The 57,671-nt window shown below is 42.4% G+C and carries 52 protein-coding genes and 1 tRNA gene (1 of these 53 cut by a window edge); 7 read left to right on the top strand and 46 right to left on the bottom strand.

Annotated elements, in window-relative coordinates:
• Nucleotides 1-729, bottom strand: the 5' portion of a protein-coding gene (locus G630_RS0119165) for an acetyl-CoA C-acetyltransferase (protein ID WP_022762765.1). The gene continues 450 nt to the left of window position 1, outside the view; 729 of the gene's 1,179 nt are visible here — the first part of the coding sequence; it begins with the start codon at nucleotides 727-729; its stop codon lies beyond the left edge, outside the window.
• A gap of 503 nt (nucleotides 730-1,232) precedes the next feature.
• Between G630_RS0119165 and hpf the strand changes: the two genes are divergently transcribed.
• A complete protein-coding gene (hpf, locus tag G630_RS0119160) occupies nucleotides 1,233-1,763 on the top strand; it encodes a ribosome hibernation-promoting factor, HPF/YfiA family (RefSeq protein ID WP_022762764.1) in 531 nt (176 codons plus the stop codon).
• A 43-nt stretch (nucleotides 1,764-1,806) separates the two neighbouring features.
• Here the strand turns inward: hpf and G630_RS0119155 are convergent, their stop codons facing one another.
• The 3 genes from G630_RS0119155 to trxB all read right to left on the bottom strand — a co-directional run bounded on the left by G630_RS0119155 (nucleotide 1,807) and on the right by trxB (nucleotide 6,669).
• Nucleotides 1,807-3,852 carry an alpha-glucuronidase gene (locus G630_RS0119155; RefSeq protein WP_044959916.1) on the bottom strand — a complete coding sequence of 682 codons (2,046 nt, stop codon included), beginning with the start codon at nucleotides 3,850-3,852 and terminating at the stop codon, nucleotides 1,807-1,809.
• A 249-nt stretch (nucleotides 3,853-4,101) separates the two neighbouring features.
• A complete protein-coding gene (locus tag G630_RS0119150; RefSeq protein ID WP_026499495.1) occupies nucleotides 4,102-5,421 on the bottom strand; it encodes a C40 family peptidase in 1,320 nt (439 codons plus the stop codon).
• A gap of 312 nt (nucleotides 5,422-5,733) precedes the next feature.
• Entirely contained in the window at nucleotides 5,734-6,669 is a 936-nt protein-coding gene (trxB, locus tag G630_RS0119145) for a thioredoxin-disulfide reductase (protein WP_022762761.1), read from the bottom strand.
• 135 nt (nucleotides 6,670-6,804) lie between these two features.
• Between trxB and ymfI the strand changes: the two genes are divergently transcribed.
• Nucleotides 6,805-7,551: an elongation factor P 5-aminopentanone reductase gene (gene ymfI / locus G630_RS0119140; protein WP_022762760.1), complete on the top strand. Its 747-nt coding sequence runs from the start codon at nucleotides 6,805-6,807 to the stop codon at nucleotides 7,549-7,551.
• Between the two features lies 1 nt (nucleotide 7,552).
• Here the strand turns inward: ymfI and lgt are convergent, their stop codons facing one another.
• The 23 genes from lgt to G630_RS25925 form a co-directional block, all read right to left on the bottom strand.
• Nucleotides 7,553-8,305, bottom strand: a complete 753-nt coding sequence (gene lgt / locus G630_RS0119135; RefSeq protein WP_026499494.1) for a prolipoprotein diacylglyceryl transferase — start codon at nucleotides 8,303-8,305, stop codon at nucleotides 7,553-7,555.
• A gap of 32 nt (nucleotides 8,306-8,337) precedes the next feature.
• Nucleotides 8,338-8,700 (bottom strand): response regulator, encoded by a 363-nt coding sequence (locus G630_RS0119130; RefSeq protein WP_022762758.1) that lies wholly within the window; start codon nucleotides 8,698-8,700, stop codon nucleotides 8,338-8,340.
• Nucleotides 8,701-8,722: 22 nt separating this feature from the next.
• On the bottom strand, nucleotides 8,723-9,610 hold the full coding sequence (locus G630_RS0119125) for a chemotaxis protein CheX (RefSeq protein ID WP_026499493.1): 888 nt from the start codon (nucleotides 9,608-9,610) through the stop codon (nucleotides 8,723-8,725).
• A gap of 82 nt (nucleotides 9,611-9,692) precedes the next feature.
• Nucleotides 9,693-10,985 carry an SseB family protein gene (locus tag G630_RS0119120; RefSeq protein WP_022762756.1) on the bottom strand — a complete coding sequence of 431 codons (1,293 nt, stop codon included), beginning with the start codon at nucleotides 10,983-10,985 and terminating at the stop codon, nucleotides 9,693-9,695.
• Nucleotides 10,985-12,271: a M18 family aminopeptidase gene (locus G630_RS0119115; protein ID WP_026499492.1), complete on the bottom strand. Its 1,287-nt coding sequence runs from the start codon at nucleotides 12,269-12,271 to the stop codon at nucleotides 10,985-10,987. Before G630_RS0119115 ends, G630_RS0119120 begins: the two co-directional genes overlap by 1 nt.
• Nucleotides 12,272-12,285: 14 nt before the next feature.
• A complete protein-coding gene (locus G630_RS22975; protein WP_049946317.1) occupies nucleotides 12,286-13,113 on the bottom strand; it encodes a putative ABC transporter permease in 828 nt (275 codons plus the stop codon).
• Between the two features lie 11 nt (nucleotides 13,114-13,124).
• Nucleotides 13,125-13,760 (bottom strand): endonuclease III domain-containing protein, encoded by a 636-nt coding sequence (locus G630_RS0119105; protein WP_026499491.1) that lies wholly within the window; start codon nucleotides 13,758-13,760, stop codon nucleotides 13,125-13,127.
• A 66-nt stretch (nucleotides 13,761-13,826) separates the two neighbouring features.
• Nucleotides 13,827-14,288 carry a hypothetical protein gene (locus G630_RS0119100; RefSeq protein ID WP_022762752.1) on the bottom strand — a complete coding sequence of 154 codons (462 nt, stop codon included), beginning with the start codon at nucleotides 14,286-14,288 and terminating at the stop codon, nucleotides 13,827-13,829.
• Nucleotides 14,285-16,084, bottom strand: a complete 1,800-nt coding sequence (locus G630_RS0119095; protein WP_026499490.1) for a hypothetical protein — start codon at nucleotides 16,082-16,084, stop codon at nucleotides 14,285-14,287. The genes G630_RS0119100 and G630_RS0119095 overlap by 4 nt, the downstream gene beginning before the upstream one ends.
• A gap of 91 nt (nucleotides 16,085-16,175) precedes the next feature.
• Complete coding sequence (locus G630_RS0119090) at nucleotides 16,176-17,207, bottom strand: hypothetical protein (RefSeq protein ID WP_026499489.1); 1,032 nt, start codon at nucleotides 17,205-17,207, stop codon at nucleotides 16,176-16,178.
• 24 nt (nucleotides 17,208-17,231) lie between these two features.
• On the bottom strand, nucleotides 17,232-18,665 hold the full coding sequence (locus tag G630_RS0119085) for an MBOAT family O-acyltransferase (protein WP_026499488.1): 1,434 nt from the start codon (nucleotides 18,663-18,665) through the stop codon (nucleotides 17,232-17,234).
• 9 nt (nucleotides 18,666-18,674) lie between these two features.
• Nucleotides 18,675-19,301, bottom strand: coding sequence for a flavin reductase family protein (locus G630_RS0119080; RefSeq protein WP_022762748.1), 627 nt, complete (start codon nucleotides 19,299-19,301; stop codon nucleotides 18,675-18,677).
• A 12-nt stretch (nucleotides 19,302-19,313) separates the two neighbouring features.
• Nucleotides 19,314-20,177, bottom strand: coding sequence for a YitT family protein (locus G630_RS0119075; RefSeq protein WP_049946316.1), 864 nt, complete (start codon nucleotides 20,175-20,177; stop codon nucleotides 19,314-19,316).
• Between the two features lie 48 nt (nucleotides 20,178-20,225).
• Nucleotides 20,226-21,029, bottom strand: a complete 804-nt coding sequence (locus G630_RS24015; RefSeq protein WP_026499486.1) for a YARHG domain-containing protein — start codon at nucleotides 21,027-21,029, stop codon at nucleotides 20,226-20,228.
• A gap of 33 nt (nucleotides 21,030-21,062) precedes the next feature.
• Nucleotides 21,063-22,517, bottom strand: coding sequence for a zinc ribbon domain-containing protein (locus tag G630_RS0119065; protein ID WP_026499485.1), 1,455 nt, complete (start codon nucleotides 22,515-22,517; stop codon nucleotides 21,063-21,065).
• Between the two features lie 2 nt (nucleotides 22,518-22,519).
• Complete coding sequence (locus G630_RS0119060; RefSeq protein ID WP_026499484.1) at nucleotides 22,520-23,047, bottom strand: zinc ribbon domain-containing protein; 528 nt, start codon at nucleotides 23,045-23,047, stop codon at nucleotides 22,520-22,522.
• Nucleotides 23,048-23,067: 20 nt separating this feature from the next.
• Entirely contained in the window at nucleotides 23,068-23,754 is a 687-nt protein-coding gene (locus G630_RS24010) for a zinc ribbon domain-containing protein (RefSeq protein WP_049946315.1), read from the bottom strand.
• Between the two features lie 57 nt (nucleotides 23,755-23,811).
• Nucleotides 23,812-25,698 carry an RNA polymerase sigma factor gene (locus G630_RS0119050; protein ID WP_026499483.1) on the bottom strand — a complete coding sequence of 629 codons (1,887 nt, stop codon included), beginning with the start codon at nucleotides 25,696-25,698 and terminating at the stop codon, nucleotides 23,812-23,814.
• 120 nt (nucleotides 25,699-25,818) lie between these two features.
• On the bottom strand, nucleotides 25,819-25,974 hold the full coding sequence (locus G630_RS24935) for a hypothetical protein (RefSeq protein WP_155832037.1): 156 nt from the start codon (nucleotides 25,972-25,974) through the stop codon (nucleotides 25,819-25,821).
• Nucleotides 25,975-26,175: 201 nt separating this feature from the next.
• Nucleotides 26,176-27,234, bottom strand: a complete 1,059-nt coding sequence (locus G630_RS0119040; protein ID WP_155832036.1) for a hypothetical protein — start codon at nucleotides 27,232-27,234, stop codon at nucleotides 26,176-26,178.
• Between the two features lie 338 nt (nucleotides 27,235-27,572).
• The gene (locus G630_RS22960; RefSeq protein WP_049946314.1) at nucleotides 27,573-28,127 is read right to left on the bottom strand and encodes a hypothetical protein; all 555 of its coding nucleotides are present in this window, start codon (nucleotides 28,125-28,127) and stop codon (nucleotides 27,573-27,575) included.
• 122 nt (nucleotides 28,128-28,249) lie between these two features.
• Nucleotides 28,250-29,347 (bottom strand): GNAT family N-acetyltransferase, encoded by a 1,098-nt coding sequence (locus G630_RS25560; RefSeq protein ID WP_242829968.1) that lies wholly within the window; start codon nucleotides 29,345-29,347, stop codon nucleotides 28,250-28,252.
• 647 nt (nucleotides 29,348-29,994) lie between these two features.
• Nucleotides 29,995-30,162 carry a DUF6718 family protein gene (locus G630_RS25925; protein WP_334291012.1) on the bottom strand — a complete coding sequence of 56 codons (168 nt, stop codon included), beginning with the start codon at nucleotides 30,160-30,162 and terminating at the stop codon, nucleotides 29,995-29,997.
• A gap of 108 nt (nucleotides 30,163-30,270) precedes the next feature.
• On the opposite strand from G630_RS25925, the gene G630_RS0119020 reads away from it, so the two are divergent.
• Nucleotides 30,271-30,585: a helix-turn-helix domain-containing protein gene (locus G630_RS0119020; protein WP_022760919.1), complete on the top strand. Its 315-nt coding sequence runs from the start codon at nucleotides 30,271-30,273 to the stop codon at nucleotides 30,583-30,585.
• The gene (locus tag G630_RS0119015) at nucleotides 30,578-31,837 is read left to right on the top strand and encodes a type II toxin-antitoxin system HipA family toxin (protein ID WP_026499481.1); all 1,260 of its coding nucleotides are present in this window, start codon (nucleotides 30,578-30,580) and stop codon (nucleotides 31,835-31,837) included. Before G630_RS0119020 ends, G630_RS0119015 begins: the two co-directional genes overlap by 8 nt.
• Nucleotides 31,838-32,002: 165 nt before the next feature.
• Here the strand turns inward: G630_RS0119015 and G630_RS0119010 are convergent, their stop codons facing one another.
• The 6 genes from G630_RS0119010 to G630_RS0118990 all read right to left on the bottom strand — a co-directional run bounded on the left by G630_RS0119010 (nucleotide 32,003) and on the right by G630_RS0118990 (nucleotide 36,830).
• Complete coding sequence (locus G630_RS0119010) at nucleotides 32,003-32,299, bottom strand: hypothetical protein (protein WP_022760917.1); 297 nt, start codon at nucleotides 32,297-32,299, stop codon at nucleotides 32,003-32,005.
• A 4-nt stretch (nucleotides 32,300-32,303) separates the two neighbouring features.
• Entirely contained in the window at nucleotides 32,304-32,441 is a 138-nt protein-coding gene (locus G630_RS25235; RefSeq protein ID WP_196805830.1) for a hypothetical protein, read from the bottom strand.
• Nucleotides 32,442-32,557: 116 nt separating this feature from the next.
• The gene (locus G630_RS0119005) at nucleotides 32,558-33,652 is read right to left on the bottom strand and encodes a hypothetical protein (RefSeq protein ID WP_026499480.1); all 1,095 of its coding nucleotides are present in this window, start codon (nucleotides 33,650-33,652) and stop codon (nucleotides 32,558-32,560) included.
• A gap of 436 nt (nucleotides 33,653-34,088) precedes the next feature.
• The gene (locus tag G630_RS0119000) at nucleotides 34,089-34,361 is read right to left on the bottom strand and encodes a hypothetical protein (protein ID WP_026499479.1); all 273 of its coding nucleotides are present in this window, start codon (nucleotides 34,359-34,361) and stop codon (nucleotides 34,089-34,091) included.
• Nucleotides 34,362-34,849: 488 nt separating this feature from the next.
• The gene (locus tag G630_RS0118995; protein WP_026499478.1) at nucleotides 34,850-35,815 is read right to left on the bottom strand and encodes an Ig-like domain-containing protein; all 966 of its coding nucleotides are present in this window, start codon (nucleotides 35,813-35,815) and stop codon (nucleotides 34,850-34,852) included.
• Nucleotides 35,816-35,846: 31 nt separating this feature from the next.
• Nucleotides 35,847-36,830, bottom strand: coding sequence for an Ig-like domain-containing protein (locus G630_RS0118990; protein ID WP_026499477.1), 984 nt, complete (start codon nucleotides 36,828-36,830; stop codon nucleotides 35,847-35,849).
• Nucleotides 36,831-36,994: 164 nt separating this feature from the next.
• Between G630_RS0118990 and G630_RS0118985 the strand changes: the two genes are divergently transcribed.
• Nucleotides 36,995-37,336 carry a helix-turn-helix domain-containing protein gene (locus G630_RS0118985; protein WP_022760911.1) on the top strand — a complete coding sequence of 114 codons (342 nt, stop codon included), beginning with the start codon at nucleotides 36,995-36,997 and terminating at the stop codon, nucleotides 37,334-37,336.
• Between the two features lie 299 nt (nucleotides 37,337-37,635).
• On the opposite strand, the gene G630_RS0118975 is transcribed toward G630_RS0118985, so the two are convergent.
• The 4 genes from G630_RS0118975 to G630_RS22945 form a co-directional block, all read right to left on the bottom strand.
• A tRNA-Thr gene (locus G630_RS0118975) sits at nucleotides 37,636-37,708 on the bottom strand.
• A gap of 82 nt (nucleotides 37,709-37,790) precedes the next feature.
• The gene (locus G630_RS0118970; RefSeq protein WP_026499475.1) at nucleotides 37,791-38,306 is read right to left on the bottom strand and encodes a DUF4364 family protein; all 516 of its coding nucleotides are present in this window, start codon (nucleotides 38,304-38,306) and stop codon (nucleotides 37,791-37,793) included.
• Between the two features lie 119 nt (nucleotides 38,307-38,425).
• A complete protein-coding gene (locus tag G630_RS22950) occupies nucleotides 38,426-40,237 on the bottom strand; it encodes a DUF5722 domain-containing protein (RefSeq protein ID WP_049946313.1) in 1,812 nt (603 codons plus the stop codon).
• 28 nt (nucleotides 40,238-40,265) lie between these two features.
• Nucleotides 40,266-41,654, bottom strand: coding sequence for a replication-associated recombination protein A (locus tag G630_RS22945; protein WP_044959912.1), 1,389 nt, complete (start codon nucleotides 41,652-41,654; stop codon nucleotides 40,266-40,268).
• Nucleotides 41,655-41,749: 95 nt separating this feature from the next.
• On the opposite strand from G630_RS22945, the gene G630_RS0118955 reads away from it, so the two are divergent.
• Complete coding sequence (locus G630_RS0118955; RefSeq protein ID WP_022760908.1) at nucleotides 41,750-42,613, top strand: ROK family protein; 864 nt, start codon at nucleotides 41,750-41,752, stop codon at nucleotides 42,611-42,613.
• Between the two features lie 119 nt (nucleotides 42,614-42,732).
• On the opposite strand, the gene G630_RS0118950 is transcribed toward G630_RS0118955, so the two are convergent.
• Together G630_RS0118950 and G630_RS0118945 are read right to left on the bottom strand one after the other, a co-directional pair.
• Complete coding sequence (locus G630_RS0118950; RefSeq protein WP_026499474.1) at nucleotides 42,733-45,984, bottom strand: hypothetical protein; 3,252 nt, start codon at nucleotides 45,982-45,984, stop codon at nucleotides 42,733-42,735.
• A 98-nt stretch (nucleotides 45,985-46,082) separates the two neighbouring features.
• Nucleotides 46,083-48,215 (bottom strand): efflux RND transporter permease subunit, encoded by a 2,133-nt coding sequence (locus tag G630_RS0118945; protein WP_026499473.1) that lies wholly within the window; start codon nucleotides 48,213-48,215, stop codon nucleotides 46,083-46,085.
• A 130-nt stretch (nucleotides 48,216-48,345) separates the two neighbouring features.
• Here G630_RS0118945 and G630_RS0118940 point away from each other — a divergent pair, with 130 nt between their 5' ends.
• Nucleotides 48,346-48,948, top strand: coding sequence for a TetR/AcrR family transcriptional regulator (locus tag G630_RS0118940; RefSeq protein WP_026499472.1), 603 nt, complete (start codon nucleotides 48,346-48,348; stop codon nucleotides 48,946-48,948).
• Between the two features lie 296 nt (nucleotides 48,949-49,244).
• Here G630_RS0118940 and G630_RS0118935 read toward each other — a convergent pair whose 3' ends face one another.
• The 7 genes from G630_RS0118935 to G630_RS0118905 all read right to left on the bottom strand — a co-directional run bounded on the left by G630_RS0118935 (nucleotide 49,245) and on the right by G630_RS0118905 (nucleotide 57,577).
• Complete coding sequence (locus tag G630_RS0118935; RefSeq protein WP_026499471.1) at nucleotides 49,245-49,499, bottom strand: hypothetical protein; 255 nt, start codon at nucleotides 49,497-49,499, stop codon at nucleotides 49,245-49,247.
• Between the two features lie 99 nt (nucleotides 49,500-49,598).
• A complete protein-coding gene (locus G630_RS25230) occupies nucleotides 49,599-50,213 on the bottom strand; it encodes a hypothetical protein (protein WP_022760904.1) in 615 nt (204 codons plus the stop codon).
• Between the two features lie 60 nt (nucleotides 50,214-50,273).
• Nucleotides 50,274-51,455: an acetyl-CoA C-acetyltransferase gene (locus G630_RS0118925; protein WP_026499470.1), complete on the bottom strand. Its 1,182-nt coding sequence runs from the start codon at nucleotides 51,453-51,455 to the stop codon at nucleotides 50,274-50,276.
• A 161-nt stretch (nucleotides 51,456-51,616) separates the two neighbouring features.
• Complete coding sequence (locus tag G630_RS0118920) at nucleotides 51,617-52,750, bottom strand: hypothetical protein (protein WP_026499469.1); 1,134 nt, start codon at nucleotides 52,748-52,750, stop codon at nucleotides 51,617-51,619.
• Nucleotides 52,751-52,861: 111 nt separating this feature from the next.
• Nucleotides 52,862-54,010 (bottom strand): hypothetical protein, encoded by a 1,149-nt coding sequence (locus tag G630_RS0118915; RefSeq protein ID WP_026499468.1) that lies wholly within the window; start codon nucleotides 54,008-54,010, stop codon nucleotides 52,862-52,864.
• Between the two features lie 159 nt (nucleotides 54,011-54,169).
• On the bottom strand, nucleotides 54,170-56,293 hold the full coding sequence (locus G630_RS24000; RefSeq protein ID WP_196805829.1) for an RNA polymerase sigma factor: 2,124 nt from the start codon (nucleotides 56,291-56,293) through the stop codon (nucleotides 54,170-54,172).
• A gap of 159 nt (nucleotides 56,294-56,452) precedes the next feature.
• On the bottom strand, nucleotides 56,453-57,577 hold the full coding sequence (locus tag G630_RS0118905; RefSeq protein WP_026499466.1) for a hypothetical protein: 1,125 nt from the start codon (nucleotides 57,575-57,577) through the stop codon (nucleotides 56,453-56,455).
• Nucleotides 57,578-57,671: the final 94 nt, after the last annotated feature.

Raw genomic sequence — 57,671 nt, 5'->3', positions numbered from 1 at the left:
TGCTGTTGTAACGCCATCCTTGTTGATAGGACGAAGCTTTGCAAGACCTTCCATTGTAGATCCCGGACGAGGGCCTTCATCTGTATCAAATACAACTGTGTCCTTCTTAACCTTAACTTCTACAGGAACGATCTCATCCTTGAACTTGCCTGCCTTCTGAGCTGCCTCAGTCTTCTGCTGGCTGTTAAGTGCGAACTCATCGAGCTCTTCTCTTGTAAGCTTCCACTGCTCTGCTACGTTATCAGCAGTCTGGATCATGTGGTAATCATTGAATGCATCCCAAAGAGCATCATTTACCATGCAATCCTTTAATACGCCGTTATTCATACGATAACCGAAACGAGCCTTGTCAAGTGCGAAAGGAGCCATTGACATGTTCTCCATACCACCTGCAACAACGATATCAGCATCACCTGATAAAATCTTCTCAGCTGCCATGTTTACGCAGTTAAGACCTGAACCGCAAACAACATTGATAGTAACAGCCGGTACCTCAACAGGAAGACCTGCCTTGATTGAAGCCTGGCGAGCTACGTTCTGGCCAAGACCAGCCTGGATAACACATCCCATAAGTACCTCGTCAACCTGCTCCGGTTTAACTCCTGCTCTGTTAAGAGCTTCCTTAATAACAATTGAACCAAGATCTGCAGCCGGTGTGTTTGAAAGGGCGCCGCCCATTTTACCGATTGCAGTTCTGCAAGCACCTGCTAATACTACCTTCTGTGCCATAGATGATACCTCCGTTTCGGGACTATTTTGTCCGCATTTAATTGTATTTTTTGTTGCTTGTTATTTTTTTGTCACAACGAATATATTATAGCATGCATGCGATTTTCTATGCAAGGAAAAGGACAGACAATACACTCTTTTTTTGTAAATTTTTTGTTAAGATGTTCTATTTGCCCATAAATCTAAAAGTCAATATAAAATATTGGATTAAATTTAAGAAAGTCTTAAAAAGTTATCCACAATTTTTGAAATAGAAATGCCTATTTTTCGACTTATACACGGAGTTATCCACACCATCCACATTTATCCACATTAAAAATCAGGTTTACACAATTTTGAAGCGAACATATTTTTTGTGCGACATCCACAAAAATTAAAGATTTGTAAACTATCTTTTATTAAATTGCACATTCGATTGTAAGAATGCTATAATTTGTTTATAAAATTTAGGATTTTGTCTGACAGAATTCTAACCCATAATACACTGCAAAGGGGATGATCGCATGAAATTCACTATTATTGGAAAAAACATCGATGTAACACCCGGACTGAGATCCGCCGTGGAGGAAAAAATCGGAAAGCTTGAAAAGTACTTCACCCCGGAAACCAACATCAATGTAACATTAACCGCTGACAAGGATCGCCATAAGATCGAAGTTACCATTCCCGTTAAGGGTAAGATCATCAGATCCGAGCAAGTCAGTAACGACATGTACGTTTCAATAGATCTTGTGGAGGAGATCATAGAACGTCAGCTAAAAAAATACAGAAGCAAACTCGTTAACAAGCATCAGACTGAGATCAGTAATTTCAAGAAGGAATACATTGAAAATGATGATTTCGATGATGAGGAAATCAGAATCGAGCGTGTAAAGAAGTTTGATCTTAAGCCCATGTACGTTGAGGACGCAGCTATTCAGATGGAGCTTCTCGGACACAGCTTCTTCGTATTCATAAACGCTGAGACAGACCAGCCGAATGTAGTCTATAAGAGAAAAGGAAATACATATGGCTTAATCGAGCCAGAAGTTTGAGAAAACTTATAAATCCCCCGGCAAAGCCGGGGGATTTTTGATTTTAGTATATTTTTCTTCCCTTCTCATCAGGGATTCCGCATCTGCGGAAGAAGTAACTGTTCACGATGTCGCACCATTCACGTGCATTTCTGACCTGTCTCTCAAATCTCTCGGATACATTATCAAAAACGCGTGCAGGCACTTTACCTTCAAGACTCTGCCACTTTTTCTGCATTGCAAGAGCTTCTTCGTAGCCCTCAAAGTGTGTATCGTAGATATGCTGAATAACCGTTTTTCCTGACTTTAAGACGTGTTTATAGGGTGTCTTATGGAAAAACAGCAAGAGTTCTTCGGGGGTAGTCTCCGGCTTAGAGAAATTCTCCTTGTTGGGAGATCTGTACTGAAGTGCATAGCCGGTACCCTCAGGTCCACGCTCTACGCCTATTCCCTGCCAGTCTGCACGGTGATAGGTTCCCCATCTGTCATATTCATAACCTTCGACACTGGGACCGTAATGGTCATGAGGTGTTACCATCCAGCCGATGCCAAGAGGCGATGTATAATTCTCATAAGTTCTCCAGGAGCCAAGTTCAAGCTCGCAGATAACCTTCTTGTCTTCATCCTTAAGCATAGGATAAGTAAGGGCTGTCCACTCTGCCACAATCTCCTCAGCTGAAAGCTCCGTATTCCATGCAAGGCGTCCGAAGCCGTACAAGTTTGCTGCTGCAAGATCATTTCCTGTCCAGTTCTCATCATTACCCGTATTTGTTACGGCTACCATTCCGCCGCGAAGCGCCTTATCCGCTCTTCCGCTTATTATGCCCGCAACAGTGGAGTCTTTCACATCAGGAAGGTATGTATCAAAAGAGAGTATCTCCTTGAACCAGGGCATAAGATAACACAGATCTATCTGATGGCCGGTGTACTCCTGTGCAATCTGAACCTCCAGCATCTGGCGTGTCTTTGATAACCCGCCGAAAAGTGGAGATACAGGTTCTCTTACCTGGAAATCCATCGGTCCGTTTTTTATCTGCAAAATGACGTTATCAGCGAAACCGCCATCCAATTGACTAAAGTAGTCATACCCTGCCTTGGCACGATCTACAGTCAGATCTCTCCAGTCCTGCTGGCAGTTGTAAACAAAGCATCTCCAGATGACCGTAGCACCAAAGGGAGCCAAAGCCTTCGCGAGCATGTTAGCACCGTCGGCCTGAGTTCTTCCATAGGTCATGGGACCGGGTCTGCCCTCAGAATCAGCTTTAACAAGGAATCCACCAAGCGTAGGAGCCTTCTCATACACTTCCTTAGCCTTCTTGTTCCACCACTCCTGAACCTCGGGCTTTAAGGGATCAGCTGAGCCTATAGGAGTATCTATAGGGCTTGCAAAATTGATACACACATACATCTTTACGCCGTAAGAATTAAAGAGATCCGAAAGCTCCTTAACCTTCGCAATATATCTGTCTCCGATGAGCTCAGTAGCAGCATCCTTAACATTAACGTTATTGATCGCAACGGCATTTATACCCATTGATGCAAGAAGACGGGCATAGTCTCTTGTCCTGTCATCTATTATGATCTCATTTTTTTCATAGAAAAATGAATTGCCTGAGTATCCTCTCTCAATGGAGCCATCCATATTATCCCAGTGATCAAGCATTCGGATGGGGTTGGACGGGACCTCTGTAACGCGCCTTCCTTCATCTATCTTCCCAAGTCTAATAAGCTCCAGCAGACGAAAAGCACCAAAGATAAGTCCTTCTCTCGCTGTAGCCTCTATGACGAGTTTATCCTCACTTCTTGATATTCTATAAGAATCTCTTAAAATATCAGAATCTTCCGCACTCTTTTTCTGAAGTTCTGTGCCCTCGTTTTCCACATAACCAAGGAATTCATCTGCGGAAATAATCTTAAGAACAATACCCGCAGACTCTTCTTCTGAAGTTTTTACTGCTTTTCCAAACCAGATATCCGCAGCTCTTTTTATCTCTTCAAAAGCAGCTGCCGCATCAGTCTCAGATGGCAGATACACTCCTTCGAAATATTTATCAAAACCGGCCACCCGGTCTTTATCTTCTTTATAATCAAGCCAGCATTGTGCCCACATAGAAACCACATTCCTTTCCAAACTCAAAAGATATTGCGATACAAAAGGTACTATCCTTTCATCGCTCACTATAGTATATAACAATAGCTCGTATATCCTTCAACTCATTTATTGCTTTGTCGGTATCTATTTTTGCGGAGCCGTTACTGCCAAAGCTTTTTCCTTTGTGTCGTGTGCCCCAAAGGAAAGGGAAGGCAAAAAAATACCGGTGGATGATTCCACCGGTATTTGAAATTCTGTTTTTATGTTTTAGAAGATTCTTCTTACTGAAAGAACCTGTCTGTAGCTTGCGTTTGAAATCTTGATACCTGTCTTAGCTGATGAAGCATGTACGATCTGTCCGCCACCAATGTAGATACCTACGTGACCTGAGTAACATACAATATCACCGGGCTGTGCATTTCCAAGACCATCAACTGCTGCGCCGACACTTCTGTCCGCACCACTTGAGTGAGGAAGGCTAACGCCGAAGTTAGCATATACACTCATAACGAAACCTGAGCAGTCTGCACCGTTTGTAAGACTGGTTCCACCATATACATACGGATTACCAACGAACTGCTGTGCATAAGATGCAACTGCAGATCCGATTGAACTTGACTGTGTTGTGTAGCTTGCAGCTGAATTGTAGCTCTTAGAGCTTCCGCCATCATTGGATGAAGAACTCTTAGTATTCTTCTTAGCCTGAGCAAGAGCAGCCTTACGAGCCTCCTCTTCCTTCTTAAGACGAGCTTCCTCTTCTTCCTTGGACTCAGCCTCAACGAACTCTGTAGAAAGCTCTACATAATCCATTGATACATAACCTTCACCTTCCTCGATGCTGACCTTAACCCAGCCATCAAGCTCTTCGGTTACAACAAGTTCGTCCTCGATAGGAACAAGACCAAGCACTTCATCATCAGTGCTGGGGCCACTTCTAACTTTAAGAGTAGTAGTTGTAACTGTAGCGATTCGCTTACCAACTTCCTTAGCAAGTTCAACAGCGTCTTCACCTGTTACACAGTACTCAGCTTTAACATATCCTTCAACACGACCGGACTTAATCTTGTACCAGCCGTCTACTTCTTCAATAAAAGTACCAACGGAATCATCGTAAAGTTTACCAATGATCTCGCCATCTTCTTCGCTCGGGTTATCACGAACATTAACATAATCATTAACGTTAGCAATTACGAGGGACTTAAAACGCTCCTCTTCCTTCTCCTCAGCTGTCATCTCTTCCTCAGAGTTGTCCTCTGTACCTGTTCCGGGCTCCTCTGCGGGAATTGTGGCACCTGTAGCCTTCTGAATATCATTAAGGATATTCTCCTGCAAAGTTGATGCAAGAGGAGTAGTTTCTGTTATAGTAACAGCAGATTCCTGAATATCGGGCTCTGCTGCTTCATCCGAATTCTCATCAGCGAGATTAGAGAGAGATACTGAATCTCCTGTAAGCGCATAGCTTATTCCTGCGGAAGGCAGTACATTTGTCACCTTAGATGACGAAGCGCTAGCATTCATACCAGTTCCTCCAACTGTTACGGCTGCAGCGACCCCCATCGCTATAAGCTGCATTCTAGTCTTTCGCAAAACAAACCTCCAAAATTTGTTACAAATTTGTTACATCTTTTAACAATATACTCTGTCTCGTTCGATTTGTCAACCTTTCTTAAACATTTTCGCGTAAAATTGCAAGGCTTAAATAAGCCATTTTTCAAATTGACGAATCTATTAACTCAATTTAAAACGCCCGCAAGCCCAGTATCCATGCGGCTTGCGGGAATTTCAATATATTGTGGATAATTTTTTTCCAGATACAAGAAATTGTAAATTGACCGAATCAGTTTCCTTTTTAGGTAATAAACTAGCGGCTTGGAAAACTTTTCCCAAATAATATTTTCCTCACTTTTTACCCACAAAGAAATCCTGAACCGATGTAACGGCATTTGCACCGTCTGCAACAGCGGTAACAATCTGGCGAAGGCGCTTCTTCCTGGAGTCGCCTGCCACAAAAATACCGGGTGTTGAAGTAGCACCGCTCTCATCGGCAATTATATATCCGCTCTCATCCATATCGCAGAGGCCGCTGAAGCTCTCTGTAAGCGGATGGATACCGATTGCAACAAATAATGCATCAGTGGCAACATCCTGTGTTTCACCTGTCTTAACATTCTTAACGGAAACCGCAGTAACTTTGTTGTCTCCCTTAACTTCTTCGATAACGCTGTCCCAAATAACTTCAACATTGGGAAGTGCCAGAAGCTCATCCTGAAGGATCTTGGCAGCCCTAAGCTCATCTCTTCTGTGCACCAGATAAACCTTGCTGCAGCCTCTTGCCAGGAAAATAGCATCCTCAACCGCAACATCTCCGCCGCCATTAACAACAGCTACCTTATTTCTGAAAAATGCGCCATCGCAGGTTGCGCAATAAGATACGCCTCTTCCGGTGAACTCCTCTTCTCCCTTGATACCAAGCTTATTATGAGAAGCTCCTGTTGCAAGAATTACAGACTTTGTTTCATATTCACCGAGATCCGTAACAACTTTGAAAACAGGTGCCTGGGTATCGGTGCCTTCTTTTTCCATTAATATAGAAGAAACACATCCTTCAGCGAACTCAACTCCGAGCTTATCGGCATGCTCGCGGAACTTCATTCCCATATCAAAACCGTTGATTCCGGGAAGTCCCAGGTAATTATCTACTTCATATGTAATTAAAATCTGTCCGCCCGATACGGGATCTTTTTCAATAACAAGAGTATCAAGTCCTGCTCTCTTTGCATAAACTGCTGCTGAAAGGCCTGCCGGGCCCGAACCTATGATAATAAGATCTTTCATGTTAAAAGCCTCCTATAAATATTTTGCAATTACATTGTGTACAATCTTTTGTTTATCCAAATAATAATACCATCTCCTAAATTTGTAAATACCTTTTTGTGTTATTATATAAAAAAATGATTTTAGGAGACTGCCATGCATTCAAATAAAGGTACTGTGCTTATCACAGGTGCTTCAAGAGGAATAGGAAAAGCCATAGCCGAAGCTTTCGCAAAAGAGGGCTATAATCTCTTCCTTTGCTGTAAAAACAATATAGATTCACTTACCGCTTTCGCCGATTCTCTTGCTTCGACATGCGGGATCATCGCGGAAACATTTTGCTGTGATGTCTCGGATGAAAAAAGCGTAAGCTTAATGTTTGAAAAAATGAATACCATGAAGATCGGCTTCCCTCAGATTGTTGTTAACAATGCAGGGATTGCCTGGTATGGTCTTCTGACCGATATGACCTCGGATGAGTGGCACGATATCATAGGTACCAATCTTGATTCTGTATTTTATATATGTAAAAACGCCGTTCCGCACATGCTGCAGAGCGGCGAAGGTCGCATAATAAATATTTCTTCCGTATGGGGAAATGTCGGTGCTTCCTGCGAAGTTGCGTATTCAGCCTCTAAGGGAGGCGTCAATTCCTTCACAAAAGCACTTGCCAAGGAGCTTGCTCCCAGCAATATTCCGGTAAATGCAATCTCCTGCGGAGTAATTGATACCGAGATGAATTCCTCCCATCTGTCAGAGGAGGAGCTTATGGATCTTGCCTCGGAGATACCTGCGGACAGGCTCGGGAAACCGGAAGAAGTCGCTGAACTTGCGGTTAACCTTGCTACTGCGCCAAAGTATATGACGGGACAAGTTATTACTATTGATGGGGGATGGATTTAATTTAAAACCGCATCTCCAGTTTGGGAGCGAGGGCGTACATGCCTGCTCCAATCGCAACGATTACGAAGGAGATAATCTGGGAGGTTGAAAATACTCCAAGACTTCCTCTGTAATCTGCGCGGAAAAATTCGATGATAAATCTTCCGACACCGTAAAGGATAAGGTACATCGATGCCGTTCTTCCCTTTACATCAGTCTTGCCGGAATACCATATAAGGAAAAGACCTATAAGGAAATCGCCGGCGGAGGACATAAGCTGTGTAGGAATCAGCTGTACTCCGTTGGGTGCAAAGTCCGAGTGTGTAAACACTACATGAAACGGACTTGTGGTCTCTGCGCCATAGCAGCAGCCAGCGCAGAAGCATCCGATTCTTCCAAAGCCCTGTGCAATCGCAACAGCCGGCATTACCACATCAAAGTATCTTAAGAATTCCTCGTGCCTTGTTTTCACATAGATAAGGCTGGTTAGGATTCCTCCGATTATTCCTCCGTATACGACATAGCCGTTTGCAAAATCCCATAGTATAGAAGGATTTTTGAGTATATTCGGGAATTCCACAATATAAAACAGAAGCCTGCATCCAAGCAGGCCTCCGATAATTGCGCAGTAGAAAATACCATAAATTGTATCTTCAGACAGGCCCTTCTTTTTTCCCCTTTTCAGTACTATCATGAGCGCTGCAAGAAATCCTACAGCTATCATAAGGCCGTACATGTGTAATGTAACAGGACCTATCTTAATATCATTAAACATAATTCCTCATTTCCGGTATTGATCTAAAGCAATTATTTTTTCATCACTTTATCAATCGCTGCTATCACCTTATCCTCATCAAGAGGTTTGGTGATAAACTCAATCGCGCCATTCTCCAGCGACTCTTTGACCTTTTCATTCTGCCCTGCGGCAGTAATCATAACAACCTTTGCATCCGGGTATGACTTGTGGATCAGCTTCAAGCCCTCAATACCATCCATAACCGGCATGGTAATATCCATCGTAACAATGTCGGGATTGTATTTGCCGTAGTCGTTAAACCCTTCCTGCCCATTCGTAGCTTCAGCAACAACAACATGCCCGTTTCTCTCAAGCATATCCTTTAAAACACGTCTGGATGTTCTGGAATCATCAACTATAAGAATGTTTGCCATAGCCCCTCTCCTCTATAAAACATTACTTAACAGTAACATTACCGCCTAACGCAACAACAAGAAGTCCCTGTGCACCGCAGCAGTAAACCGGCATAACTCTGAACTGGTCTCCCGCAATCTCACCAAACTTTGTTATAAAGTAAGGCGGATCAAGATCAATCTTCTTGCCCTTTTTACTTCTGTCGGTAGCATACAAACCATTTATACAATTGATCAGCTCACACATTGCATCAAGCGCATCTTCCTCGGTCTCAATGAATTCCTCCTTGGTATAGCCCTTCGCCATTTTCTGAAGTTCCTCATTTTTCCCGATAAGCGCCACCGTAGCACTGATATCGCCGGAGAATACCTGGTAAGCAATGCACTCACCCTTAACATTCCCGGCAGTATATGCATTATCTATTGCAAGATGAGCATCCACAAGCCTGTAGATATTCTTTATTCCATATCTGAAAATATCATTATATTCGGCATCATCCGTACCTGTGAAAATCGGTACAATGAAATCGACATCACAATTCTTAAGCGCTGTCATCTGTTCATCCGACATCTGCTTTTCCTGCTGATACTCTTTCAAAATAGCATCAACATCCTCAAGCGTCATATGTCCTTTCTCCACAAGCGCCGACGTGAAGGTAAGAAACTCGTTGCCCTGAAGAGAAAGAAGATATCCAAGCTGCATCTCGGTCAGATAACCTCTCTCCACCGCAAGATCGCCGAAACGTTTATCCATTGTCGCCTGAAGAGCGTTAATCTCCTCAGCCTGAGCAACAGTCATAAGCTTCTCACTTACTGCTATAACCCCGAGCTTTGCTCGCTTTGACTCATGAATCTGGTAAACTGCAGACAACTGCTCTTTGGTAAGTCTGCCCTTCTCAAGCAGATATTTTCCCATGATTCGATCAAACATAACACCCCTCCATGTTCTGTAAAGAATCAAGCAAAATTAAGTTATATACATGATACCACAATTCGTACCTTCAAGGTACATATTAGTCTTGCTCTTCGTCAGTGTTTTTCGAAGCTATTCCCTTTCCGCTCATAGCAGACTGGATAGCTGCCTCTGTCTCGGAAAGCTTTTTCTTTGCGGGCTTACTGCCGCCCTTCTTAGCTTCTGCAGCCTGGCCCACAAGGTGAAGCGCAAGCATTCTCTCTCTCGGGATCATTATCTTCTCGCCGGCGGGATTGATAATAACTCCGGCCTTATCTCCTACAAACTTGAGAATATCTGCAAACCCAAATACAGCTCCTCTGTATTCGGTGTTTCTGAACATCTTTGAAAACTCGATTCCGTCAGTGAAAACCGGAAGGAAGTGCTTTTCATCAGTACTCTTGATCTCAGGGAAACGAATCTTAGTATCTGCTGTAAACTTGAATCTTCCGTCATCAAGCACCTCGACAGGTCCCTCATGCTGCATGGGAACAATGTACTTAGCAGCCTGCGCTGCTGTAGCCATGCGCATCTCCTTGGCCTTAAGTACTTCTTCTCTCTTTTCATACTTAACGGGCCATCTCGCCTCTCCGAGGAAATCAAGGATCGCAAATACAAGCGCAGGGTTCTTGGGTGATTTGTCACCGTTTCCGCCCCAGTCATCGGGTGCTGCAACAATCTCGTTTCTCTTAAAGTGTGCTCTGTAATAGCCGTTATCCACGATAAAATTCTCGATTCCGAGATAGTACAGATAATCGAAGAAGGTTCTTCTCTCGCTGGCTGACTCGGCTTCATTGTCTGCCTTGCAGGGACGAACGGCTAGCTGTCTGAACTGCTTTGCGAATACTTTTACAGCTTCCTCAGCGTACTCTTCACTTGAATAGATGTTTATGTAACCGTGATCAATGAAGGGATAGCCTGTAGTCTTATCAAAAAGAACATACAGAGTTCTCGCATCGCGGACTCTTCCGAGTATCTCGTTGTAAACTTTCCTGTGATTTGCCTCGTAGCCCGGAAGAGGAGCAACCTTATTGAATTTCTCCTGCACAGTCAGAAGGAATAAAAGCTCCTGAAGAGAGAAGAACTTTATGGTCTCGGGGTTTAAATTCTCTTCATATACAAGCTCTCCGATCTCATCCTTTCGCTCATCGGTAAGAGGATCCTCGAAGGAAACCTCTTCCATTCCCTCTGTCTTTACGGGATTGAGCTTTCCGGGAGTAGGCCATCCGAGCTCCTTATGCTTTTCCTTAAGCTCTGAAATCGCCTGCTCTTTTCTCTCAGCTTCCTGCTGCTCTAAGAGTGCCTCTTCCTCTTCTTTATTCTTCTTACCACCTAAAAAATTAAAAATGCCCATTAAAAATCTCCGTTCTCAAAAAATGTCCTTGAAAATCCAATGAGGTAATCCACATCAAGTACGCCTGCCGTCTCATAGGGAGAATGCATAGCTAGCTGCGCCATACCTATGTCCACTGTTCTGACCGCAACCTGTGTACCCGAAATATTGCCGAGAGTTGAACCTCCTGCCACATCGGATCTGTTGGTAAAGGTCTGATAAGGAACCTTTGCCTTTTCGCAAACCATCTTGCAGATAGCTCCGGATACCGCATCCGTTGTATACTTCTGATTTGCATTGTACTTAATTACGATGCCCTTGTTCATCTGAGGTCTGTTGACCGGATCCGCTTTCTCCGCATAATTGGGATGAACCGCATGCGCGTTGTCCGCAGATACCATGAAGCTGTTTGCTATAGAAACAAGATAATCCTCTCTTGTCTTTGAAAAGCTGTCATTTATCCTTTCAAGAGTATCCTTAAGGAATGTGGAAGCTGCACCTTGTCTTGTGGTGCTTCCAACCTCCTCGTTATCAAATACAACATGCATTATAACATTCTTTTTGTTCTCAGCGCTCATAAATCCTTCAAAAGAACCATAACAGCACTCAAGATCATCAAGTCTTCCGGCTGATACATACTCTTCGGAAGCTCCCCAGACACTGGGTTCTACCCTGTTATAGAGGAAAAGGTCGTGCGATACGATATCCTTCTCCTTAACGCCTGCTGCCTTTGCAATAACAGACATGAACTTATCCTTACTCTTTTCATCTCCGAAAATCGGGAGCATATCCTTTTGAGCGTTGAATTTGTGACCATCGTTCGCTTCTCTGTCCATGTGAATTGCAAGTGAAGGAAGCATCACAAGATCCTTATCAACATTCACAAGCTTTGATTCCACGCCTATGGAACCTGCTGATTTTCTTACCATAACTCGTCCCGCAACGGAGAGCGGTCTGTCAAACCAGGGTGCACAGAGCATTCCGCCATACTTTTCAACATTGAGAGTGACATAAGCTCCGACTGCATCGATCTCGGGATTCTCCTTGATTTTGAAGGAGGGTGAATCGCTGTGACTTGCGATCATGTAAAAGCCCTTGTAATCGCTCTTTGGAAGTTTGAATGAAATAATGGAAGATTCGCTTCTTGTCACAAAATATTTTCCGCCTTTTTTAAGCTTCCACTTTTCATTCTCGGACAGCTCAGTAAAACCGTCTGAGAGAAGTCTCTCCTTAAGCTCTGCTACCGCATGAAAAGCGGTGGGACTTTTCTTAATAAAATCCGTCAATCCTTTTACTGTTTTTTTCATAACTTACTACCTTCTTATTTTCCTGTTCTTATTCTATCCTGAAGTCCTTTATAGAACTCTGACATTTTTTCTGTATTGAGGCTCTTTCCGCCGCGAAGTACCGGTCTCTTGAACCTGAAATTCTTAATATTGTTAAGCAGATACTTTTGTCTGAAGTCCAACGATTCTGCCGCTGTGGAAATAGCTTCCATCGCTCTTTGCGGAACCGTAGATATTGCTTCCTTGGCCTTGGCAGGAGTTGATGCCGCAGTCATATAGACACCCTCCATCTTATCATCAAACTGAGCCATAGCGCCTTCTACGATATCCAAAAGATGTATCAAACTCGAAACTGTAAGCACAAGGTCCGCCGCGAGATAAGCCATAAGTAAAAGCGCCACAATCTCTGCAACAAATGGATGAATCATAGCCTTTATGTTTTCCGAAAACGGAAGAACAAATCTTGTAACAAGTATTCCTGCTACTCCAAAGCCCAAGGTCGCCGGAACGCATACACGTCCGTTGATGTTGAGCGGAATATCATTGTATTCCCACCAGACTGCGTGGAATCTCTTCTCGAGAAAATATGAGGTGCTGTATTCAAGCACGACACTTCCAAGTGCACAGATCACGAATATTTTCCAGAGAGGAATCATGTTGTAGGGTATTCCTCTGAAAAAGGGAAGATACCCGAATACCACTTCACACGCCACAGCACCTGTACCATAAATCGGACACAAGGGTCCAAAGAGAAACCCTCTGTTTCTCCAGTGTCCTTCCTTGACTGTGCAGTAGATACACTCATATATCCATCCAACGAAGCTGTATATCATAAACTCAATAAATAGCTTACTTATCAGCATAAATCATGCTCCTAAATCTTTTTTCCGTATTTACAGATATCCTTAAGACAACAGGATGTACACTGCGGTCTTCTGGCAATGCAGACTGCCCTTCCGTGCCAAACAAATCTGTGGCAAAGGCTGTTGCCCTCTTCGGGAGGTACGATTTTCCACAGTTCTTTCTCAACCTTGGCAGGATCCTTTATGTCATTCACGAGGCCTATCATATTGGAAAGCCTTATGCAATGAGTATCCGTGACAATCGCCGGTTTTCCAAAAACATCCCCGAGCACAAGGTTAGCACTCTTTCTGCCTACTCCGGGAAGTGCAAGAAGCTCCTCCATATTGTCCGGCACGTTGTCGTTATACTTCTCGTGCAGAACCTTCATACACGCACTGATATCCCTTGCCTTGGACTTGCCGAGTCCGCAGGGACGAACTATCTCTTCTATCTCCTCCGGCTGTGCAGCTGCAAGAGCCTCCACTGTCGGGAATTTTGCATATAAAAGAGGTGTAGTCTGATCGACTCTGGCATCTGTACACTGCGCAGCAAGCCTTACGCTCACAAGAAGCTGCCAGGCTTCGCTGTAATCAAGGGTGCAGTCCGCATCGGGATATTCTTTTTTCAGTCTCTCTATGACCTCAAGTGCCAACTGTTTTTTATTCATATCAAACCTGCTAAAAGGGTATGCATAAGAAAGTCCGAAAAGCAACAGCCTCCCGGACTTTTTTCATTACTCTTCTGATAAATTGCCCTGCTCAAGTGCGCTGTTCATAAGTTTAAGCAGCTCGAGCGTACTTCTGAAATGTACAGTCTTTTTCTTCTCAGACCAAAGTACCTGCCCCTGCCAGGAACTGTTCTGTCTGAATTTCACCTGTACAAGGAATGTTGCCTTCTCACCTCTGTAGGTCTTAAGGCTTCTTATCGGCTCTCTCTTCCTTATAGAATTGGGATTGTGATAATCCCTCGTCTTATCCTTCTGTCCGAAGGTTCTGTAGGAGGTCGTGCGCTGAGGGAAATCCCAGTTATCATAGAGCCTGTCCATCAGCATGATCATCTCATAGCCGCTGTTAAAGGTGAGCGGTTCCTCCTCGTAGGGTGTCCATAGAACTCCGTTTATATCTCTCTCGGATGCCTCATTGACACATACACAGATTAAATTTTTTCCATAAATACGTGATTCTGAATCAGTCATTTTTTAAGTCTCTTGTCCCTTTTTATTTTTAGAGCTGCCATCAGTACAACCGCAGCTGCAAATACTATTATATGACTTTCCATACCGGTGCTGTCGTCCGTGGCACCTCTTCTTGCTCCAAGAACGTTCTTCTTATTCCCGGTATTTGTGGGATTGGCGATATCGACAGTTACCGAGCCTCTCTTAGCTCCGAGAACATTCGGGTCGTTCACACCCGCATTAGCGGTATCCGCGGGAGCAGCTTCAGCAGGATTTATATTTGCCCCGGCCTGCTCGCCTGATGCACTCTGTCCACTTGCAGAAGCGCTCTGTGCATTACTTGCAGTATTCTGCGCCTCCCCCGAACTACTTGTATCTTCGGAAGAAGTACTGTCGTTATCATCGTCATCGTAATAATTAGGTTCCTCGTTTATAGCCACATCATCGGGCTTTTTAACCTTCAGAACTCCGGGAACCTTTTCTATGTCATAATTCTCGGCAAGTGTGCCGTCATTAAGCTTATAAGTAAAGTAGTTGTAACTCTCGCCTATTTCCTTCTGCTTACCGGTAAACTCATAGGTTGCGCCTTCGCCCTCTGCAAAACCGTCACCCGATACAGTAACCTTGTGCTTCTTTAACGTCTTATTATTGTACTTTTTCTTTGCACTTGCAGAAGTAAGTACCACATACCTTTTCTCTATGGTGAGCTTTCCGGGCTTAAACTCGAATCGGAACTGGCTTGTTACATCACTGCCTTCCGCATCCCTTACAACAGGTGAACCGGTGATATCCACTGAATACTCTCCGGCGTTCTTGCCTGCAGCGGATGCTGCAATTCCTGTTACATTAAAAGTCGAATCACCTATAGTAACAGTAAGAACCTGGGACGGATCTCCTGTCCCGTTTACCTGAAAATCGGAACTGCTTCTGCCTTCAAGGACATACCCTGATACGCTCTGCTGACTGCCGTTGTACTTCACAGTGCTGCTGCCGGCCTCAACGGTAATTATGTACTTCTGATCTTCAGTCCTCTCTACAACTGAAATATCTCCGAATACTCTGGTGATATTGTAGTTATCAAAATCAGTTCCGTCTTTTGGAGTTATGGTGAACTCATTTATTCCGGTTCCTATTGCAGTCCTGCTGCCTGTAAAGGAGTAATAAGCACCTTCTCCGTCAGCCCATCCGGTCTCCTCAGCAAGAGGTGTTTCGCCGTTTTCCAAAGGCTTTCCGTCATAGGTTTTCAAAAGATTCATGGACCTTAGCGTGACGTCCTTCTTAGTAATGACAGCGGCATTAACCGTAAGTGATGAAGGAGTGACCACTGTGGCCCCGTTCGTAGTAACGGTAATTCCTGTGAGGTCAGTAATTGCAAAGCTATTGTCCTTCACATTTTTAGCTGTAACCGTAACGGTTGCTGCTCCGCCCGCGCCTTCTATGGTGTAGGTATTGCCCTGATCGTCACTCGCCGATCCGGCAAGGCTCACAGTAACGGTATGCTCCGCTCCGTCATAAACAAACGTAGCATCAGGTGTACCCTGCACCGTAAGAGAAGACACATTCTCACCTGTCTCGGAAAGCGGTGTGGGCTCGGGAACTATAAATAATTCCGCAGCCTCTTCACCGGTGTCTTCGGATGCTCCGTCAGGCTTCTCGGACAGTGTCGCAAAATTATCGGATATCTCAAAGGAATCCCCTGATGACACCTCCTGTGCACATACGGATAAAGAATCCGCCATGTTCACATTTATGGCAGCCGCCATAACGCTGACAGCAACTACCGTGTTACAAATCTTTTTGAAAAAAATCCCCTTCAAAACGTAACCCTCTGCATAAAGAAAAAAACAAATACTAAAACACTTTAATTTTAAAGGTTTTTAGCCCTAAAAGCAACCTCAAGGGCTTCTTTCATTCTTTTTTCTCGCGATTTTTCTCAATAGCCTCCAGGCGCATTTCCTCGGTCATCTTAACACTCTCATCCCAGGACTCATAGCGCTTGTCACCTCTGTGATCAGCTATCTTGTCGCCATATCTGCCAAGCAGTTCTCTGGCAAAATATTCCGTAAACTTACAACTGCCCTCATAGTTAAGATGCGAATAGTCGTTGAAATCCTTATCAAAATCAAGTCCTATCTCGTCATAGGAATAATTCATGTCAAGAAACTCGATTCCGTTTTGCTCTGCGATCTCACCGATTTCCTCATAGGTCTGCAAATCCTTTTCATCGATGATATACGGAGCAACTATGAAAAGCATGGTAATATCGTTTTTCTTTGCAAGGCTTATTATTTTCTCCAGATATTTTTTCTGCTTATCCGTAAGTCCCGGCGCCTCTACCTCTTCAAGAACAGGTCGAACCTGCGGCTTTACCGCGCAGTAGGGAGTGTAGCCCTTAAAGCTTGCAAGGTTTTCTTTTCCGAGCAGGTAGTCAAAATCCTGCTTTGTCAGATCCTCGTACCGTCCATGATAGGTGAAAAAGTCCGGATAATAATCGTCCATTCTCCCCACCGCGCAGCTACTCACAAAGAGAGCGAGCTTATTTATCGAAGGCTTTAATCCCTGGAGATTTTCATATAAAAAATCGTACTGATAGTCATCCTTATAGCGGCTGACTGAGTAAAAATCCATCACAGCTACCTTGGGCTTCTGAGTTTTCAAAGCTTCCTTAAAGTAGTAATAGGTCTGCCACATAGTCTGCTCTGCTGCGCTGTAATCGTAAGCGGCCATCCCATATTTTTCCCACAAAAGCGCTGTGTTGACGTCGCAGTGAATATGGCTTGAGCCAAGCATCAGCACATCTATGGAATCCTTTGGCTGAGCATAAAAACTCCTCGCCTGATCTATTCCGTGTATGGATTTTTCGGAAAGCAGCCTGTCCAGTCCTATCATGGTTATGATAAAAAGGATGCAGAATGCTGCATAGGTTATTATTTTTTTCATAAAAACTCCTTAAGGAAGTTCTGCTTAGAAATCCATGTACATAAAGCCGATTACCTGTTCCTTCGGGCCGTAAACTCCGTAGACAAGAAGAAGCACCAGAAGAACATAGAACACTAAAAGTCTTACAGGAAGTGCCTTCTCGGTTATCAGCTCCGGAAGGTCTTTTTCCTTAACACTTGAATATACATCCATCACAATCAGGACAACTATTGCAATGAGCATTATCCAAAGCTGGTAACTGCTCATCTCAAGGAGTTCCATCTCCTTTGCCCACGAATAATCTATCTCTGTTCCGAGGAACATGTACTTTATGTAGCGAAGCGCACTGCTAAGGCTTCCCGAGCCAAACAGCACCCACGCAAGTGATACACTGCAGAAGGTCAGCACTCTTCTAACGATCTGCATAAGCTTTGCATCCCACACATGGAGTCTTGCAAGTATATCATCAACAACTGAAAGGAAGCCGTGCGCAAGTCCCCAGGCCACAAAGTTCAGACCGTTCCCGTGCCAGAGGCCGCATACCAGAAATACTATGACTGTATTTAAGTGCTTTCTGAAAACGCCCTTCCTATTTCCGCCAAGCGGAATATAGATGTAATCCTTAAGCCAGTTACTGAGCGAGATATGCCATCTTCGCCAAAAATCCGACATGCTCTTTGCCGTGTAAGGCGCCTTGAAATTCTGTGTCAGCTTAATTCCAAAGAGTTTCGCAAAGCCGATTGCGATTGAGGAATACCCTGCAAAATCTGTATATATCTGCAAAGTGTACATGAGGCTTCCCGCAATCAGCGCGCCTCTGGAATGAAAATCGGGATTTCCGATAAGTATATCTGTATATTTTGCAAATCTGTTTGCAAGAAGCAGCTTTAAACAAAAGCCGTAAAGAATGTATGAAAAAGCCCCGGTAATGTTCATCTCATTTAAAAATTTACCGGTCACAGCCTTCTCTTTTTGCGCAAAGAAGTCCTCAGCCCTCTCTATGGGACCGCTGATAAACTTCATGTAAAGCGACTGATAAACTATAAAATCTATGGGATTCGGAAAATGTTCCACCTTTCCCTTATTTACATCAACTATGAAACTGATAGATTGGAAAATATAATAAGAAAATCCAAGAGGCAGCAGCATCCACGAAAGACTTCCGGGGAGCTTTTCTCTTGAACTAAGCAGATCGCCAAGCTTAAAAGCAGACAGAGAAAGCACGCAAACAAGCGCTCCCACTACTGTGAGCGCCTTTGCAAGCCTTCTGTTTTCTTCTCTTTTTTTATGGATTATAGCGCCTAAAACATAGACAAATGCTGAAGTTACAAGCAGCACCATCGCAGCAAATCTGCTGAGGTGTGCCACATAAAAAAGACTTACCAGTGCAAGCACCGGCGGCCTTAGTTTCGGAGGCGCCAGATAAAAGAGCACCAGCGTGCCCACCAAAAACACAAGTGTTGTAAACTCGAATGTCATTCAGTCCCCCTACTGTTTTTTCTTCTTCGATTTCTTTTGGGAAGGCTTCTTGCCGGAAGTTTTCTTATTATAAGGCTTTTTAGCTACGCTGTAGCCAAACTTTCCAAGCTTTTTCCCAAGATCAAAATACTCGCCATGAGAATAGGTTATCAGGTCAGCTTTACCAAGGTCAAAGCGTCCCTTGTCGTCCATGTACTTATCGTCCACGTCGACACACATAACCTCTGCAACAAACATGTCATGGCTTCCGAGCTCAAGAATCTGCTTAACCTTACACTCGATGTTTACAGGGCTCTCGGCAATACCGGGCGCACTTATCTTATTGGATTTTTGCGGAGTAAGTTTCATCTCCTTAAATTTATCGTAGTCTCTTCCCGATCTGACACCACACCAGTCGGTGGCTTTAAGGAGTTCCTTGTTTGTCAGATTAACCACAAATTCACCGGTCTCCTTGATTATATCGTAAGAGTATCTCTCTTTTCTAACAGAAATTGAAAGCATGGCCGGAGAGCTGCATACATTCCCAACCCACGCGGCAGTTATGATATTCGGGACTTCTCCTTCTCTCCCGCAGCTCACCATCACTGCAGGAATGGGATAGAGCATATTTCCCGGCTGCCATACTACTTTTGCCATACAAACTCCATTCTATCTAAGCGTCAATTTGACGTTTTTACCTATGATCTCATCTATATTACTGATCGTTGCAAAGCAGTTAAAATCCGAGAGAATATCGCGGATCTGCCTAAGCTCATACTGACTGACAACAACATACAGGGCCTTGTTCTCACCGCCGATATAGCCTTCGGTATTCCACTCGGTACAGGTTCTTCCAAGCTCCTGATATATACGATTTTTTATCGCATCGACATCATCATGTGTGAAAATAAGGCATGCTCTCTGTGCATCGAAGCCTTCCTCAACCCTCGTCATAACGACTGATACAAGCACGTAAGTGAGGATCGAGTAAAGCCCTCTGTTCCATCCGTAAATGAAACCTACGATCAGGTACAAAACTATATTAAAGCATAGAACCTGTTTTCCGATAGACATATGAATCTTGGGACTTAGTATCGAAGCCACAATCTCCGTGCCGTCCAGGCAGCCGCCATGCCGAAGTATGATACCGACTCCCACACCGAGGATAAGTCCACCGAACGTCACCGCAAGAAGATAGTCCTCTGTAACCGCAGGTGTCGTCTCAAAGAAGGCCACAGCTATCGCAAATACCGTCATCGCATAGATGGACCTTATTACAAAATGGTACCCCTTTTTCTTCCAGCCGAATATCAAAAACGGAACGTTTAACACCCAGGTCAGAATACTCAGCTTAAAGCCCGTGAAATTTGCTGTGATCATGGATACGCCGACTATTCCGCCATCGAAGATCCTGTTTGGTGCAAGGAAATCCTCGATGGAAAAAGCCGCAATGGTCGCACCTATCGCGATCAGAATATAGCTTATTATTTTCTCTGAAAGCGTTGCATTGTATAACCTGTTAGCTCGTGTCATACGCACCTCAAATCAAAGTCCACTCGTTTTTACAATGAAGCAATATCCTTAAGATTTAAAATCTTCAACCTTCTTTATTATATCAGTATTTTTCTTCTCTATGTCAGAGAGCATATCATTTCCGAACTTATCGAACTCATCGGGATCGAAACGTCCCACATACCAGGCTTTGCTATCAAAATAACTCTGGAGCTCGGGATCCTGGAAGCGTCTTCCATATCTTGCATAAATTTCGTTTCTGGCAATTCGAAGTTCCTCGGCTGTAAAGCCCATAAGCTCGCTCTCGGTATAAAGCCTTGTGCTGCTTTCCGGAAGAATATAATCATTATTCGGCATCTGGTCAGCGCCGTCCATTCCGGAGTCCGCAGCTGCGTTTATATCTGTCTGCAAACCGGTATCTGCAGGCTGAGCCGTCGCATCACCTGAACCGGAACCTTTAAGGAAATCGTCGACATTTCCTGATCCTGCAGCCTCGCCTTCAGCCTGAGCTGTCTGTTCCTGGCCGTCTGCCTGAACCGCCTCGTCACCGGCTTCTCCGGAATCATTTCCTCCCAAAGGAAGCGCTGACAAAAGACCGTCATCCGCTTCCTCTCCGTTTACTTCTGCCGCTATCTCCTCAGTCTGCGCAGCATCCTTACTCTTTGTAAAATGAAGAACCGCCAGCACACCTGCTCCTATTCCAAGAACCAGGCAAAGCGTCACAACTGCAGCAAACAAGGGCAGGTTTGACTTTTTCTTCAGCAGACCATCTCCCATATAAAAGTCATTAGATGCCTCTGCCAGTTTTTTCCCACACTTGGGACAAAATGCTGCCGAATCATCAATCTGTGCTCCGCAATATTTACAAAACATACTTTTTCCCTCTACATATAAAATAAAATCAAATTATTCAGCTACAGTGCTCTCATATGAATAGTTTTCAACATACTGTGTTACGAGCTTGTTGAACATGGTATCTGTATTATCATAACCTCGGAATGAGTAGCTGTAGGTTCCCCACCATCCGTCGTTTATGCCTGTATCGAATGAAAAGCTGTCGGAAGGTGTATCATAATTATTCAGATCAAAAGAGAGTGTTCCGTCATCAAGCTTCATCACATTCTTAAATCTGGTGAAATAGTAAAAGCTGATTTCATTATAGTATCCCTCTTCGGGTATTGAAACACTGGCATTAACCTTATACACAAGGTTGACATAGTTCTTGTCATACATCTCTGTACCGGGCTTTTCCGCAAGGAAATATGCTCCGATATAATCCGCACTAAGAAGCTTAACTACCTCGTTGTTCCAGCTCTGGGCAGCGTAGGCCTTGAGTGCATCCTGTGCCTGCGCATTCATCTTGGCAAGTGTATCCTGATCAAGCTCACTCATCGCTGTTATATAGGAACTCAGACCTTCTACAGTGTAGGTCTTCTCTGTAGGGCTCGGAATTTTCCCATAGTTCTCCACAAAGTAGTCCATGTTATCACTGCCATAGGATGAGCTTACGGAAAGAGTTACCTCGTCGCCGTTACTAAGCCCGTCTCTCTTGTCAAAATTATATGAGAGTGCGCTATACTCACCACCTGAAGAATTGAGAGTATATTCAGCGCGGCCATCGGGTGCTATACCTGTGAAGGACACGGTAATGCCTTCAAATGGATCAAAGGTTGTGGCATCCTCAAGTCCCTTAACCTTTCCATCAATATCGCTGTACTTAAGCTTGATATTCAGGTATTTTTCCATCTGCTCTTTGTCGCTATCAGAGATGTTCCATGTAAAGGTGACCTTGTCTCCGTTGGAGAGGCCTCTGTTATTATCAACAGATCCGTAAAGGCTTTCAGAAACCATCTGCGCCGGAGTATATCCGAACTGCTCGAGAAGCTTATCCAGATTTCCGGCATACTTTTTTGCCTGATCAAGCTCGCTATCGGAAAGTACTCCTTCAAGGTCCTTCATAAGAGACTTTTTGCCGCTCTTCGTAAACTTGATCTTGCTGCCGAAATCCTTGTTGAACTTATCCTTATCTATAGTATAGGAAGCGGTTCCACAAGTGTTGTATCCTGAGTAGGTGATCTCTACATACTTATTCAGATTTATAGTATGTTTTCTTACCGAAAAGAAGAAAACCACTGCGATAACAGCCAGTACCGCTACTACTCCGATACCTATTATGGTGTTTCTCTGCTTCGCTGACTCTTTTTCTATTTTGTCCATAAAGTCAGGCTGCGCGGGCTGAGCCTGGTTCCATGGCTGCCCGGAAGCCGCATTCGCATAGTCGCTGCCTGAAATTTTCGCACCGCACTTGGGGCAAAAAGCAGCACCGTCCTCAATTTGATTTCCACACTTTGCGCAAAACATAATTACTCTTCTCCCTCTATACGTGTTCCGCATGAAGTACAGAAAACCGCATCATCGCTAAGTTGTTTGCCGCAGTTCGGACATACCTTTCCTGCAGGTACAGACGCCTGCGCGGGTTCAGGCATAGGAAGTTTTTCGCCGCAGGCAGTACAAAAGGCAGCTTCCCGAGGAAGAAGCTTACCGCACTTAGGGCAGAGTCTCTCCCCCTTGAGGTCTCTGATTTTTTCATTGTTATCGAGCTTTGTCTGCTCATTCTTTTTTATCTCAGTTGCCATTTGGCAAAGGTTTGACCACAGCTCTGCAGGAAGCTGCACGGGACTTTCCGTATTAGCAGTGTCTTCGAAACTCATCTTTTCAAAAATTGCATCATAAAGGCTGATGCCCATCTGATTCTTAATTGTCACATTTTTCTTATCGAGGCTGTTGTTCTCGTTTGTGAGGTTAACAACACTCGCCATATCCTTTGTCTTCTGAACCGCGTCCTGACTCCCCTTGGAAATCTTTGATCCTAACTCTTCAAAAAATGCCATTTTTAAATATCCTCCCAAAATTATTCCGTAACTTCCGTTCCACACTTTGAACAGAATCTTGAATCGCCATCCATCTCAGCCCCGCAAGTCGGGCATGTCTTTTTAAGCTTGGTTCCGCACTTCAAACAGAACATGTCACCGCCCTTAACATCCGCACCACAGGTCGGACATTTTGATTTTGATCCAAAGCCGTTATACTGCATCTGCGCAGGATTTCCGCCTGTTGCTGCAAGCTCAATCTGCTGCTGAAGTGAAGCGTTTGACTGGAACAGACACATGAATGTGATCACACAGTGTATCACCATGAACAGCATCAGAAGAATCATCCATCCTGTCATCTCTGACTCGCAGTAATTTTCCTTTGCCTCTTTATCTACTCCATTGAAATAGCTTACCCATGCAATAAAATTGATAAAATTTAAAACCTTGATTACTATGATTGTCTTCTTATTTGCTCTTGTCTGAGCAAGGCACAGCAGTACCAGACATGCAATGGGAAGAATCAGCATAAGGATTCCCGCTATATGTCCATCGATTTTTTGCCCCAAAACCTCAAAACCGAAGGTGATCTTGCTTGCACTGATTTTAACTGTTTCACCGCTGCAGGATACCAACATGGTTGGCATGAAAAACAGCAAAATAAAACATGCATTCAGAAATCTTAAAATGTTGCTCTTTGTGAGTTTTAACTCGATTTTTTCGTCCATTATTTTGTCCCCTTTTCTTATGTAATAATTTTTATTGTATCACTTAGAGTTTCCAGTTCATATAGTTAATACACGGCTATTTCGGGAAGGAAGGCCGCCCCCTTGCGCAGTAGCCCCTGCACCTTTGTGATCCGAGAAAGTGATCGCATAACAGTCAGCATCATCGGCATCAAGTTTTATCTTATCGCCGTCTTCTACAACTATTGTCGGCCAGTGCCCAAGGGTTTCGCATGACTCCCAATTGCTGAAATCGTCATGGAAGCTGTATTTTTCGCTGCCATCAGCACCGGTAACAGTTATTGATCCGGCGCCGAATGTACCATAGATAGAATAGCTTCCGGCGAGCAGATCTGTGCCTACGGTTAACTCTTTAACACCTGAAGGGCTACCCTCAAGCCAGTCCGGCGCATGGTGCTCATACCAATAACTTCCGTCGCTCTTTTCACAGGTTGTATCTGCAACCGAAAAACTGATATAGCGTGGTTCTACATTAGGATCAATGTACGCAGACTCAGCAATTTTGTCAGCGTATGACTCCCTGAATGAAAGTGCAGCACTTGTAGGTTCGGGATCTTCATATTCGGAAATAAATCCCAGTTCATATATCCTGCCACCGGCGTCAGAAACGAGCCTGTAATCCGCCACTGCCGCATCACCGCCGGCAGCCGCTTCTCTTGTTGCATAGGTTGTGGCAAATAAATACTCATTATTCATTCCCATACCGGTGACATAAACCAACACTCCGGCATCTGCCCAGTACTCGGGATTTTCAAGGGATACACTAAGCTCGGAGGGAAGGTAGAAATGAACGCCGAGATTGCTGTCAAAGTACTCTGTTATCTCAGTATCTCCCCATATTTCATGAGGATCGGGAATCTGATTTTCTTCCGGCTTTTCATTCTCTTCTGTCTTTTTATTTTCAGCCTCTGCCCCATCTGCGCTGTCAGAAGGATTCTCGGTATCATCAACTTGCACCGGATCCTCTTCCAGCTGAATAATCTTTTTCGCATCATCCATTGGATTCTTCGAAAAATCGGATTGTTCAGACTGTTCTGCCTTGCGCTTATTATCGACATATTTATAGGTAGCAAATGCTCCTACGCTTCCGCCAACTAAAGCGGCGATAAGTCCGCAGGTAGCTATTTTTATTCCAAGACCTACGGACATAGCACCTGCTGCTCCTGCGCCATTTGCTGCGCATTTCCACAACATCGGTCTAAGCTTATTCCATAAAACGCTGCCTGTGCCTGCGAGCAGTTCGCAAGCACTTGCATGCTCGCCAAAGAGCATAGCCATAAACGGAACAACTGCAAAAGGAACGAGCTTGAGTCCGTTTGCATCCGCATAGGATTTCATGGAATCGTTCATGCTTTTCCTGGCCCTGTTAAGGTAGGTCTTGACTGTATTCTCAGGAGCACCCATGGACTCCGCAATCTCTTTTATGGATCTGTCCTCGAAGTAAAAAGCGATAAGCGCCATTCTCTGCTTCTCAGGAAGCATATTTATATTTTTCAGAAGGAGCTTCTTGAGGTTAGCGTCCTCTGCTGCTTTCTCAGGCATCTCCATCTTATCGTCCCGGATGGTATCGAAAACATCCACATCCTCATCCGCGCTCTGCGTATTTGCAAGGAGTGTAACCCTGTCATCATAGCTGTGCGCCAGCTCGTGATAGCAGATATTCTTCATCCATGACATGAACTTAGTGGGATCACTAAGCTGATCAATTTTCCTGTAACAAATGAGATAGCCGTTTTGCAGAACATCCTCTGTCTTTTCCTTGTCCTTGGACATCATCTGGATGTACGCAAAAAGCTTCTTGTACGTCAGTTTATAAAGCTTCTCAAATGAAACTTCATCCCTGCCGGCCGCAAAACCTTTCACCGCCCGGACCAGCGCTTCCTGACTTTCTGTCATCATTTCTGCCATTTCATTCCCTCTCTTCATTTTTATTCCCTCAAACAAACTATGTGGCATATTTTAAGCCACCCTTACATGCAAATTCAGCCAAGATTTAACCAAATCGCACTTCTCAATTTTACCATCCATATCAGTAGTTGCATATTACTAATTAACGATTATTTTTCTTGTTTTTACGTTTTCACTGTCAGGTTTTGTTTTTTTCTTATCTTCATTCAAGATTTGTGCAAGCAGTCTGTTCCCCCGATGTATTCTTCCCATCTTTATAAGCTTCATCCAGCTTTCATCAATTTCTCCAAGCATAACCGCCTCCGTTTTTCCTGCCCTTTAATACCTAGAGGGAGGCAGTATCAAAAAGGTTTCACTTTTTTGGGAAAAATATTAAAAAAGTTTTGGCGGTTGATTTTGGAGCACAAAAAAGGAATGCGACAAGTTTTTTAATACTTGTGCATTCCTTTTGTAATTCAATAACCTATTTTTCTTAGTTCATAAGCAAATGGCGGATTATCTTTTTACCTTTACAGCGTATTTTCCGGCATTACCGTTCACTTCTATTCTATATGTGCCTTTTTTCAGTTTTAACTTAAGCACCTTTGAATCTGCTTTTCCTGCGTAGATACTGTCAATTTTCTTATTTCCCTTGTATACAGACAAAAATAAACTGCTGGAGTCTGTGTTCTTAATAATGAATTTATAGTTGCCCTTCTTGTTGGCTTTTACCTTAAACCAGTCATGATCGTCGTCAGTATCAAGAATACCATTTACATTCTTCTTAAGCTTTATGCTCTTAGCCTTTTTAGCCTTGCTGGGTTCATCTACTCTTCCGGAAATAGAGATTTTATATCTCACATCATCGTAGTAGCCTGTCACCTTTATATAATATGTTGTTCCGGCGTTTACTAAAACAGTTCTCTCATTTGACTGCGCCTTACCTGCATAATAAGAGTCGCTCACACTTGTCTCATCTGCCTTAAACACCTGAGCAGTCACACCGCTTCCATCAATATTCTTAACTGTTACCGTAACAGCGGTATTAGCATCTGAGTTAAAGCTAAGCCAGTCCACATCATTTTCCGTTTTAATTGTTCCTGCGTATTCGTTTGGTATCGGAGTTGCAGTAGCAAGAGTATCCCCCTCATCATTCTCTGCTTTCATAGTAAGCACAAAACTTCCGTAACTATCATCATAAACACCATGCGCCTGTACATAATATACAGATGAAGGCTCGAGCTTTACATACTTGGATCTCGTCTCATTTTTTCCTGCATATACAGTTTCAATATTTGCTCCGTCTGCATCATACAAACGGCAACAAGAATTAAGGCCGGTACTCTTCATCTCCATTACATACCAAAAATCTTTGCTCGCGTTTGAGGTAAATGTATACCAGCAATTACCATTTTTTGTCTGAATATCCCCTGAAACCGGAGAGTTAAGTGCAATCGGTTTTACATTTGTTTTGTCGGCAAATTTTCCTTCGTCTGCCTTACCGGTAATGCTGTGTCCACAGAGTACTGAAGCACAACAACATAAAGTGAGTACCAGTGTTAAAAGTTTTTTCATCGTTTTCTTCATTATTGATTCCTCTCTTCATACATTATTTAGTAGCGACAAATATGTCCCCTCCTGCGTATCATCCATCGCGTTTGCAGCTGAACACGCACTTAAACATTTTATCACTACTTCCATCAGTTGCCTATCACAAAAAAATGCCTTATTCCTCCTTTTCATATTTTAAAATCGTTGTCTTTTCATCGTTACAATATAAAGAGGATTGGTAGCCACAAAAGGTTTCACTTTTTTTGAAATTTTTTTATTTTTTGAAAACATGCTTTCATCCTACAAAAAAGACCTCTCAGACTCCGCTGCAGGGAGATGGTTTTTCTTAACATTTCAGTTTCTCAAAACTCACCATCGCCGCCGCTTTCGGTGCAGTACGGCTTGCCATTTTTCACACCCATTTTGACAGTGAGTCCAAAGTCAAAGTAGTAACCTACGTAGTCGTAATCAGTAGGCTCCACGGATTTGATTTTCTCAGCGAGAGCCCTTGCGGCTTTTTCAGTTTTTTCATCATCCTCACGTGTGCCTATTGCAGGTCCTGTAGGGCCGCTGTAAGCATACATATAGTATTCATTGCCCTCCTTATCAGTTGCGACAACGTTATAATCATACATATTTTCCAGGTCTTCCGTTTCATAGTCAGGCTCACCAAAAAGTGTCCTCAGCTGGCCATAAGCTAACGCAAACAGATTCTCATCAATTTCGTCATAAATACTGCAAGTCTCACTGCCAAGGAATTTACCTGCTTCCTCCTCTTCCTTGGTACCGCGTCTAAATTCATATTCAAGATAAGATTTGTCTGAAGTCATTTTTGACACAAATGAAGGCTGCGCGCAGCCGGATAACAAGATGACGGACAGAAATCCCGTCACTAACAATTTTGATATTTTCCCCATGATATAGTCCCCTAACTTTTTTCATATAATATGTGATGTTCACCAGTTGATGATAACATAAAATCAGGGCATGCTATAGCATGCCCCACGTTTTTTATAGAAAATCTTTTTTAACAAACTGATCATAATTCCTTTGCATACAAATGATCTGTTGTTCCGCCATAATTGGTTATTTCTTTTATGTAATGATATCCGTACCGTTCATATAAGCCTGTGAATTCTGATGGAATATAACTTTTCTTAAAGCCCTGCTCCATCAAATACACATTTGCATGAGAAATCAGCTTCTCACTGACTCTCTGTCCGCGGTATTCCTCAGACACATACACACAGGATACCCATGGATAGTACTCCGGAAGCGGATAATAATCCTCCTTTAAAACCGAGATCATTCCTATAATCCTTCCGCCTTCTCTGGCAACAAACATTGCTTCCCAGTCCGAAAAATTCCAGTTTGTTATCATCTCTGATATGTGATCCTTTACCTCATCCCAGGAGCTGTCTTTGACAAATGAAAGCAGTTCATCCGCAAGCTGCGTACCTTTCTCAACCTTAACAATTTCAAAGTCTTGAAGCTTATGCCATCCAAAGTGCTTTTCCACCAAAGCTACCGTATCTGCAACACTTCTGTTGTAGTCTCGCTCAAGCCAGAAGAAATTACTGCGTTTAATCTCCTGATATTTCTCCATATTGAGCTCGTACAGTGTCTGCGTACAGGTCTTCTTTGCCTTCTCATAATCAGTTGCACTGTGAATGAAGTCGCTAAAGTCCTGATGATCAGGCCTGTCACAGTAAGTCTCAACCAAATCCGTCGGATCGGTTATCATAAACGCCGCCCTGGAAGGATCGGATAACTGTTTTATCTGCTCCATTGTAAGGTGACAATCGCAAATAACTCTTCCGTTCTGAGAAAGCTTAATCAGATCAAGGATTATGAAATCCAGCTGTTCCTTCAGATTTCCCAGAAGCCACGCTTTATAATCCTCCACGCTTCGCCCGAAGAATTCATCAGCATCCCTGAACTGCTTATTCATATTCGGCTGATGCTCGCTGTCCGATATTGCCTGATGAAAAGGAAAATGCTCATCAATGTCATACACCGGAATTCCGTACTTTTCACCCAGTGCCCTCGATATTGTCGTCTTTCCTCCGCAAGGTGTTCCTGTAATAAAATAAACGTTACGTAAATATTCTTTAATTATGTTGTCCTGAAGTATCATAATAGTTATCTCCTTATTTCAAATAGTTTGTTTTTTCGGTCACGATAAACAAGCATGAAACTATTCTGATAAGGTTCCATGCTTATCAGATACTTCTAAGCTTTAAAAACATCACCATGTCTTTGTCCTCCTTGGAAAGTTTATAACTTTATGTATTATACCTTATTTAAGAATGATTATCTGCATTATTTTTTACTCTTTTTATAATCTGGCTGAACTCTTTTATTTTATTCTTTGCGATTGCATTTTACTTTGGGAACAACAAATCTAATGGATTCTTCTATATTTATTGCGTGCTTTTTCTGAACGTACAATAAACCTAAACACCTCTTCTATATTTGTTGTTTGTTTTTTCTGTGAGCACAATAAATTCAACTGTTTATTCCTTATTTGTTGCATTCATTTTTTTCAAGCACAACAACCCTGACCTATCCTTCAATATTTGTTGCATATGACTTCCAAACGCAAAATATAACATAAATATTTCTTAATCCCCCATAAAAACATTCCCAGTACACTAGCAGTAGTGTTCTGTAATAGTCCGACTTATTTGAGACTTGTTCCAGGGTATGCAGACAAAAGTACTACTCTTCACTACATAAGGACAGTTCAATAGGATACTAAAAAATGAACATAATAAGGTAATGTTAGTTAAACGGAAGAGTTACGCCCACTATTTTCAAGCAATCTGTTTTTACAAAGCTATACGGCTCGTATTCTACATGCGCAGAAGGCCTGCTTATAGTAACAAGCTGTATTCTTTCCGATCCCACTTTTGAGATCAATACCTTTTTTAAAGCAACAAATGCCGCTATTTACCAAATTAAAGTTATCGTTAATTAAAGTTATCTATCTTTATAATGTTTGTATTTAAACACATTTAAGCATATAATATATTTAAATAAAAACATTAGGAGCATTTTATGGGTAGAAGAACTGCTTTATTATTACCTAAAACACAAAAGAAACTACAGACTGTCGGTGAACAGATAAAACTCGCCAGATTAAGAAGGCATCTTACCGCGGAAGATGTTGCTGAGAGAGCACGTGTTGGCAGATCTACTGTTGTACAGATAGAAAAGGGCTCTCCTTCTGTATCAATGGGAATGTACCTGGCTGTTCTTAATGTTCTGGGGCTCTCTGATGACATCCTTCTAATTGCCAAAGACGATGTCTTAGGACGGACCATTCAGGATCTTGATATAAAAGTACCCCGGAGGGTAAGGAAACATGAGTGACAATAAAGATATATTTGTTTATGCCGGATGGCTTAATAATGAACTTATAGGAATAATCCACCGAGGAATCGTTAGCGGAGGCGAGGTGGTTTCTTTTGAATACGATAATAACTGGTTAGGATCTCATTCAAACCTTATGCTTGATCCCACTATACCTCAGACACCTTATAGGACGTATTCTGAGGACAAGAAACTTTTTGGAGCATTTGAGGATTCCTGCCCTGATAGGTGGGGACGTAAGCTCATCGAAAGACGGGAAGCAAAATATGCAGCCAAAGAGAAACGCCGTCCCAAGAAGTTTTTTGAGACTGACTATCTTTTAGCTGTCCAGGATTGTTTTCGTAGCGGAGGTTTTAGATACAAGACAGATCCTTACGGTGATTTTCTGGATAATGACGAAAACTACTCTATTCCTCCTATAACTGCGATAAGAGAACTTGAACAGATTTCTCTTGGCTATGAAAAAGATACCGACGAAAAATGGTTAAAACAACTAGTAAACCCCGGTTCTTCCCTTGGTGGTGCCCGTCCTAAAGCAAATGTGGCTGACATTGATGGTTCATTGTGGATAGCAAAGTTTCCATCCAAGAATGACGATTATGATATTGGTGCGTGGGAAAAGACTGCGAATGACCTCGCTCTAATGTGTGGTCTTAATGTACCCGAAACAAAACTCATGAATATTAGTGAACTTGGCAGTACTTTTTTAACAAAAAGATTTGACAGAAAGTATGAAAATAGCAAAGAATTTCGCATCCACTACACTTCTGCTATGACAATGCTTGGAGCAAGAGACGGTGAAACAGATGGATTAGGTTATTTGGATCTCACTGAAGTTATCTGTAATATTGCGTCAGAAGTTGACAAAGATCTTCATGAACTGTTTAACCGCATGGTTTTTAATATAGCTATTTCTAATCACGACGACCACCTAAGAAATCATGGTTTTATTTTGAACGGCACAAGATGGGAACTATCTCCTGTTTTTGACATTAACCCTGTAGCAGGTGAGGAATTCTTATCTATGAATATTGATATGGATAATGGTTACAGATCATTTGATAAAGCTCTCGATACTTGTGAGTTTTATCACTTAAGCAAAGATGAAGCCAAAAAGTGTGTTAATAATATTGCCGGAACAATCACAATTTCTTGGGAACACACCGCCTCAAAAAACGGCATAAAAAAGAGTGAACAAAAATATATGGCTTCTGCATTTGAGCTGGCAAAAGAATACTATTTAGGTCTGTAGAAGCAGCAAAAAACCTCAAAGCCATAAAATCCTTGAGGTTTTCTATTCGAGCTGGCAACGGGAATCGGATAATAGCCAGTTACGAAAACCCGCATGGAAAGGAGTTTTTCGGTGCTCTCTTTTATAAAAAAGACCACTTTAAAGACCACTTTTAATTCGCCTTCATTACTTAGCTGGAATAAAAATTCGCTTGGAATTAATATAATCCTCAACATTCCTTTTTGCCTTAAGCAGTTTTTCTACCAACCCTTCAGGTGGATCCTGCATAAGTGCATATGACAATTCAACATCTGTTTTCGCCTGCATATATTCCGATCTACTATAAAGACCATTTGATGCTTCAAGGAAAGTCTTATCATCAACAATAATATCTTCTATCACCTGTCCTGAATTATCCTCATCCAAACTATATCCCATATCCAATTTATCTAGTATTTCCCATCTTTCCTTTTCTGATGACATAAAATCACCTCTTTCTATTTTTATGAATCAGTTTAAATCCATATTCATCAGATAATTCTTTTGGATTACTAAGAAGTCTCATAACCTCCTGGTTTAATGCATCCTCAACCTGATAGCTTTTTATCCCTGAATAATTCTCCAATAGACACAAATAAAATTAGAGCATGCAATAATCACACGCCCAATTTTATATAAAAGACCACTTTCGGCTTAATAAAAGGGTCAATGGTTGCTTTAGATACGGTTTAAATATACCTATTATTTCCTAAGTGATGAATTGTCATTGATAAGAAAATCTCTTACCATATCTATTCCACCCATACCAGAATCCACACCATCAAGATTAAGAACATCCTTCAGTCTATTATGGTTATTAAATTCAATTTTTCCTATAAGCCAGGATGAAAAATCAAATCTGTTAATCACTTCCTGTCTCATCTTATTCGCGTTTAGTTCTGTCATATAATCATTTGATGTTTTGAATTCTTTTAATTTCCTTTCTTCTGAAAGTTCATCATTAGCCAGCAAATCGGAAATCCTAAGAAATTCTTCATCCATCAACTTATCATATTCATTCTTACTCTCAGCAGCCGCTACATATCGAGAGGACATCTCATCGACAGCTTCCTTATTTTTATCAATTAAATCGAAAGCTCTGTCAATCAGTTGCTCGTCTGCAGTTTTACCGGTTTCATCAAATTCTAATGCATTATCATCCTGATTCTCATCAGATTCAGTTTTTTTGCTCTCCTCTTCTTCATCTTCATCATCGACATCAAGGGTTTCTTTTAGTATGTCAATAATTCGCTGCTTTTCATTTTCGTCTTGCTTAGCCTTTGCTATAAACTGAGCATTTTTATTGTGCTCATCCTCAAGTCCCTGCGCATCCAACTTCTTTTGCATATCAGAATACATATTAAGACGCGCCTCGAAGTTTTCCTTCAAAGTTTTGAGCACAGCTTCATATTCGTCTTTTGTAATAATATGTGTTTTATTATACACGTATCGTTCAGATGTAATCTTCTGAAGATTATCATTGATAAACTCTTTATCAACATCTGTCAGCTCTTCACCGCTTTCGATTTTGTTTGACAGTCTGTCGGCCTCTCCGATTTGCTTCCAGGTCTCTTCAATATTGATCTTTATTTCCTTACGCTTATCTTCACGAAGTTTTTTAGCAAGTTCTCTACCATCTTTTGAAATATCCACAGTAGCAGACTTTTCTACATCCATGATTGGCAAATCATTTTTCTTATGCGAACGTGACTTGGATTTAGAATCAGGAATTCCTACGATATGCTGCTTAATATTAGAATCCATTTTTATGGAAAGATTAGTTGCTTTAATGTTCATATCCCAATACCTCCGTGTAAGCGAAACATAATCATAGCCAACCTCCATGTTCGACTAAGATAGTGATAATGTTCCATTAAGGTTATCGGCAAAAAATCTAATAACTTAACCCCTTCAAAAAAATTTTATTCGTTGTATACTAGCTTTTTCACTTTTCTCCTTTTCGATTCTTTTTCATCCTTTTCCAAACTATTTGAAATGTCGGTAGGTTTTCGGTAGGTTTTTCGCTTTTCTACCATCAATCGGAGAAAACAATTAGTGAAAATAAAAATCCCTCAAAGTCAGACATTTTCTAGCTTTGAGGGACTCTTTTTTATCGAGCTGGCAACGGGAATCGGAGCAATGACCACCACTTAAAAACCGCATAGAAAGGAGGTTTTTCAGCACTCTTATTTTAAAACGACCACTACTACGACCACTCGCTTCTAAAGTAAAATCATTTCACAGCAAGTTGCTCATCAACCAATTTTGTAACTTCTGCCTTCTCAGATTCTAAAACATTTGCAAGATCAAATGCCTCATTGATATCATAATGTTTCTTTTGCATTAATCTGATTACAAAATCCGCTTTATTCTTTATAGATGTCTGTTCAACTAATCCTTCACCTAAATTGCACATAGTGTTTACCTCCATACTCATGGTAGCTGACATAGGTATATCAAAATCCTTTTCAAGGAGTTCTTTCTTTTTGTCAGGTACTAATTGCATTTGAAATACTTGTTTCCAATTTTTAAACCTCGTTGCTTTTCTTTTACTAAGTATATCATATTTGATTTATTCTATAATTCCTTCTTAGATAATACCTTTTAAAAATCTATATCCATTTATTTGATATGTTCCCTAATTTAGCTTGGATTGATCATTTTATGATTACTTCAGTTATTCTGCAAGTAAAATAATTAAGAGGGCTGGTAATCAGCCCTCTCAGAGTTTAAGCTTTCCCACTTATATGGCAGGGACTCTCCCGAGTTGAAACTTCTCCACTTATATGGCAGGAGCTCTCCCGAACAATCTTATTGTAACATTAGTAATCCATATGTCAAAACGCATGTCTGCATGAGGTTATAAACCTCCTTTCAGACTTATTATTCTGAATTGAAATATAATATAACACGTGGGTGAGTTTAAAGCACCCACGTGAAATAATTTAATAATTATTTATAATATGACTGAATTTCTATTGATAGAAGTTTTAGTTAATAATAACGATAAATCGTATATGCAGTAACTGTGATATTCTCATTTGTTGAACCCAAAAACTTGCCTTGAGGGATATCTATTATTTTATAACTGGGATGACCTTCCTCATCCCAATATCCTTTTCGTTGATGACCTTCCTCTTGAGGAGTACATACATGTGGAGCAGGAGCACCAGATTTCATAATATAGATATTATCATTATTATCTATGTTTGTGACCATAAAAACACTCAGATGGATATCATCAGGATTATCCGTAGATGTCCAATAATACTTGATTTGATCCCCAGCTTTTAATCTTGATAAATCTGTATGTTCCTCCTTATACTTTGGTTCATCGCCATATAATTGTTTCGTAATAAAATAAATATATACATCCCAATAATCCTCTGGCACTTCTGCATACTGAGCCTTAAGTTCAGCTAATCTGTTTTTTACTTCTAACTCAGTTAATCCTTCTTGTCTAGGAACATATGAAGAATCATCTTGTGTATCAGATTCTTCTTCATCTTTATCATCAGATTCAATTCTAGGGATTTCTTCATGTTCAGTTTCAAAGCCACAAACTACACAAACCTTGCATTTTTCTCCGCTCTTCTTTTTTGTAGCTTCTCTAATTATTTTTTCTTCAAATTGATGCTTATTGCAAATAACATTAACTTCACACTTTAATGTCTTTTTACCAACTTTTGCTTTAACTATTGTCTTGCCAACTTTCTTAGCTGTCACGACACCTTTCTTAGAAACCTTAGCAGTTTTCTTATCAATAGAAGACCACTTAACTTTGTTACTAGTTCCTTTGACTTTGAGTTTATAAGTTTTACCTACTTTAATCTCAATCTGTTTCTTATTCAGTTTTGGAGCTGCTGATACTTTCATTGGAGTCACAAAACCTATAAGCATCACAAATACTAATACAAAGAATGCACCTGTAAAATTTATTCTTTTAAGACTATTCTGCATAAACTTTTCCTCCAATTATATATTGTACAATTCAATCATGATACCTGAGAATAAATTCTTGTGTTGATAGTGTTCCTGCATACTTACTCTTATCTACAAATACCAGACTATTTTTGTTATTAACAGAAGACCATTCAATTTTAAATGTTGGATTTTCTTCTTCATCCCAACATGCTACTTTGTTATTGCCCTCTTTGTTAGTAACAACATATACATTATCACCATCAACATTTGTAATCACATACACCCTATTATAAACAGACTTATCTGAACGTACAAATGATACACCAATTATATCACCAGCTTGTGCTGCTGAAGGGTTCTTAATTTCTGTCTTAAGAAACACATTACTATTACCAAATAACATACTCCTGACAAAGTTAGTATAAGAAGACCCATCAGCAGTAACAATCCCTTTCAAGTAAAAGTTTTTTGCTTCCGGATAGTACATCTTAAGTTCTGCCAGTCTAGTCTTAATCTCTTGTTCAGTTAATCCTTCTGTTCTAGGTACATAACCTGAAGGGTTGTAATTATTATACTCTTCACGATTCTTTTCTGCTTCTATTTCACTCTGTCTTTTCAATCTTGGGATTTCTTCATGTTCAGTTTCAAAGCCGCAGATTTTGCATACTTTACATTTCTCACCAGCTCTCTTATATGTAGCTTTTTTAATTATCTTCTCTTCAAACTGATGATGTTTACAAAGGACAGTAACTTTACATTTTAAGGTCTTTTTATTAACCTTAGCTTTGATTGTAACCTTACCTGCTTTCTTTGCTGTGATAACACCATTCTTAGAAACCTTTGCAATTTTCTTGTTAGAAGTTGACCATTCTACCTTACCACTTGTCCCTTTAACTTTTAACTTACAGGTTTTCCCTATTTTTAACTCAACCTGTTTCTTGTTAAGTTTTGGTGCTGCTGATGCTCTGAGTGGTGTAAAACCAACCAGAATCATCATTGCGAGTGTAATCATAACACCCATAAAACTTGCTCTTTTGAAATTAATTCTCATAATCTTTTCTCCATTTTTGAACTTTTGTTTCAAATGTTAAGTCATGTATTATTTTTTCTAGCACAAATACTTTATCGCGTTTTGTTGATTTTTTCAACATTAAACGATTAAATTTTTATACGGAATTTCTTACGATATTGTAAACATCAAGGAGGTCGCATTCTTTGCAAGACACAGATCTTTGTTTACAACAAATCGGAGAACGTATAATTGAACGTAGAAGGAAAATGGGATTGACGCAGGAAAAGCTTGCTGAAATATGCGGTGTCACCACTCAATTTGTATCTTACGCTGAATCTGGTAAACGTGCCATGAGACCGGAAAACCTATCTAAACTTGCTGAAGGTCTTGAAGTTAGTACAGATTACCTCCTCACTGGAAGTATTATTGACAAGGATCAATTATATTTGTCAAAGAAGCTCACCAGTTTAACACCTAATCAATTCCGACTTATAGAAAATATCATAGATGACTTCATTAAATTCAATAATAATGAATCAGAATAACAAAATGGTTTTGAGCTTTAGTGGCTCAAAACCATTTTAATTATCTACAGAAAATCAGATTTTGGAGTGTAACAGAACTTGCAAGAGCAACCGGAGGTGATCTTCAAACTGTCATGTACGCAGCTGGTCATGCAGACAAAAACACTACTCTTCACTACATCAGAGCTGTTCAGAAGGATACGAAACTTGACGCAATTCGGTCATGTTTTGGTTGAAATTACAAAAAAGACCACTCAAAGACCACTCATTTAGGGTATAAAAAATCCCTTAAACCCAGATAAATCCTGGATTTAAGGGCGAGCTGGCAACGGGAATCGGACCCGTGACCTCCGCACTACCAATGCGACGCACTACCGACTGTGCTATGCCAGCAATCCGTGACTTTCGCAAGTCACAAAGGTTATTTTAACAAGCAGATAGTAGCTTGTCAACATGCATTTTTCAACAAGATTTCTCACATAAGTTCAGTCATGATAGTCCTGTAGATGTTCTGGTTTTTCTTCTTCCAGTTCTCGCAGATTGTCTCTGCCATATCCTCCGTGATCGCGGGGACATGGAGCTCTACCAGTGTTTCTCCGAACTCCGCTGCAGAGAGGTATGTCATGTACTCATTTTCTCCGGTCTTCTTGTAATAGGCACCGATGGAAGTCTCGTCGCGCATCTTGAGCCCGTTTTCCCGGAAAAATGTATCAATCTGCTCCCTGATTGAGGGATTGATGCGGTTTCCGAAGAAGTCCAGTGTCTCGCTTCCTGCATCGGTGAGTTTCAGGAATGTCCTGCTGCCCTCGATGTTCTCGGTGATGAGCTCAGACTCCGCAAGCTCGCCGAATACTTCCTGCAGGGTGAGAAAATTCGTGTATTCTTTTTCCAATATAAAGTCGTAAATCTGTGCCTTGCTAAGGCGTCCGTCGGATTTTCTCAGCATGTAGAGCACGATCATTTTGTATAAGGTTAGGTATTGTGAACTCATGAAGCCCTCATCCGTCAGCTACGCTGACACCTTCTCCCAGAGGGAGAAGGCACATTTTTTCCGTCATCTTCTCTCAGAGACAATTTCAATCTCCCCCTCTGGGAGAAGGCAAATTATTTTTAGAAATTTACCCCGACAATGTCTCTGGCGAAAGCGATGTGTTCCTCCCGCTGCGGGGTATCCATGTATTTAAATACGTCGTACGATAATTTGTGTCCGCCGCCTGTGGTGCAAAGCCCCATGGCAAGGCCGTCGTGAGCGATCTCCTCAGGAGCATCGGTCTGTCTGGAAAACATGATCGCGTGAAGGTTACCGTTCGCTGCAACCTTGCTGTAGGCGTAGGCGATAGCTGCTGCCTGGAGTGCGTCACCCTTCGTGGAAGTGTATCCCACCTCGCTAAGGATTATGGACCGGACACCACCATTATACAACATCGCTTCGCTGCTCATATAGTTTGTGAGGACACCTATGTTTTTCATTGTGATAAAAGATGTGTCCGCGGAGTCGGTCACAAGCTTGTGCCCGTTCCAGAATGCCACGTCGGTAAGCGGCACGGTGTAAGGGTGCTGAGCAAGTCCCCAGCCGATGTCGCCATAGCTTCTAAGTGAAGCTGCAAAGCTGTCCAGAAGATCTCTGCCGTCGTAGTCGGGATTGCCCTTCATATTTCTGTCCCACTGCTGGTCGAGTGAGATGTATACATGTGCGCCGGCATTGTTACTCTTAATCGCGTTGTAGAATACTCTGAATGCCCTTGCATAAGCAGCGGCATATGTTCCAAGGTCGGTGGATGCCATGTAATTCCACTCTTTTCGCGCATTGACTTCGTTTCCGATAATCCACATCGCAACATTGCCGTGACCCGAGCCGGAATATCTCTCTGCCAGGAATGATCCGATGGCTGCAAGCGCATTGACGCCGGCCTCGTCGGAGGCATTGAACATATAGTAAGGAGCCGTGGATCCGCTTCTCGCATTGGGATGAGTCACCTCAGGAAAAGTGGAGGGCGATACGTTATTAAGTATGATAGCAGCAACATCCACCCCCTTCGAATTGAGGGTTGTGAACAGATAATCGTATTCATGGAGAATAGCTCCGTTAAAATAGTATGTAACACCGTTATAGGTGTAAGCAACGGAACCTCCCGCACTTGTTGCAAGGAGTCTGTTCAGCGGAATATTGTAAGTTGCATAATTAACTCCGAGGTCGCCAACGGCATCCAGATGAGAAGGATCAACCAAAAGACCCTTCTTAGAGCTGTGCTGTAATCCGCCGTAATTATGCGATGCAACCGCCTCCGGATTTGTGATATAGCTTGCATGAGAAACCGGCTTAAACTCGTCGTCCTTTTTCACAGCAATGAAAAATTTCCTGTATAATCTGGAGTTCGCAGCAGCCTTGTTCAACGCTGCCTTAAGTGTAACTTCACTGTCCTTATATATCTTCGAGATTGGCTCCGCATCTGTGCTAAGGCCATCTTCATACATCGCAGCATCGAACAGATAATAGTACTTGTCATCGGAGGTGGGAATCCCCTCAGCTGAGCCCTTAACCTCAACTCCGCCGCTCTCTCCTATGATACAGCTGTCGAGCTTAACATATTCCGCAAGCTGATCATCAGGCACATCAATCGTTGCCGGCCTCTCACCGAGTGCGCGCTTAACCTTATCACCTGAATTTGTTATGGCTTTCAGAATATCCTCGTCAAGGTAGCTCTTTTCCTTGGGTGTCTCCTTAACTTCCGTTACCGGTTTTTCCTCGGTGGTCACTACCACCTCTTCCTTCTTATCAAAAGCGCCTTCCGTATATAACAATATCCCTACCACAAAAAGAACCGCCAGTACTGAGCCTATCAGCACAGCCAGCGTTCCTTTTCTTGAATACAGTATTTTATTATCTATAAACTCTTTTAGTTTCTTAAAGGGTTTCTTCAACTCTTACCTCTCGTTTTACATCTCTGATTTAGTTCTGCTTATTCTCGTCCGTCTGCCCGGCATCCTTTGCCTTCGTAGCGTCTGCTCCAGAATCGGCGGCGTGTTCTTTGAGGAACTTCATGTGTTCCTTGATCTTCACTTCATAGCCATTTCCGGACGGACTGTAAAATTCCTTACCGTTTAATTCATAAGGAAGATATTGCTGCTCCACATAATTGTTCGGATAGTCATGGGCATATTTGTAGCCTATCCCATGTCCGAGCTTACCTGCGGATTTGTAATGTGCATCCTGAAGATGTGACGGTATCGGGAGATTTCCCGTATTCTTCACTGTGTCCATTGCGCTGAAAATCGCCTCCACTGCGGCATTGCTCTTAGGCGCTGTCGCTATGTAACTGGCCGCCTGTGACAGGTTAATCTGACACTCCGGCATACCTATTCTCTCTGTTGCAAGAAAAGCCGCTACCGCAACCTGAAGCGCCTGCGGATCGGCATTCCCGACATCCTCGGAGGCACAGATCACCATTCTTCTTGCTATAAATTTGGGGTCCTCTCCTGCATTGAGCATCCTTGCAAGATAGTAAACCGCTGCGTCGGGATCAGATCCTCTCATACTTTTTATAAAAGCTGAAATTGTATCGTAGTGGTTGTCGCCGTCCTTATCATATCTCGCAACACGCTTCTGGATGCACTCCTCGGCAACCTCTCTCGTGATATGTATCTTACCGTCTTCACTTCGCTCTGTAGTCAGTATTCCTAGCTCAATAGCATTGAGCGCGTGTCTCGCATCCCCGCCCGCTATGTCAGCCAGAAATTCCTCTGCCTCAGGCTCCAAAACTGCATCAAAAGAGCCCATTCCATTCACAGTGTCTGTCACCGCTCTTTTCATAAGGGTCTTGATATCGTCCTCTGAAAGCGGCTGAAGTTCGAAGATAACGGATCTTGAAATAAGAGCCCCGTTCACCTCGAAGTAAGGATTCTCCGTCGTGGCTCCGATCAGAATAACCGTGCCGTCCTCAACAAACGGAAGAAGGTAGTCCTGCTGTCCCTTGTTGAAGCGGTGTATCTCGTCTATGAAAAGGATGGTTTTTCTTCCAAAACCGCCTAAATTCTCTTTGGCCTTAGCCACAACCTCTTCCATGTCCTTTTTTCCTGACACGGTGGCATTAAGCTGAACAAAATCTGCCTTGGTGGTGTTCGCGATGACCTTTGCAAGAGTCGTCTTGCCTGTTCCGGGCGGTCCGTATAATATTATCGAGCTTATCTTATCCGCCTTGATTGCGCGGTAAAGAAGCTTATCCTTACCGATGATATGCTGTTGTCCAACTACCTCGTCAAGGGTCTTCGGACGCATCCTGGCTGCAAGCGGAGACTCGCTCTTCATGTTCTTTTCACGTGCATACTCAAATAAATCCATAGTATTAGTATTCTACTATAAATGCTATAATTATTCCAACGTGCGTATTGCATTTTTATAAAGCTTTTATTTTTTATGTATTCAAGGAGGACGCTATGTTATTTGGAGCACTTGAAGCCGGCGGAACCAAGATGGTCTGCGCTGTCGGCAATGAAAACGGGGAGATTCTCGAACAGGTAAAATTCCCCACAGAAACACCTGAGACTACAATGCCTCAGATTTTTGAGTATTTTAAAGGAAAAGATATCAAAGCACTTGGAATTGCGTGCTTTGGTCCAATTGATCTTAAGACGGATTCGCCCACCTATGGAAGCATTACTTCCACACCTAAGAAGGGGTGGTCCGGCTACAATATTGTTAACGCCGCTAAGGAGGCCCTTGGAATCCCGATCGGTTTTGATACTGACGTAAACGGCTCTCTTCTCGGAGAAGTTACCTGGGGCTGCGCCAAAGGACTCTCTGATGCCATCTATCTCACCATCGGAACCGGCGTCGGCGGTGGAGTAATGTCCAACGGAAAACTGCTTCATGGCATGCTTCATCCTGAGGTTGGACACATCCGACTTCCCATTGTGAAGGGTGATCCAGGCAAAAGTGTCTGCCCTTTCCATGACAACTGCTTTGAAGGTCTCGCTGCAGGTCCTTCAATCATGGCTCGCTGGGGCAAGCCTGCTGTAGAACTGTCCGATAAGAGCGAAGTATGGGAGATTGAAAGTGAATATATTGCCACCGCTCTTATGAGCTATGCACTTATCCTTAGCCCCAAGAAGATAATCCTCGGCGGCGGAGTAATGCATCAGGAGCAGCTCTTCCCGCTTGTTCGAAAGAAGTTCGCCGAGCTCATGAACGGCTACATCTTAACTGATGAAATGAATCATCTTGATGATTACATCGTTCCTGCCAGCCTCAACGACGACCAAGGCATCATGGGCGCGATTAAGCTCGCCATTGATGCGTAAGTTATTCCAAAAAAAACAGCCCCTGAGATATGTGTGTTCAACCCCAACCGATTCTTGCGTTCTTTGCAATGAGGTTGGGGCTGAATATACATACCTCAGGGGCGTATTATTTAGAATAATTAGTCCGCCTTTACGGGTGCGGTACGAATGATGAACTGTACTGTGCTGGGTTCATCCTCGTTTGCGCCTGAGAAGGAAGTGTAACTCTGAGAAGCTTCATCAACTGCTTTGAGTCTGTCTTTTACTGAAAGAAGATCCTCATCAACTGTGCTTGTGAGCTTCTGGATACCATCTTCGTCAAACTCAACCATACCGTCTGCAAGCTTTCTTGCGCCGTCGTTAAGTTCTACAGCACCATCCTTGAGTTCGCCTGCTCCGTCTCTGAGCTTGCCTGCTCCATCGTTGAGCTCGCCTACACCGTCATCAAGTTTTACAGTTCCGTCGTAGAGCTTACCTGCTCCGTCATCAAGCTTCTTTGCTCCATCGTCGAGCTTGCCTACTCCGTCATCAAGCTTTACAACACCATCATTAAGCTTGCCTGCACCATCATCAAGTTTGCCTACTCCGTCTCTGAGCTTGCCTGCTCCGTCATTAAGGCTTGAAGCACCGTTTGCAAGCTTTGTTCCGCCATCCTTAAGTGACTTACTGTTATCATTAAGCTTCTTAGCTCCATCTGCAAGCTGCTTTGAACCATCCTTAAGTGAAACAAGTCCCTGACCAAGAGTTGTTCCGCCTGCATCAAGTTTCTTCATTCCATCGTAGAGGCTGTTAGCACCAACTGCCAGCTGTGAAGCACCTGCCTGAATGTCCTTGAGGCCCTGAGTTGTATCTGTACCATAGAGCTTCTGCATAGCTTCCTTTGATGCAACAATTGTTTTATATGTTGCTGCAATGGTTGTAATTGCCTGTGTTCCTGTCTGTGTGGGAGTTTTTACTCCTGTTGCAATCTGAGAAAGAGCGTTTACATATATCTGCTGCTTTTTAGCAGGATCTGATTCTTTCGCTGCAGCTGTAAGTGCCTTCTGTAATGCATCATAAAGTTGGGCACTGGCCTGCTGCTGTCCCTCGGCAGAAGCAGCTGCTATAGCAACATCTGCACCTGCACGAAGGTTCTGGATATCCTGAGCTGTCATACCTGTTGCGGCACAAATTGCTGCAATTCCGGTTTCATCAGCATATTGTTCAATCTCTCCCTCATAAGCTTCCTGACTCTCTTCGACAGTCTCTGTCCCAAGACTTACAGATTCTTCTCTCTGAGCTTCAGTGTTCTCGGTATTCTGTTCAGCTTCGCTACTCTCAGTGTTTTCAGTAGCCTGCTCTGTCTGTTCAGTACTCTCCTGATTTGAGCTCTCCTCAGGTGTCACCTGAGTATTCTCTGCATTTTCATTCGAGCTGTTTTCTTCAGTAGCTTCCTGATTCTCCTCGGGTGTTTCCTGACTCTTATCCTCTGTATCGGATGCTTTCTCTTTCTTATCACTATCGGAATCATCCTGTGACTGACTCTGATCTGAAGAACTGTTCTGCTGATCATTCAGGGCTTCCTGAAGAGCTTTCTCTGCCGCTTCCGCCCTCTTAGTAGCTTCCTCAGCCTTCTGCTCTGCTTCTTCTGCTCTCTTTTCGGACTCCTCTGCCTTCTGCTCTGCTTCCGCTGTCTTCTTCTCAGCATCCTTTGCCTTCTGTGTTTCAGCCTTTACCTCATCCGCATATGTATCAGCAAGTTTCTCAGTAATCTCCTTTACAAGTTTTGCCACATCTTTATCATCTGCAGGAGAAGCAGCATTTCTTACATTAACGCCCGCCTGCTGGTTTGCAGCAAAAGCTAAAGCATCTCCAAACTCTGCTTCAAAAGCAGACTGCGCTACAGTGAGCACCTCAAGCTGCTGTTTTACTCCATCAGCAGCAGTATTTATACCTGCACTAAGTGAAGCAGCGCCCTCGGATACCTGCTTAGCACCATCCTTGGCAGAAGTGATTCCGCCTGTGAGTGTTGTAGCACCGTCCTTAAGCTGTCCGATACCTGTATCAAGGCTTGTAGCGCCTGAAGAAATCTGTCCTACAGCATCTGTATATGTTCCGATTCCTGTGCTAAGTGTCGTTGCGCCATCTGCAAGTGATTTACTTCCCTTTGCAAGCTCTCCTGCGCCATCCTTAAGCTGGCCTGTACCGTCCTTAAGTTCGCCGGTTCCGTTTCTGAGTTCACCGGTTCCGTTCTTAAGCTCGCCGGTTCCGCTTGCAAGCTGGCTTGTTCCATCCTTAAGCTCGCCTGCACCGTTCTTAAGTTCGCCGGTTCCGTCCTTTAACTCTTTTGTTCCATCTGCAAGCTCCACAGTTCCGTCGTAAAGCTCTGATGTTCCGTCCTCAAACTTCTGTGTTCCGTCTGCAAGCTCACCTGTTCCGTCTCTAAGCTCTGTGGAAGCATCGGAAAGCTTGTCCATATCGCCGTTTAAGTCATCGAGTTTATCTGAATTGTAAATCTTATCAAGTCCGAGGTCTGATACTACGTTTGCGCTTGCCATTGATACTGTCATGGGAAGCTCAAAATCCTGAACGTCTGCAGTGATCTCTACGAAATCGGGGATATCAACCTCATCCTCGTCAATATCGTTCTCTTTTAATTTTTCATCATCAATCTTGAGTGACTCCTTGAGTCCGGGCATTGCAACACCGACTACAACGTAGTTGTTGGCATCGGAGATTACCTTACCGTTTGAAACCTTGACGTTGGCAAACTTCGCGTTATCAAGCATTGTTCCGGAGATCATTGTGAAAGGAACATCGATGTCCTCTTTCTGTCCATCAATCTCAACTTTCTTCTTAAGTGAGTTTGTATAGTCAAAGCGGATTCTTACTCTTCCGCTCTTGCCTGCGATGTCCTCGGCCTTCATCTGCTTTCCGTCAAGTTCGTAGGTAACCTTTACGCCGACCGGAACTTCCTGTGTGGGTGTTCCCTGATAGTAGATGTCCTGTCCTTCGGCATCCCAGGTAACAGTTCCGTCGCCGTTGTCCTTGAAGGACTCATCGCCCTTAACATTTACGATGTCCTTCAGGTTTGTTGTATCTGTAAGTGACTTGTCGCCGTTTGCGTTCTTTAACCAGTTGCTTACCACAACTTCATCAACTGTACCATTGGCATCAGTCATAACATATACAGTCTCTTCTTTTCCGCTCTCAGAATTCTCTTTATTTCCGGTAAAAGCTGCTTGTGTCATTGTCTCCACAAGCTCTTCGGCTTCGGGGCTCTCCTCGGTAATATCCTGAACCTGTACTGTATCTTCTGCTTTTTTACCAAGTCCGCAGCCTGTCATTGTACCGAATGCAAGTGCAAACGCTGTTAAAACTGATGTAGCTTTAAGTAAATTTCTCTTATACATACCAATTCCTCTTTTCCTTTTCTCGTCAGATATATAACCTTTTTCTCTGACTAAGTGTTTGCGAAAACTCTATTTCAAATTGATGTTTTATTACTGTTTCAACCAAGTCCTACCTGATCAAGGACTGCAACGTCTTTATTTTTCTTTCTGTCTGCATCTCTTTTAATGCAATCATGCATACCCCATGTAGTTCTAATGATAAGTCCATCGAATATCATGTACATGGAAGGCAGAACCAAAATAACTACTGCCATACTGATCAGCGCGCCTCTTGCCATGAGGAAGCAAAGAGATCCGATCATGTCGACGCTGGATACGAGTCCTACGCCGAAGGTTGCTGCAAAGAAGCTTAGCGCACTTACGATAACCGACTTCATACTTGTTGAAAGTGCGATTCTCGTAGCCTGCTTCTTGCTCTGGCCATCATTTCTCTCCTTACAATAACGAGTTGTCATAAGGATTGCATAGTCAACAGTTGCACCGAGCTGAATTGTTCCGATAACAACCGATGATATGAAAGGTATTACGGTTCCCGTAAATCCGGGGATACCCATGTTGATGAAAATAGCAAATTCTATAACTGCAACCAGTATAAAAGGAAGAGATATAGATTTCATTACAAATGCAATGATAAGGAATACACAGCCAATAGAAACAATGCTGACTGTCTTAAAATCTTTATCGGTAATCGTGATCAAATCCTTAGTACAAGGTGCCTCACCGACGACCATTGCTGTAGGACTGTACTTTTTCACAATTTCGTTTACCTTATCAATCTGAGCGTTAACTTCATCGGATGCTGTTTTATACTGACTTGTAACCATTAGCATCTGATACTCATCACTTGAAAGCTCATCCTTAAGCTCAGTGGGAATCATGTCCCTGGGAAGAAGCGGTCCCATCAGTGCTTCAAGTCCGAGTACTCCATCAACTCCATCAACACTCTTAAGTTCATTCACCATGCCCTGCATTGTAGCTGTATCAAGGTTTGCATCCGCAAGGATCATGTAGGTTGTATTTGTTTCAAAATTCTTTTCAAGCTCTATCATCGCCTGTCTGCTCGAAAGCTTAACGGGCAGTGTCTCTGACAGATCGTAGTAAACAGCTGCGTGTCTGTATCCCCAGATTGCCGGAGGAAGGAGACACAGGAAAAGCACTCCGAATATGATGGCATGCTTGGATATCCATCTGGGTGTTTTTACAAATTCTTGAACAACCGGTTTATGTTTTGTCTTCTCTATTATTTTATCAAATATCAGAATCATTGAGGGAAGAACTGTTACGCAGGCAACAACGCCGAAGATAACGCCCTTCGCCATGACGATTCCAAGGTCAAGGCCGATTGTGAAGCTCATGAAGCAAAGTGCCACGAAACCTGCGATGGTTGTAATTGATGAACCAAGCACCGACTGGAATGTTGCTGTGATAGCGTTTGCCATTGCTTCCTTTTTATCATCTATACCCTTTTCAAGCTCCTCCTGGTAACTGTGCCACAGGAAAATTGAATAATCCAGTGTAACACCGAGCTGAAGAACCGCACTAAGCGATTTTGTAAGGAATGAAATCTGTCCCAGGAATATGTTTGTTCCCATGTTGAACATGATTGCAATTCCTATACTTATAAGGAAGAAGAAAGGTATAAGGTAGGAATCCATTGTCAGTGAAAGAACAATTACAGCAAGAAGTACTGCCATTCCTACATATATAGGTGTTTCTTTTTCCGTAAGATTCTTGGTATCAAGAACGATTGCCGCCATTCCCGAAAGGAAGCATTTTTCATTGGCTATCTTCCTGATCTCTGTTATGGCCTCCATCGTGCCGTCGCTCGAGGTCGTATCATCAAAGATGATAAACATCAGCTGTGTGTCTCCGGTTCCGAGTGCCTCGGTTACCTTATCCGGAAGCATCTCCTTCGGAATGGAATAGTCCATGAAGGTGTCATACCAGATAACCTTCTTTACATGATTAACTGTCTCAATATTCGCCTTCAACTCGGCTATGTCTTTATCAGCCATACCCTCAACTACGAAAAGCGAATACGCTCCGGTTCCGAACTGATCCATGAGGATGTCCTGACCTTTCATGGTCTCAATCTCCCCGGGCAGATATGAGAGGATATCGTAATTAACTCTCGTGGCTGCCATTCCCGCAAGGCACGGAATCATCAGTGCGATGCTGGCAATCAGTATTATGAATCTGGATTTTACAATTGCCTTAGAAAAAAATTTCATAACCATTTCCTCACAAAAATATTTTATGACCGCTGGTCATTTTTTACACTTTATGTTATACTCCAAAAATGACTGATGGTCAATATTTATTTTTCGAGTCTTTTCTAAGTTTATGTGGTAGGATTTATTTATGGGAAAATGGGACGAAAACAAAAAATTGAAATTTGATTCTCTCTTAAACACCTCCTTTGAGTTGTTCACTTCGCAGGGAATCAATCAGACGTCAATTTCCGACATTGTTAAGAAGGCCGGAGTTGCGAAGGGAACCTTTTATCTGTATTTCAAAGACAAATATGATATAAGGAACCGTTTGATTGCGCGTAAATCAAATCAGCTCTTTGGTGTCGCTTACGAAGAACTTCTAAAGGAAGACCTTCATTCGGTTGAGGATAAGATTATTTTCATGATGAAGCATATTCTCATTGAGCTTTCAAATAATCATATGCTCCTATCCCTTATTTATAAGGATCTCAGCTGGGCTCTGTTTAAGGAGGCCATGACCACGAACATTGATGACTCCGAGACTGACTTCCTGAGGATAATCACCAAGATGTTTGAGGAATCCGAGGTGAAATATCGAAATCCCGAGCTCATGATGTTTCTGATAGTCGAGATGGTCAGCTCTGCCGGTTACAGTTCTATTATCTACAAGCAGCCACAGCCACTTGATGAACTGATGCCCGAACTTGAATACGCTGTTCGCGGCATTATGAAAACCTATGAAATAAAGTAAATTGCAAATATCCTTTAATCGAAATAACCCGCGTTGGCAAGACGCGGGTTTTTCAGGTAGGAGATTTCTTATGACTATGTATGTCATTTAGTTAGCTTTTGCTAACACGGTTATATTAGCACAGACTAACATTCATTGCAAGTACTTATTTCCATTTTTTAATTTTTACACAGGTGAATCTGCGCTATCTTGCAGAATTTCTCTGGATGAAACCCTGAAGTGCAGCTCGTATTATGTAGAGCGTGTACAGAAGCGGATAAAATATACCAAGAACCAGAAGGTAATCTCGTCCGTATTTAAATACATCCGGTGAAACAGATGAAGAATCGACAAACAGCCCCATCGCACTCTGCCCGAACACTATCATAATAAATGAGCCAGTCCGTTCCGCCTATAGCGGCAAGTCCCAGCGCTCCGATCTTTTTACCTATAATAATACTGTCTACTACTGTGTATAATTGCTGAAAGACATTTCCAATTATCATCGAAATCGAAAATGACAGAATAAGCCCAAAAGGACTCCCCACAGTCATGTCTCTGTCTTTGTTCATACCGTTCCCTCTGATTACTTTTTTATTTCATAGGAATTACCTATACAATAAATAGCTTTGGTATCCATAAATTGCATGGATACCAAAGTCTATGATCACTTATCTTCCCAGGTTGCCAAAAAAGGCATCTCCCGAGTCACCATGTTTATTGCCGCCCCGGCCGTCTCCTCCAAAGTCGTCGTCTGAGCCGTATTCTTCATCCGGATAATCATCGTCTTCGTCGTCCTCATCCGGATAGTTATCTTCGGAATCATCCTCGAAGTCTTCCTCATCCTCATCATAGTCTTCGTCGGATTCATCTTCCTCATCGTACTCGTCTTCGTCGTCCTCGTCATCATCGTCTTCTTCGAAGTCGTACTCATCATCTTCGGCTTCCTCAAAGTCGCCGTCGTACTCCATGTCGTAGTACCCCTCTTCTTCAAGACGTTCTCTGACATCGCGGTCGAAATCAAGCTCGTAATCATTCGGATTAAGTCCAACATCCTCAAGCATCTCTCGGCGCTCATCTTCTTCCGCGCGAAGGAATTCCTCAAAATCCAGTCCCGCATTGCAGACAGCTTCTACGAGTTCAGCGTCCACGTATACTGTGAAGTCCGCATCATTGCCGTCGAAGTCGTCATCCACATAGGGGAGATTTTCAGGAAAAAGAGAAAACATTTTTCCGTTTTCATCAAAGTCTAAAGGGCCGAAGCCTTTACCAAGGTTTACGTTCATATAACCCTCATCCGTCAGCTAAAGCTGACACCTTCCCCCTTAGGGGGAAGGCATAATATCTTAGTCTCGTTCAACGATTGCCGCAGCTCCCATTCCGCCGCCTACGCAAAGAGTAGCGAGTCCCTTTTTGGCGTCGCGTCTCTGCATCTCATAGAGAAGTGTTACAAGAATACGGCAGCCTGAGCATCCTACCGGGTGTCCAAGGGCGATAGCGCCGCCGTTTACATTGAGCTTGTTAAGGTCAAAGCCAAGATCCTTACCAACTGCAACTGACTGAGCAGCGAATGCCTCGTTAGCCTCGATAAGATCAAAGTCAGTAATCTGATAGCCAGCCTTAGCCATTGTCTTCTTGGTTGCAGCAACAGGACCGATACCCATAATGCGGGGCTCAACGCCTGCAAGCTCACCGGCAATCCATGTAGCCATGGGCTTGATGCCAAGCTCCTTAGCCTTCTCTTCACTCATAACTACGATAGCTGCTGCGCCGTCGTTGATACCTGAAGAGTTAGCTGCTGTTACCATTCCATCAGGTTTGAAAGCGGGACGGAGCTTAGAGATGCTCTCCTTTGTTACACCTGCTCTGGGGCCTTCATCCTTAGCAAACATAACAGTTTCCTTCTTAACCTTTACAGGAACGGGAACGATCTCCTCATCAAATACGCCATTAGCCTGTGCCTTCTCGCACTTCTGCTGAGAATTTGCAGCAAACTCGTCGAGCTCTTCTCTTGTAAGTCCCCACTGCTCACAGATATTCTCAGCTGTGATACCCATGTGGAAGCCTCCGAACGCATCTGTAAGTGCATCCTTGATCATTGTATCGATGAGCTCACCGTTGTTCATACGGTAACCAAATCTTGCATTCTGAAGTGCATAAGGTGCACGAGACATGCTCTCTGTACCACCTGCTACGATAATATCTGCATCTCCCATAGAGATAAGCTTTGCTGCAAGGTTTACACAGTGAAGACCTGATCCGCAAAGTACGTTAATTGTAGTTGCAGGAACCTCAACCGGTATTCCTGCATTAACTGCGGCCTGACGTGCTACGTTCTGGCCTGTACCTGCCTGAATTACGCAGCCCATATATACTTCATCTACCTGCTCAGGCTTTACACCTGAACGCTTCAGTGCTTCCTTAATTACGATTGTTCCAAGATCCGGAGCCGGAATGTCCTTAAGGGCACCCCCCATAACGCCAATCGCTGTTCTACAAGCTCCTGCCAAAACTACTTTTCGTGCCATGCCTTTCTTTTCCTCCTTATAATGAAAATTGTTTTATTTTTTCCGGAATTTGTGATGATAATTCCGGATGAATTCCAAAACGAAATACAATAATATTATATCAAAAGCTCCATGATTAGTAAAAATCCGGGAAACCCAAAAGCTTCCCGGATTCTGAATGATTATTTTATTTTTACACTCTTTGCATCTGACCAGTCTGAATAATATTTGACATTATTATGCTCGATATAAGTTCTGACTCTGAAGTAATATTTCTTATGTCTCTTAAGCTTTTTTATTTTTATCTTCCTTTTATTATTTCCCGCAATTTGTGTCTTTGCAATTTCGAAAGATTTTGTTTTTACATTCTTCGAAAAATTCTTGTTAGTCGAGAACTGGATTTCGTAACCATTAACACCTGTAACGTCCTTAATGGTTATCTCTGCCTTTTTCTTACCGGGAGATTTTACCTTGGTTACTTTTCCGTTTTCAATTTTGGCATTGTTTAATGAGAAGGTATATTTTACCTGATTACCCTCAATTTTTAAGTAATATGTACCCGGTGCTAAATAAATATCGCTGGATGCCGGTGATCCTGAACACGCTTTTCCCAGATGTTGTTTCTCAAACAGGTCTTGATTATATAAAGTTGCGTCCGCATAATTGTATCCGGAAACGACCTCGCTTTCAGCCACAGCTGTATAATGATACTTACCTTCCTGGGTGATGTTCACCTTATACCAATCCTCTGCATCAGTGGCTGTAAAAGAATCCGTCACAGTTGTGTTCAGAGTATATTCCTTTGGATTGTCATAGGTATCCTTTCCATTTTCTGATACACCATAGCTCTCAAAAACTGTTTTTAATCTATAGCTCTGTTTTTGGCTTCTATTACGGGGACTTTCACTTGATACTCTGATGTAATATGTGCCTGCTGAAAGAGCCTTGGAATCCGTTCCTGTCCAGGCTGAATCATCTACATTCATCTGACCTGTAGTCATTACTCTATATGACGTATCAGAGCTATTAAAAACATCTAAACCTATATGGCTTGTGTTTTTTAACATAAGACCAATCTTGAATATACCATCTGATGGTAATGTAACTTTATAGAAATCCTGGCTGGCAACACCTATTTCATTCCATCCGGTCCACTCCATATTTGCCGGCAATTCTACAGTTGTATCAAAAGTGCTTCCGCCCGCAGCTTCGGCAACAATTTTAGTTTCCGGATTAAAGGCACCGATTGGACTAACTGCCATAGTTAATGCCAAAAGCACTCCCCCAAATTTCTTTAGCAATTTTTCTTTTTTCATCCTCTTTTCCCTCTTTTCTTCGAAATGTCATACAACTTTACAAGTATACCACAAAATATGAAAAAAATCCGAGAACCTTAAAGATTCCCGGATTTTGAATGTTTATTACATTTATTTTATTTTTGTATTCTTTACGTTTGACCAGTCTGAGTAAAATCTTGACTTGTTTGATTCTACATAGCCTCTGATTCTAAAATAGTATTTCTTATGTCTCTTAAGCTTGCCAATGGTGATTTTTCTGTAACCGTTTCCAATGCTCTCAGCCTTATCATTCTCAAAAGATTTTGATTTTACATTTTTTTTGAAATTCTTGTCAGTTGAGTACTGAATCTGATAGCCATTAGCATCTTTTGCTTCCTTGAAGGTAACCTCTACCTTTTTCTTCTTGGGTGACTTTACTTTTGTTATTTTACTCTTTTTGATTGTAGAGCCCTTTACAGAAAAAGAATATTTTGTGTTTTTGCCTTCAAGCTTTATGTAATACACTCCGGGAGTAAGATAAGCATCTCCTGTTTTAATCTCCTGAGTATATCCTCCATTTCTTTCAAGCGAAAGCTTTTCTTCTGTCAAATCAGAATTCATTATTTTAGCATTACAGGTTATTGATCCACCTTCAAAACCATAACTGGTAATGCTAAAAATATACTTTCCTTCTTTATCTACATTAAATCTGTACCAATCCATGTTCTCTGTCCAAGTAAATGCATCTGTAGCTACAGTATTGATTGTATATTCTTTAGGATTATCATAGCTATCTTCGACACTTTCAGATGTTCCGTAACTATTAAAACTGGTCTTTATCTTATAGTTCTGATAACCATTACCCTTATCTTTATTTCTGACACCCTTTCCAGTAACTTCAATGTAGTAAGTTCCCGCTGACAAAACACGTTTATCGGATTCTGTAACAGGAGCATCTTCTTCTGTCCCAAAAATAGTTTGTACATGACACAAAATATCAGTGTTCTTCTCTTTACGAAGAAATGCGTTCACGCCATAACAATTCTTAAATGCAGCACTTAATGTAAGCTCCCCATCTTCAGCCAAAACCACTTTGTAGAAGTGTGTTCCTCCATCAACAAGTGGTGTCCATGCTGTCCATTCTGAATTAGGCGTTAGCACAGTTGCCGTATCCTGTGTCTCACCTGCTGCCTTAACTGTAAGCTTTGTCTCAGGAGCAAATGTGCTAAAAGATGCAACTGACATAAACATTGCAAGAAGCAGAGTTCCTGTCCTTTTTAATAATCCATTTTTCTTCATCTTCGTTTCCCTCTTTTCCTTATCTTATTTTTGTTGTTCTATCTATAAGTACCGGCGGATTTTGATTTGGTTTTATATTTTTGAAAAATTTTTAAAAAAATTTTTTTGCACGAAAAAAGTGCCTGTAGACTACAACTGCCTCTTTTAACTCTGCTTAATTTATTTTGCGCTTTCAATTACAGACTTAATCGCACCGGCTGAGGTGTCTGAATAAAACGTGAGTAATGTAGCATCCGTTGGTTGATACAGGGTTTTAATATCCGAATCACCATTTGGATAGTCTATCCATTCAACTTCGCCTTCATATATCTGATTTGTGGTATTACTTTTACCATCATAATCATATACGAATTCATATCCCATGTGCACCGAAGATCCGTAGAAGCCATCATGTGAATTCTTTCCCCAGTAATCACCAACATGAGCTCCCAGAGTTTCTCCCATTTTAATCCAATCGGATTTAGCATCCACCCAGGTGTAAATGTTCATCATGTAATCAGCCTCACAGGTTCCCTGCTGGACTATAAACTCCGGAATACCATCAGCCGTAACATCATACACAAAGTAAAGTGGATAATAGCTATCAACTATTCCTTCCGCCTGCTTTTGCTTTATAAGCTCAGCTGCCTTTTTCGCCATAAGCTCCGAATTCATTGATACTTTAGAACTGCTTACTTTCCATTTCGAATAGTCAAAGGTGCTGCAATCCTTAATGATAAGTCCACCGAAAATATCCGGATTGTCACCCTTTATAGCTGTTGCAGTGAATGGAAACAAACTGGGTGCTGCCCCGGGTTCATCATCCAATGATTTCCAACTGTACTGTCCGGTCAACGTATATGTTCCGTCGCCATTATTTTTTATATCAAGTCCTTCATAGGCATAATAGTCCATTGCCAATTCGCCTTCTCCGAGCAGATTGTCAGAGTCCACAGTGACGCCATTATCATCAAAATCGTAATCAACGGGTATTTCTATACCAAGGGCATTATAGAAATCCTTTACAAAAGGAACGTCCAGTTTATCATCCTTTTTCCAAGGGAAGGCCTTTTTTCCTTCAGGGTTATTCCATAATGTATATACAGCATACAATCTTGCACAAAATACAAAGTTCCCTGCGTCCAGCCAATCTTGAGAATAAAAGCCGATGGCATCAACAATCTGAATTTTCTCATCTTCTGTAAGGGTTACATCATCAGATGTATTATCCGGGCTTTCATCATTGTTTCCATCATTGTTTTCTCCACTTCCTGATGGTATTGTGCCATCTTGATTTTGCGCATCCTGGGATTGTTCTTCAGAATCCCCCTGATTAACCGCTTCCGCTAACCCTTCCAGATCCTCATCACTCGCATCTGCTGATTTCTCTGTTTTTGCAGCGTTCTGCTCTACAACATAATAAGTTGCTCCGGCACCTGCGCCCGCTCCGGCCAGAATCGCGCCGGCAATTATCAGAGCTTTCACGCCCATTGATATTCCGGCACCTGTGGCAGCAGTCCCTGCTGCGCCTGCAACTGCAACACCTGTAGCAGCCATATTTGCTGACATTCCTGCTCCTGCATTCCCAAGTGCTATGGCTCCGGGTGTAAGTCCGACATGCGCACAGCTTCCCGCATAGATTCCTTCTGCAGCCTTTGCGGAGAGCTTCGTATTCTCTGACATAAGCCTGATAGCATAGTACAAAGTAGGAAGTGCAACAACGTGAAGTCTGATACCGTCTCGCTTTTCTGTTCCCTCAACCTTATCCTTGAGGAATTTGCGCGCATAGTTCAGGCGGCTCTTAACCGTTCCCTCCGAGCAATCCTGCATCTGCGCAATTTCTCCGACTGAAAAACCATCAAAATAATAAGCGATAACCGCAGCTTTCTGAACCTCCGGAAGCTCATCGATGAACTTCTGAATTATCCTGCTTGTTTCCTTCTGATCTACCGACAGCTCAGGCAGGGACGTAAGGTCGTTACTCTCAAGTGTCTCGAAGATATCATTTCCTTCCTCATCGCCATTTAGAAGCACATCTTTTTTCTTGCGAAAGATTTTCATTCCCTGATTATGGCAGATTCCGTCCAACCATCCGAAAAGAGACTCCGCATTCTGCAGGCTCTTTATGTTTTTGTAGGCTTCAATATATACAATCTGTGTCAAATCCTGCGCATCAGCCTCATCCTTCATGTATGCCTTTGCACGGAAATAAACGTGATTGTAGGTTGCTGAATATACCGCATTGAAGCCCTCTTCTTTTCCCGCCGCCATATCCTCAATGGCTCTTATAAGCTTTTCATCCATTCTACACATCTCCATATTTATTATCTTATAGTTGTCGAAACCGCTCTCCTCCTTTCCCTGGTTCTACTTATTAGTACCCTTGAAAAGTCGTTTGGTTTTACATCTATAAAAAAATTTCTAATATTGTTTATGATAAGCAGAGGCCACCTGATTTTGTTGTCATTTCTTTAATTTTACCCCTACTTTTTTGCTCCACTTGGAATAAACTTTCTGCCTTCCAACATTTTTGTAAGTACGCATGCGCAGGTAGAATTTCTTACCATATTTTATGTGCTTATATTTCTTGGCCGTGGCATTCGGTTTATCTATAAAAATCGAACCCACTTTGTTTCTGAATTTCTTGTTAGTGCTGAACTGAATTTCATAGCCATCGATTCCGGATTTCACTTTTTTCCATTTGAGCTTTAGTGTCGATTTTCCGGTGATGACATCGTTTAGCTTTGTCTTTTTCATATAGGGATCGACAGGTACCGTCCCCTTGGGCTCTGTTCCCGTATAAAGTCCGGGTTCAAGCTGTCCGTTTTCGAAAAGAGCATTAAGCGTAGAGGTTTTGTATTTCGAATAAACGTCGTTAGGAACAGTGTGTCCCCACTGGATTCTCTTATAAGTCTGCGTCGTAAGTCCGCGTGATGAGTAGAGCTGGGTTACAGTCTGCGAACCCGATGCATTCTTGGTATCAATTCCGCTGGTTGCCGTGAATTTGCCTGCAGCAGCTTCATCAGTCCAGAATTCAAAGCCGCATGCATAGAAGAGGTAATCCGACTTATCAATCGATGCCGTTTTTCCCCAAAAGTGCAGCACGCAGTTCTTCATCTCATCCGCAGTAAGATCTACCTTCGCATAGCTGTCAGTATAGGTTATGCTGTTACATTTTTTAGACTTGGAATTTTTCCACGGAAGAGTATAAACTCGAATTCCACTGGGATATGGCTGTGAGTCGATGACAATCCATTTTCTTTTGGAAAGCGAATATGCAAAGAGTTTTATTTTACCCAGATAAACCGTGAACTTCTCAGGAAGTGTCTCCCCGCTCGTCACATAAACCGCCCCCATTGAGAGCACTCTCTTTGATTCAGGGGATGAAGTATCACTAAGAATGTGTCCGTAATATCTATTCGCCTTGATCATGAAATCACTCATCGATTCGGAGCGAAGCGTCATGGAATCATAAACAGGATCGGAGCCCTCTGCGTAAGACGTGATGGGCGCCATCAATAAAATCATGGCCGCCATCAATATTGAAAGTGAACGAGTAATAATACTTTTAGCAAAACTTTTTTTCAAACCCAAATTCCTCCTAATCTTATGTTCCCTTGCACATTGCTCTATTTTATCACATTTTCCCTAAAAAAATCCCGCCTCAAGCTTTTGAGGCGGG

Origin of the sequence: Butyrivibrio sp. WCD2001 (assembly GCF_000424485.1) — a bacterium.
GTDB lineage: Bacteria > Bacillota > Clostridia > Lachnospirales > Lachnospiraceae > Butyrivibrio.
This window is presented reverse-complemented; position numbering and strand designations above follow the sequence as displayed.

Bases quoted from the DNA above. Each gene is read 5' to 3' on its own strand.
- hpf (WP_022762764.1), top strand. From the start codon at position 1,233: ATGAAATTCACTATTATTGGAAAAAACATCGATGTAACACCCGGACTG.
- G630_RS0119155 (WP_044959916.1), bottom strand. From the start codon at position 3,852: ATGTGGGCACAATGCTGGCTTGATTATAAAGAAGATAAAGACCGGGTG.
- trxB (WP_022762761.1), bottom strand. From the start codon at position 6,669: ATGAAAGATCTTATTATCATAGGTTCGGGCCCGGCAGGCCTTTCAGCA.
- ymfI (WP_022762760.1), top strand. From the start codon at position 6,805: ATGCATTCAAATAAAGGTACTGTGCTTATCACAGGTGCTTCAAGAGGA.
- lgt (WP_026499494.1), bottom strand. From the start codon at position 8,305: ATGTTTAATGATATTAAGATAGGTCCTGTTACATTACACATGTACGGC.
- G630_RS0119130 (WP_022762758.1), bottom strand. From the start codon at position 8,700: ATGGCAAACATTCTTATAGTTGATGATTCCAGAACATCCAGACGTGTT.
- G630_RS0119125 (WP_026499493.1), bottom strand. From the start codon at position 9,610: ATGTTTGATCGAATCATGGGAAAATATCTGCTTGAGAAGGGCAGACTT.
- G630_RS0119120 (WP_022762756.1), bottom strand. From the start codon at position 10,985: ATGGGCATTTTTAATTTTTTAGGTGGTAAGAAGAATAAAGAAGAGGAA.
- G630_RS0119115 (WP_026499492.1), bottom strand. From the start codon at position 12,271: ATGAAAAAAACAGTAAAAGGATTGACGGATTTTATTAAGAAAAGTCCC.
- G630_RS22975 (WP_049946317.1), bottom strand. From the start codon at position 13,113: ATGCTGATAAGTAAGCTATTTATTGAGTTTATGATATACAGCTTCGTT.
- G630_RS0119105 (WP_026499491.1), bottom strand. From the start codon at position 13,760: ATGAATAAAAAACAGTTGGCACTTGAGGTCATAGAGAGACTGAAAAAA.
- G630_RS0119100 (WP_022762752.1), bottom strand. From the start codon at position 14,288: ATGACTGATTCAGAATCACGTATTTATGGAAAAAATTTAATCTGTGTA.
- G630_RS0119090 (WP_026499489.1), bottom strand. From the start codon at position 17,207: ATGAAAAAAATAATAACCTATGCAGCATTCTGCATCCTTTTTATCATA.
- G630_RS0119085 (WP_026499488.1), bottom strand. From the start codon at position 18,665: ATGACATTCGAGTTTACAACACTTGTGTTTTTGGTGGGCACGCTGGTG.
- G630_RS0119080 (WP_022762748.1), bottom strand. From the start codon at position 19,301: ATGGCAAAAGTAGTATGGCAGCCGGGAAATATGCTCTATCCCATTCCT.
- G630_RS0119075 (WP_049946316.1), bottom strand. From the start codon at position 20,177: ATGACACGAGCTAACAGGTTATACAATGCAACGCTTTCAGAGAAAATA.
- G630_RS24015 (WP_026499486.1), bottom strand. From the start codon at position 21,029: ATGTTTTGTAAATATTGCGGAGCACAGATTGATGATTCGGCAGCATTT.
- G630_RS0119065 (WP_026499485.1), bottom strand. From the start codon at position 22,517: ATGTTTTGCGCAAAGTGTGGAAATCAAATTGAGGACGGTGCTGCTTTT.
- G630_RS0119060 (WP_026499484.1), bottom strand. From the start codon at position 23,047: ATGGCATTTTTTGAAGAGTTAGGATCAAAGATTTCCAAGGGGAGTCAG.
- G630_RS24010 (WP_049946315.1), bottom strand. From the start codon at position 23,754: ATGGACGAAAAAATCGAGTTAAAACTCACAAAGAGCAACATTTTAAGA.
- G630_RS0119050 (WP_026499483.1), bottom strand. From the start codon at position 25,698: ATGAAGAGAGGGAATGAAATGGCAGAAATGATGACAGAAAGTCAGGAA.
- G630_RS24935 (WP_155832037.1), bottom strand. From the start codon at position 25,974: ATGCTTGGAGAAATTGATGAAAGCTGGATGAAGCTTATAAAGATGGGA.
- G630_RS0119040 (WP_155832036.1), bottom strand. From the start codon at position 27,234: ATGAAAAAACTTTTAACACTGGTACTCACTTTATGTTGTTGTGCTTCA.
- G630_RS22960 (WP_049946314.1), bottom strand. From the start codon at position 28,127: ATGGGGAAAATATCAAAATTGTTAGTGACGGGATTTCTGTCCGTCATC.
- G630_RS25560 (WP_242829968.1), bottom strand. From the start codon at position 29,347: ATGATACTTCAGGACAACATAATTAAAGAATATTTACGTAACGTTTAT.
- G630_RS0119020 (WP_022760919.1), top strand. From the start codon at position 30,271: ATGGGTAGAAGAACTGCTTTATTATTACCTAAAACACAAAAGAAACTA.
- G630_RS0119015 (WP_026499481.1), top strand. From the start codon at position 30,578: ATGAGTGACAATAAAGATATATTTGTTTATGCCGGATGGCTTAATAAT.
- G630_RS0119010 (WP_022760917.1), bottom strand. From the start codon at position 32,299: ATGTCATCAGAAAAGGAAAGATGGGAAATACTAGATAAATTGGATATG.
- G630_RS0119005 (WP_026499480.1), bottom strand. From the start codon at position 33,652: ATGAACATTAAAGCAACTAATCTTTCCATAAAAATGGATTCTAATATT.
- G630_RS0119000 (WP_026499479.1), bottom strand. From the start codon at position 34,361: ATGCAATTAGTACCTGACAAAAAGAAAGAACTCCTTGAAAAGGATTTT.
- G630_RS0118995 (WP_026499478.1), bottom strand. From the start codon at position 35,815: ATGCAGAATAGTCTTAAAAGAATAAATTTTACAGGTGCATTCTTTGTA.
- G630_RS0118990 (WP_026499477.1), bottom strand. From the start codon at position 36,830: ATGAGAATTAATTTCAAAAGAGCAAGTTTTATGGGTGTTATGATTACA.
- G630_RS0118970 (WP_026499475.1), bottom strand. From the start codon at position 38,306: ATGAGTTCACAATACCTAACCTTATACAAAATGATCGTGCTCTACATG.
- G630_RS22945 (WP_044959912.1), bottom strand. From the start codon at position 41,654: ATGGATTTATTTGAGTATGCACGTGAAAAGAACATGAAGAGCGAGTCT.
- G630_RS0118955 (WP_022760908.1), top strand. From the start codon at position 41,750: ATGTTATTTGGAGCACTTGAAGCCGGCGGAACCAAGATGGTCTGCGCT.
- G630_RS0118950 (WP_026499474.1), bottom strand. From the start codon at position 45,984: ATGTATAAGAGAAATTTACTTAAAGCTACATCAGTTTTAACAGCGTTT.
- G630_RS0118945 (WP_026499473.1), bottom strand. From the start codon at position 48,215: ATGAAATTTTTTTCTAAGGCAATTGTAAAATCCAGATTCATAATACTG.
- G630_RS0118940 (WP_026499472.1), top strand. From the start codon at position 48,346: ATGGGAAAATGGGACGAAAACAAAAAATTGAAATTTGATTCTCTCTTA.
- G630_RS0118935 (WP_026499471.1), bottom strand. From the start codon at position 49,499: ATGAACAAAGACAGAGACATGACTGTGGGGAGTCCTTTTGGGCTTATT.
- G630_RS25230 (WP_022760904.1), bottom strand. From the start codon at position 50,213: ATGAACGTAAACCTTGGTAAAGGCTTCGGCCCTTTAGACTTTGATGAA.
- G630_RS0118925 (WP_026499470.1), bottom strand. From the start codon at position 51,455: ATGGCACGAAAAGTAGTTTTGGCAGGAGCTTGTAGAACAGCGATTGGC.
- G630_RS0118920 (WP_026499469.1), bottom strand. From the start codon at position 52,750: ATGAAAAAAGAAAAATTGCTAAAGAAATTTGGGGGAGTGCTTTTGGCA.
- G630_RS0118915 (WP_026499468.1), bottom strand. From the start codon at position 54,010: ATGAAGAAAAATGGATTATTAAAAAGGACAGGAACTCTGCTTCTTGCA.
- G630_RS24000 (WP_196805829.1), bottom strand. From the start codon at position 56,293: ATGGATGAAAAGCTTATAAGAGCCATTGAGGATATGGCGGCGGGAAAA.